52 protein-coding genes, 1 tRNA gene and 1 pseudogene (1 of these 54 cut by a window edge) are annotated in these 56,263 nt (G+C 66.5%); 31 read left to right on the top strand and 23 right to left on the bottom strand.

Annotated elements, in window-relative coordinates; translation table 11 throughout:
* Window positions 1-555 carry the 5' portion of a carbohydrate kinase family protein gene (locus tag E3C22_RS18615; RefSeq protein ID WP_134763385.1) on the bottom strand. The gene continues 405 nt to the left of window position 1, outside the view, so the window shows 555 of its 960 coding nt (coding positions 1-555); the start codon lies at window positions 553-555; its stop codon lies off the left edge, out of view.
* A 153-nt stretch (window positions 556-708) separates the two neighbouring features.
* Between E3C22_RS18615 and recA the strand changes: the two genes are divergently transcribed.
* Together recA and alaS are read left to right on the top strand one after the other, a co-directional pair.
* Complete coding sequence (gene recA / locus E3C22_RS18610) at window positions 709-1,782, top strand: recombinase RecA (RefSeq protein WP_134763384.1); 1,074 nt, start codon at window positions 709-711, stop codon at window positions 1,780-1,782.
* 217 nt (window positions 1,783-1,999) lie between these two features.
* Window positions 2,000-4,663: an alanine--tRNA ligase gene (gene alaS, locus E3C22_RS18605; RefSeq protein ID WP_134763383.1), complete on the top strand. Its 2,664-nt coding sequence runs from the start codon at window positions 2,000-2,002 to the stop codon at window positions 4,661-4,663.
* 1 nt (window position 4,664) lies between these two features.
* Here alaS and E3C22_RS18600 read toward each other — a convergent pair whose 3' ends face one another.
* Entirely contained in the window at window positions 4,665-5,042 is a 378-nt protein-coding gene (locus E3C22_RS18600; protein WP_134763382.1) for a VOC family protein, read from the bottom strand.
* 84 nt (window positions 5,043-5,126) lie between these two features.
* Window positions 5,127-6,341, bottom strand: a complete 1,215-nt coding sequence (locus E3C22_RS18595) for an NADP-dependent isocitrate dehydrogenase (protein WP_134763381.1) — start codon at window positions 6,339-6,341, stop codon at window positions 5,127-5,129.
* Between the two features lie 178 nt (window positions 6,342-6,519).
* Here E3C22_RS18595 and E3C22_RS18590 point away from each other — a divergent pair, with 178 nt between their 5' ends.
* The 3 genes from E3C22_RS18590 (at window position 6,520) to murI (ending at window position 9,824) form a co-directional block, all read left to right on the top strand.
* Window positions 6,520-8,001 carry a carboxylesterase/lipase family protein gene (locus E3C22_RS18590; protein WP_245515066.1) on the top strand — a complete coding sequence of 494 codons (1,482 nt, stop codon included), beginning with the start codon at window positions 6,520-6,522 and terminating at the stop codon, window positions 7,999-8,001.
* A gap of 207 nt (window positions 8,002-8,208) precedes the next feature.
* Entirely contained in the window at window positions 8,209-9,003 is a 795-nt protein-coding gene (locus tag E3C22_RS18585) for an RNA methyltransferase (RefSeq protein ID WP_245515065.1), read from the top strand.
* On the top strand, window positions 9,000-9,824 hold the full coding sequence (murI, locus tag E3C22_RS18580) for a glutamate racemase (RefSeq protein WP_134763379.1): 825 nt from the start codon (window positions 9,000-9,002) through the stop codon (window positions 9,822-9,824). The genes E3C22_RS18585 and murI overlap by 4 nt, the downstream gene beginning before the upstream one ends.
* A 43-nt stretch (window positions 9,825-9,867) precedes the next feature.
* Here the strand turns inward: murI and E3C22_RS18575 are convergent, their stop codons facing one another.
* Both E3C22_RS18575 and E3C22_RS18570 read right to left on the bottom strand, forming a co-directional pair.
* Entirely contained in the window at window positions 9,868-10,773 is a 906-nt protein-coding gene (locus E3C22_RS18575) for an aldose 1-epimerase family protein (RefSeq protein ID WP_134763378.1), read from the bottom strand.
* Window positions 10,774-10,823: 50 nt separating this feature from the next.
* Window positions 10,824-11,339: a hypothetical protein gene (locus tag E3C22_RS18570; RefSeq protein WP_134763377.1), complete on the bottom strand. Its 516-nt coding sequence runs from the start codon at window positions 11,337-11,339 to the stop codon at window positions 10,824-10,826.
* Between the two features lie 171 nt (window positions 11,340-11,510).
* Here E3C22_RS18570 and E3C22_RS18565 point away from each other — a divergent pair, with 171 nt between their 5' ends.
* The 6 genes from E3C22_RS18565 (at window position 11,511) to E3C22_RS18545 (ending at window position 14,918) form a co-directional block, all read left to right on the top strand.
* Window positions 11,511-11,669 (top strand): YqaE/Pmp3 family membrane protein, encoded by a 159-nt coding sequence (locus E3C22_RS18565; RefSeq protein ID WP_134763376.1) that lies wholly within the window; start codon window positions 11,511-11,513, stop codon window positions 11,667-11,669.
* Window positions 11,670-11,894: 225 nt separating this feature from the next.
* Entirely contained in the window at window positions 11,895-12,512 is a 618-nt protein-coding gene (rpsD, locus tag E3C22_RS18560) for a 30S ribosomal protein S4 (protein WP_134763375.1), read from the top strand.
* Between the two features lie 177 nt (window positions 12,513-12,689).
* The gene (locus E3C22_RS18555; RefSeq protein WP_134763374.1) at window positions 12,690-12,920 is read left to right on the top strand and encodes an amino acid transporter; all 231 of its coding nucleotides are present in this window, start codon (window positions 12,690-12,692) and stop codon (window positions 12,918-12,920) included.
* On the top strand, window positions 12,917-13,051 hold the full coding sequence (locus tag E3C22_RS24920) for a hypothetical protein (RefSeq protein ID WP_280987957.1): 135 nt from the start codon (window positions 12,917-12,919) through the stop codon (window positions 13,049-13,051). Before E3C22_RS18555 ends, E3C22_RS24920 begins: the two co-directional genes overlap by 4 nt.
* A gap of 89 nt (window positions 13,052-13,140) precedes the next feature.
* Window positions 13,141-14,091, top strand: a complete 951-nt coding sequence (gene ttcA / locus E3C22_RS18550; protein ID WP_134763373.1) for a tRNA 2-thiocytidine(32) synthetase TtcA — start codon at window positions 13,141-13,143, stop codon at window positions 14,089-14,091.
* Complete coding sequence (locus tag E3C22_RS18545) at window positions 14,088-14,918, top strand: inositol monophosphatase family protein (protein ID WP_134763372.1); 831 nt, start codon at window positions 14,088-14,090, stop codon at window positions 14,916-14,918. Before ttcA ends, E3C22_RS18545 begins: the two co-directional genes overlap by 4 nt.
* Window positions 14,919-14,978: 60 nt before the next feature.
* On the opposite strand, the gene E3C22_RS18540 is transcribed toward E3C22_RS18545, so the two are convergent.
* Window positions 14,979-15,743, bottom strand: a complete 765-nt coding sequence (locus E3C22_RS18540) for a gamma-glutamyl-gamma-aminobutyrate hydrolase family protein (RefSeq protein ID WP_134763371.1) — start codon at window positions 15,741-15,743, stop codon at window positions 14,979-14,981.
* Between the two features lie 218 nt (window positions 15,744-15,961).
* Here E3C22_RS18540 and E3C22_RS18535 point away from each other — a divergent pair, with 218 nt between their 5' ends.
* Window positions 15,962-17,065, top strand: coding sequence for a TRAP transporter substrate-binding protein (locus E3C22_RS18535; protein WP_134763370.1), 1,104 nt, complete (start codon window positions 15,962-15,964; stop codon window positions 17,063-17,065).
* Window positions 17,066-17,395: 330 nt separating this feature from the next.
* Entirely contained in the window at window positions 17,396-18,502 is a 1,107-nt protein-coding gene (locus E3C22_RS18530) for a TRAP transporter substrate-binding protein (RefSeq protein WP_134763369.1), read from the top strand.
* A 401-nt stretch (window positions 18,503-18,903) separates the two neighbouring features.
* Here the strand turns inward: E3C22_RS18530 and E3C22_RS18525 are convergent, their stop codons facing one another.
* The 5 genes from E3C22_RS18525 to E3C22_RS18490 all read right to left on the bottom strand — a co-directional run bounded on the left by E3C22_RS18525 (window position 18,904) and on the right by E3C22_RS18490 (window position 27,039).
* Window positions 18,904-19,881, bottom strand: coding sequence for an ABC transporter ATP-binding protein (locus E3C22_RS18525; RefSeq protein WP_134763368.1), 978 nt, complete (start codon window positions 19,879-19,881; stop codon window positions 18,904-18,906).
* Window positions 19,878-22,088 (bottom strand): dipeptide/oligopeptide/nickel ABC transporter permease/ATP-binding protein, encoded by a 2,211-nt coding sequence (locus E3C22_RS24830; protein WP_245515064.1) that lies wholly within the window; start codon window positions 22,086-22,088, stop codon window positions 19,878-19,880. The genes E3C22_RS18525 and E3C22_RS24830 overlap by 4 nt, the downstream gene beginning before the upstream one ends.
* Window positions 22,085-23,029 (bottom strand): ABC transporter permease, encoded by a 945-nt coding sequence (locus tag E3C22_RS18505; RefSeq protein ID WP_134763366.1) that lies wholly within the window; start codon window positions 23,027-23,029, stop codon window positions 22,085-22,087. Before E3C22_RS18505 ends, E3C22_RS24830 begins: the two co-directional genes overlap by 4 nt.
* A gap of 475 nt (window positions 23,030-23,504) precedes the next feature.
* On the bottom strand, window positions 23,505-25,061 hold the full coding sequence (locus E3C22_RS18495; protein WP_134763365.1) for an ABC transporter substrate-binding protein: 1,557 nt from the start codon (window positions 25,059-25,061) through the stop codon (window positions 23,505-23,507).
* Window positions 25,062-25,218: 157 nt separating this feature from the next.
* A complete protein-coding gene (locus tag E3C22_RS18490; RefSeq protein WP_134763364.1) occupies window positions 25,219-27,039 on the bottom strand; it encodes a M3 family oligoendopeptidase in 1,821 nt (606 codons plus the stop codon).
* 304 nt (window positions 27,040-27,343) lie between these two features.
* Here E3C22_RS18490 and E3C22_RS18485 point away from each other — a divergent pair, with 304 nt between their 5' ends.
* Both E3C22_RS18485 and E3C22_RS18480 read left to right on the top strand, forming a co-directional pair.
* On the top strand, window positions 27,344-28,849 hold the full coding sequence (locus tag E3C22_RS18485; RefSeq protein ID WP_134763363.1) for a sigma-54-dependent transcriptional regulator: 1,506 nt from the start codon (window positions 27,344-27,346) through the stop codon (window positions 28,847-28,849).
* Between the two features lie 254 nt (window positions 28,850-29,103).
* A complete protein-coding gene (locus E3C22_RS18480) occupies window positions 29,104-30,051 on the top strand; it encodes a Gfo/Idh/MocA family protein (protein ID WP_134763362.1) in 948 nt (315 codons plus the stop codon).
* A gap of 406 nt (window positions 30,052-30,457) precedes the next feature.
* Here E3C22_RS18480 and mnmA read toward each other — a convergent pair whose 3' ends face one another.
* Window positions 30,458-31,636, bottom strand: a complete 1,179-nt coding sequence (gene mnmA / locus E3C22_RS18475; protein ID WP_134763361.1) for a tRNA 2-thiouridine(34) synthase MnmA — start codon at window positions 31,634-31,636, stop codon at window positions 30,458-30,460.
* 303 nt (window positions 31,637-31,939) lie between these two features.
* On the opposite strand from mnmA, the gene sciP reads away from it, so the two are divergent.
* Window positions 31,940-32,230: a CtrA inhibitor SciP gene (sciP, locus tag E3C22_RS18470; RefSeq protein WP_134763360.1), complete on the top strand. Its 291-nt coding sequence runs from the start codon at window positions 31,940-31,942 to the stop codon at window positions 32,228-32,230.
* Between the two features lie 143 nt (window positions 32,231-32,373).
* Here the strand turns inward: sciP and E3C22_RS18465 are convergent, their stop codons facing one another.
* The 3 genes from E3C22_RS18465 to E3C22_RS18455 all read right to left on the bottom strand — a co-directional run bounded on the left by E3C22_RS18465 (window position 32,374) and on the right by E3C22_RS18455 (window position 34,214).
* Window positions 32,374-32,781, bottom strand: coding sequence for a response regulator (locus tag E3C22_RS18465; RefSeq protein WP_134763627.1), 408 nt, complete (start codon window positions 32,779-32,781; stop codon window positions 32,374-32,376).
* A gap of 156 nt (window positions 32,782-32,937) precedes the next feature.
* The gene (gene hpt / locus E3C22_RS18460; protein WP_134763359.1) at window positions 32,938-33,480 is read right to left on the bottom strand and encodes a hypoxanthine phosphoribosyltransferase; all 543 of its coding nucleotides are present in this window, start codon (window positions 33,478-33,480) and stop codon (window positions 32,938-32,940) included.
* Window positions 33,477-34,214 (bottom strand): hypothetical protein, encoded by a 738-nt coding sequence (locus E3C22_RS18455; RefSeq protein WP_134763358.1) that lies wholly within the window; start codon window positions 34,212-34,214, stop codon window positions 33,477-33,479. The genes hpt and E3C22_RS18455 overlap by 4 nt, the downstream gene beginning before the upstream one ends.
* 164 nt (window positions 34,215-34,378) lie before the next feature.
* Between E3C22_RS18455 and ftsE the strand changes: the two genes are divergently transcribed.
* From ftsE to E3C22_RS18435, 4 genes are all read left to right on the top strand, one after another.
* Window positions 34,379-35,038 carry a cell division ATP-binding protein FtsE gene (gene ftsE / locus E3C22_RS18450; protein WP_134763357.1) on the top strand — a complete coding sequence of 220 codons (660 nt, stop codon included), beginning with the start codon at window positions 34,379-34,381 and terminating at the stop codon, window positions 35,036-35,038.
* Entirely contained in the window at window positions 35,031-36,020 is a 990-nt protein-coding gene (locus tag E3C22_RS18445; protein ID WP_206026987.1) for a cell division protein FtsX, read from the top strand. Before ftsE ends, E3C22_RS18445 begins: the two co-directional genes overlap by 8 nt.
* Window positions 36,021-36,232: 212 nt before the next feature.
* The gene (locus tag E3C22_RS18440; protein WP_134763356.1) at window positions 36,233-36,955 is read left to right on the top strand and encodes a YdcF family protein; all 723 of its coding nucleotides are present in this window, start codon (window positions 36,233-36,235) and stop codon (window positions 36,953-36,955) included.
* 117 nt (window positions 36,956-37,072) lie between these two features.
* A complete protein-coding gene (locus E3C22_RS18435; protein WP_134763355.1) occupies window positions 37,073-37,879 on the top strand; it encodes a lysophospholipid acyltransferase family protein in 807 nt (268 codons plus the stop codon).
* Here the strand turns inward: E3C22_RS18435 and E3C22_RS18430 are convergent.
* On the bottom strand, window positions 37,855-38,376 hold the full coding sequence (locus E3C22_RS18430) for a gamma-glutamylcyclotransferase (RefSeq protein WP_134763354.1): 522 nt from the start codon (window positions 38,374-38,376) through the stop codon (window positions 37,855-37,857). The two genes, E3C22_RS18435 and E3C22_RS18430, sit on opposite strands and share 25 nt — an antisense overlap.
* 258 nt (window positions 38,377-38,634) lie before the next feature.
* Between E3C22_RS18430 and E3C22_RS18425 the strand changes: the two genes are divergently transcribed.
* A complete protein-coding gene (locus tag E3C22_RS18425) occupies window positions 38,635-39,657 on the top strand; it encodes a DUF2125 domain-containing protein (RefSeq protein WP_134763353.1) in 1,023 nt (340 codons plus the stop codon).
* A gap of 113 nt (window positions 39,658-39,770) precedes the next feature.
* On the opposite strand, the gene rpoH is transcribed toward E3C22_RS18425, so the two are convergent.
* Both rpoH and E3C22_RS18415 read right to left on the bottom strand, forming a co-directional pair.
* Window positions 39,771-40,673, bottom strand: a complete 903-nt coding sequence (gene rpoH, locus E3C22_RS18420) for an RNA polymerase sigma factor RpoH (protein WP_134763352.1) — start codon at window positions 40,671-40,673, stop codon at window positions 39,771-39,773.
* A gap of 183 nt (window positions 40,674-40,856) precedes the next feature.
* Window positions 40,857-41,891, bottom strand: a complete 1,035-nt coding sequence (locus tag E3C22_RS18415) for an RluA family pseudouridine synthase (protein WP_134763351.1) — start codon at window positions 41,889-41,891, stop codon at window positions 40,857-40,859.
* A gap of 83 nt (window positions 41,892-41,974) precedes the next feature.
* On the opposite strand from E3C22_RS18415, the gene E3C22_RS18410 reads away from it, so the two are divergent.
* The 5 genes from E3C22_RS18410 (at window position 41,975) to E3C22_RS18390 (ending at window position 46,767) form a co-directional block, all read left to right on the top strand.
* Entirely contained in the window at window positions 41,975-42,331 is a 357-nt protein-coding gene (locus E3C22_RS18410; RefSeq protein ID WP_134763350.1) for a hypothetical protein, read from the top strand.
* Window positions 42,332-42,606: 275 nt separating this feature from the next.
* Window positions 42,607-42,681: transfer RNA gene (locus E3C22_RS18405), tRNA-Glu, on the top strand.
* 160 nt (window positions 42,682-42,841) lie between these two features.
* Complete coding sequence (locus E3C22_RS18400; protein ID WP_134763349.1) at window positions 42,842-43,636, top strand: hypothetical protein; 795 nt, start codon at window positions 42,842-42,844, stop codon at window positions 43,634-43,636.
* Window positions 43,637-43,939: 303 nt separating this feature from the next.
* A complete protein-coding gene (locus E3C22_RS18395; RefSeq protein WP_134763348.1) occupies window positions 43,940-45,079 on the top strand; it encodes an acyl-CoA dehydrogenase family protein in 1,140 nt (379 codons plus the stop codon).
* A 227-nt stretch (window positions 45,080-45,306) separates the two neighbouring features.
* A complete protein-coding gene (locus E3C22_RS18390; RefSeq protein ID WP_134763347.1) occupies window positions 45,307-46,767 on the top strand; it encodes a ChaN family lipoprotein in 1,461 nt (486 codons plus the stop codon).
* A 149-nt stretch (window positions 46,768-46,916) separates the two neighbouring features.
* On the opposite strand, the gene E3C22_RS18385 is transcribed toward E3C22_RS18390, so the two are convergent.
* Window positions 46,917-47,771, bottom strand: a complete 855-nt coding sequence (locus tag E3C22_RS18385; protein WP_134763625.1) for an LOG family protein — start codon at window positions 47,769-47,771, stop codon at window positions 46,917-46,919.
* Between the two features lie 118 nt (window positions 47,772-47,889).
* On the opposite strand from E3C22_RS18385, the gene dapD reads away from it, so the two are divergent.
* Together dapD and E3C22_RS18375 are read left to right on the top strand one after the other, a co-directional pair.
* Window positions 47,890-48,744, top strand: coding sequence for a 2,3,4,5-tetrahydropyridine-2,6-dicarboxylate N-succinyltransferase (gene dapD / locus E3C22_RS18380; protein WP_134763346.1), 855 nt, complete (start codon window positions 47,890-47,892; stop codon window positions 48,742-48,744).
* A 44-nt stretch (window positions 48,745-48,788) separates the two neighbouring features.
* A complete protein-coding gene (locus E3C22_RS18375; RefSeq protein ID WP_134763345.1) occupies window positions 48,789-49,571 on the top strand; it encodes a phosphodiester glycosidase family protein in 783 nt (260 codons plus the stop codon).
* Window positions 49,572-49,621: 50 nt separating this feature from the next.
* On the opposite strand, the gene E3C22_RS24670 is transcribed toward E3C22_RS18375, so the two are convergent.
* Window positions 49,622-50,602 (bottom strand): lytic transglycosylase domain-containing protein, encoded by a 981-nt coding sequence (locus tag E3C22_RS24670; RefSeq protein WP_134763344.1) that lies wholly within the window; start codon window positions 50,600-50,602, stop codon window positions 49,622-49,624.
* Window positions 50,603-50,876: 274 nt separating this feature from the next.
* Between E3C22_RS24670 and dapE the strand changes: the two genes are divergently transcribed.
* Both dapE and E3C22_RS18360 read left to right on the top strand, forming a co-directional pair.
* The gene (dapE, locus tag E3C22_RS18365; protein WP_134763624.1) at window positions 50,877-52,067 is read left to right on the top strand and encodes a succinyl-diaminopimelate desuccinylase; all 1,191 of its coding nucleotides are present in this window, start codon (window positions 50,877-50,879) and stop codon (window positions 52,065-52,067) included.
* Window positions 52,068-52,071: 4 nt separating this feature from the next.
* Window positions 52,072-52,662, top strand: coding sequence for a hypothetical protein (locus E3C22_RS18360; RefSeq protein WP_134763343.1), 591 nt, complete (start codon window positions 52,072-52,074; stop codon window positions 52,660-52,662).
* A gap of 41 nt (window positions 52,663-52,703) precedes the next feature.
* Here the strand turns inward: E3C22_RS18360 and E3C22_RS18355 are convergent, their stop codons facing one another.
* Window positions 52,704-53,576, bottom strand: a complete 873-nt coding sequence (locus tag E3C22_RS18355) for an aldo/keto reductase family oxidoreductase (protein WP_134763342.1) — start codon at window positions 53,574-53,576, stop codon at window positions 52,704-52,706.
* Between the two features lie 96 nt (window positions 53,577-53,672).
* Here E3C22_RS18355 and E3C22_RS18350 point away from each other — a divergent pair, with 96 nt between their 5' ends.
* Window positions 53,673-54,575, top strand: a complete 903-nt coding sequence (locus E3C22_RS18350; protein ID WP_134763341.1) for a LysR family transcriptional regulator — start codon at window positions 53,673-53,675, stop codon at window positions 54,573-54,575.
* 6 nt (window positions 54,576-54,581) lie between these two features.
* On the opposite strand, the gene truA is transcribed toward E3C22_RS18350, so the two are convergent.
* A complete protein-coding gene (truA, locus tag E3C22_RS18345; RefSeq protein ID WP_134763340.1) occupies window positions 54,582-55,364 on the bottom strand; it encodes a tRNA pseudouridine(38-40) synthase TruA in 783 nt (260 codons plus the stop codon).
* A 796-nt stretch (window positions 55,365-56,160) separates the two neighbouring features.
* Window positions 56,161-56,263: pseudogene (locus E3C22_RS18340) on the bottom strand (IS110 family transposase); the annotation flags it as partial.

The raw sequence follows: 56,263 nt of genomic DNA, 5'->3' as shown, positions 1-56,263 counted from the left end.
GATCACCGGGAGGAGCCGGCGGACCTTGGCCGGCGAGACGCCGATCGCCGCGACCGGACGGTCTTCGGCCCCCTCCAGCGCGGCGACGAGCGTCTCGGTCGGCAGATTGGCGTCGAGGATCAGCGCGTCGGCCTCGCCGAGCGCGTCGCGAATGCTCTTCCGCTTCAGAAATTTCGGGCCGAGGCGATCGTAGATGGCCATGTCGGCGATACCGGCGACGAGCTCGCCATGATCGTCGAGCACGGCCAAATAGGTGGCGGTCCGCCGGTCGAGGAAGGTGGCGCTGAGATCCGCAATGCCGGCCGTTTCGATGGCGCCGGCAATGCGGCGGCCGTCGTCGTCACCGCCGCGGACGCTGACGATGCCCACCGGGCAGCCGAGGCCACGCAGCGCCAGCGCGGCGTTGAAAGCGGCGCCGCCGGGCATGTCGGAGAGGCTGCCGGGGTTCGAGGCGCCCGGGTGGAAGGGCCCGTCCGCCTTGGCCCGGCGATCGACATGGGCGCCGCCGAGAACCAGGAAGCGCGGAAAGCTGCCGGCATTCGTCGGGACGTTCATCACTTCTTCATCAATCGACGGCCGGGCAAGCGATTCGGCCACGAGAACAAAACACGATCACGGCCTTGCCAAAAGAGAACAAAGAAGGTACATGGATTGCAGGACATCGCATGTTGCACCCCTTACTGGCGCGTGAAATAAGGTCTCGTCACCATGGCACAAAATGCTCTCCGTCTCGTCGAGGATAATTCGTTGGACAAGAACAAGGCACTCGATGCGGCTCTGTCGCAGATCGAACGCGCCTTCGGCAAGGGCTCGATCATGCGGCTCGGCCAGAACGAGAAGCTGGTCGAGGTCGAGACGGTTTCGACCGGCTCGCTCGGGCTCGATATCGCGCTCGGTGTCGGCGGCCTGCCGAAGGGCCGGATCGTCGAGATCTACGGGCCGGAAAGCTCCGGCAAGACGACGATGGCGCTGCACACCGTGGCCGAGGCCCAGAAGAAGGGCGGCATCTGCGCTTTCGTCGATGCCGAGCACGCGCTCGATCCGGTCTATGCCCGCAAGCTTGGCGTCGATCTCGAGAATCTGCTGATCTCCCAGCCCGATACCGGCGAACAGGCGCTGGAGATCGTCGATACGCTGGTGCGCTCCGGCGCCATCGACGTGCTGGTCGTCGATTCGGTGGCGGCGCTGACGCCGCGGGCCGAGATCGAAGGCGAGATGGGCGATTCGCTGCCCGGCATGCAGGCCCGTCTGATGAGCCAGGCGCTGCGCAAGCTCACCGGCTCGATCTCCCGCTCCAAATGCATGGTCATCTTCATCAACCAGATCCGCATGAAGATCGGCGTGATGTTCGGCTCGCCCGAGACGACCACCGGCGGCAACGCGCTGAAGTTCTATTCCTCGGTCCGGCTCGACATCCGCCGTATCGGCTCAATCAAGGATCGCGACGAGGTCACCGGCAACCAGACCAAGGTCAAGGTGGTCAAGAACAAGCTGGCGCCGCCCTTCAAGCTGGTCGAATTCGACATCATGTATGGCGAGGGCGTTTCGAAGACCGGCGAGCTGATCGACCTCGGCGTCAAGTCGGGGATCGTCGAGAAGTCCGGCGCCTGGTTCTCCTACAATTCGCAGCGGCTGGGGCAGGGGCGCGAGAACGCCAAGAGCTTCCTGCGTGACAATCCGGCCGTCGCCGCCGAGATCGAGGCGTCGATCCGCCAGAATGCCGGGCTGATCGCCGATCAGCTGCTGGGCGACGACCGCGACGAGGACGTCTCGGAGGACTGATCGGAAAAGGCGCGCCCGGTTCGAGGGTGCGCTTTCCCGCGATCGTTGCGGATCCGGCCTGGCAGAACGCTGCTGGTCGGCGTGGCGGGCTGTCGCGAGGCCGGCCCGATGGACACGGCAGACCGGCCTTTGTAAAAGGCCACGGCTTGGCCGGTGGCTCGAACTGGAAGAGGATGCCGGCGGCTTCTTTCCGCAATGTCTCGCGAAGGTCTCGCTCATGAGTGGCGTCAATGAAATCCGGTCGGCTTTTCTCGAATATTTCGAGAAGAACGGGCACGAGCGGGTTGCGTCGTCGCCGCTGGTGCCGCGCAACGACCCGACCCTGATGTTCACCAATGCCGGCATGGTGCAGTTCAAGAACGTCTTCACCGGCGTCGAGAAGCGGCCCTACAGCCGTGCCACCACCGCGCAGAAGGTCGTACGTGCCGGCGGCAAGCACAACGATCTCGACAATGTCGGCTATACCGCGCGCCACCATACCTTCTTCGAGATGCTGGGGAATTTTTCCTTCGGCGACTATTTCAAGGAGCGGGCGATCGAGCTCGCCTGGAATCTTTCGACCAAGGAATTCGGTCTGCCGAAGCACCGCCTGCTAGTCACGGTCTTTTCCGAGGACGACGATGCGGCGGCGCTGTGGAAGAAGATCGCCGGCCTCTCCGACGACCGCATCATCCGCATCCCGACCTCGGACAATTTCTGGACGATGGGCGAGACCGGTCCCTGCGGCCCTTGCTCGGAGATCTTCTTCGACCAAGGCGAGAGCGTCTTCGGCGGACCTCCGGGCAGCGCCGACGAGGATGGCGACCGGTTCCTGGAATTCTGGAACCTCGTCTTCATGCAGTTCGACCAGGTCGACGCCGAGACGCGGCTCGACCTGCCGCGCCCGTCGATCGACACCGGCATGGGCCTCGAACGGATGGCCGCGATCCTGCAAGGGGTGCATTCCAACTACGAGACCGATCTCTTCCGCACCCTGATCGGCGCCGTCGAACATGCGATCGGCTCCGAGGCGGTGGGCGACAAGGTCGCCAGCCACCGGGTGATCGCCGATCACCTGCGGGCGACGGCGTTCCTGATCGCCGACGGCGTCCTGCCGTCGAACGAGGGCCGCGGCTACGTGCTGCGGCGGATCATGCGCCGCGCCATGCGCCATGCCCGGATGCTGGGCGCGCAGGAACCGGTGCTCTACCGTCTGGTGCCGACCCTCGTCGCCGAGATGGGACGGGCCTATCCGGAACTCGGGCGGGCCGAGGCGCTGATTTCCGAGACGCTGAAGCTCGAGGAAAAGCGCTTTCTGCTGACCCTCGATCGCGGCCTTACGCTCCTCTCCGAGGCGACGGAGGGAATGTCGTCCGGCGAGCGCCTGTCCGGCGAGACGGCCTTCAAGCTCTACGACACCTATGGCTTCCCGCTCGATCTCACCCAGGATGCGCTGCGCCAGCGCGGCATCGAGGTCGATCTCGATACTTTCAACACCGCGATGGCCCGCCAGAAGGCCGAGGCGCGGGCAAGCTGGGCGGGCTCCGGCGAGGCGGCCTCCGAGAATGTCTGGTATCCGATCCGCGAACGGGTCGGGCCGACGGAGTTCCTCGGCTACGACACCGAGCGGGCGGAGGGGGCCGTCGTCGCGCTGGTCAAGGACGGCGCCGAGGTGAAGGAAGCGGGCGAGGGCGAGGAGATCTCGGTCATCGTCAACCAGACGCCCTTCTATGGCGAATCCGGCGGCCAGCTCGGCGACACCGGGACGATGCGCGGCGAGGGCGTCGAGATCGCGGTGACCGATACCCGGAAATTCGCCGAGGGGCTGTTCGTCCACCGGGCGAAGGTGACGCGCGGCAAGGTCGCGGTCGGCATGCCGCTCGACCTCGAGGTCGACCATCGCCGCCGCACCCATATCCGCGCCAACCATTCGGCGACCCATCTCCTCCACGAGGCGCTGCGCGAGGTGCTCGGCAGCCACGTGGCGCAGAAGGGCTCGATGGTGGCGCCGGACCGGCTGCGCTTCGACTTTTCGCATCCGAAGCCCATCGAGGCCGGCGAGATCGCCGAGGTCGAGCGGCTCGCCAATGCCGTCGTCCTGCAGAACGCCCCGGTGGAGACGCGGCTGATGGCCGTCGACGATGCGATCGCGTCGGGCGCGATGGCGCTGTTCGGCGAGAAATACGGCGATGAGGTGCGGGTCGTCTCGATGGGGACGGCCGAGGAAGGCGAGAAGGCCGGCAAGCCCTATTCGATCGAGCTCTGCGGCGGCACCCATGTGCGCGCCACCGGCGACATCGGCCTCGTCCATGTCGTCGCCGAGGGCGGCGTTGCGGCGGGCGTCAGGCGGGTCGAGGCGCTCACCGGCGATGCGGCAAGGGCCCACCTTCTCGAGCAGGATCAGCGGGTGCGCCGCATGGCGGCGGCGCTGAAGGTCAGCCAGAGCGACGTGGCCGACCGGCTCGACGCGATCGTCGAGGAGCGGCGGCGGCTGGAGCGTGAACTCACCGAGGCGAAGAAGAAGCTTGCGCTCGCCGGCGATGGCGGCGGCGCGTCGTCCGGTTCGGCCCCGAAGGAGGTGGCCGGTGTCTCATTCGTCGGACGGGTTCTCGATGGCGTCTCGCCGAAGGATCTGAAGGGTCTCGTCGACGAGACCAAGGCGCAGATCGGCTCCGGCGTCGTGGCCTTCGTCGCGGCCGCCGACGGCAAGGCCTCGGTAGTGGTCGGCGTCACCGAGGATCTGACGGCGCGTTTCGACGCGGTGACGCTGGTCCGCGCGGCCAGCGCCGCGATCGGCGGCAAGGGTGGTGGTGGCCGGCCGGACATGGCGCAGGCCGGTGGGCCCGAGGCCGGCAAGGCCGGCGAGGCGATCGCGGCGGTCGAGGCGGCGATGCAGGGCTGAATCAGCTCTCGAACCGCGTCGCCTTGTCGTCGAAATCCTGGCGCTGCGGGCCGACGAGGCAGAAGCGATGGCCGGTCGGCGCTTCCATGACGATCCAAGACTTCACCGGCCCGATGCGCTTCGCCCCGAGGGCTTCGAGCCGGCGGGCCTCGGCCTCCTGATCGTCGGTCTCGATGTCTAGATGGACGCGAGGGGCGTGATCGACCGCCTGGATCAGGACCTTCGGCTCGCCGCTCGGCATTGTGAGGACGGCATATTTGCCGTCTTCGTCGACCTTGCCGGAACAGCCGAACAAGCCGGACCAGAAGGCGAGGGCACCGTGAAGCTCCTCACTCTGGCAGTCGACGACAATACAGCCGAGACGGCTCCTGTGTGTCATGGCGTTCGCATCCCTTCAAAGTGAAAAGCCCGGCACGATTCGGATCGCGCCGGGCTCCACTCTAACAGGAACGCTGCAGGCTGCTTACGAAGCCATCGCCTTCTTGAGGTTCTCGTCGACCTTGTCGAGGAAGCCGTTGGTGGTGAGCCAGGGCTGGTCCGGGCCGATCAGCAAGGCGAGGTCCTTGGTCATGAAGCCGCTTTCGACCGTCGCGATGCAGACCTTCTCGAGCTTCTGGGCAAATTCCGCCAGGTCGTCGTTGTCGTCGAGCTTGGCGCGATGGGCGAGGCCGCGGGTCCAGGCGAAGATCGAGGCGATCGAATTGGTCGAAGTCTGCTCGCCCTTCTGATGCTGGCGATAGTGCCGCGTGACGGTGCCGTGGGCGGCCTCGGCCTCGACGGTCTGGCCGTCCGGCGTCATCAGCACCGACGTCATCAGGCCGAGCGAGCCGAAGCCCTGCGCGACGATGTCGGACTGGACGTCGCCGTCGTAGTTCTTGCAGGCCCAGACATATCCGCCCGACCACTTCAGCGAGGCGGCGACCATGTCGTCGATCAGCCGGTGCTCATATGTGATCTTCTTGGCGTCGAAGTCGCTCTTGAACTCGGCGTCGAAGATCTCCTGGAAGAGGTCCTTGAAACGGCCGTCATAGGCTTTGAGGATGGTATTCTTGGTCGAGAGATAGCAGGGCACGCCGCGCTGCAGGGCATAGTTGAACGACGCCCGGGCGAAGTCCTTGATCGACTCGTCGAGATTGTACATCGCCATGGCGACGCCGGAGGCCGGCGCGTCGAAGACGTCGTGCTCGATGGTCTCACCGTCCTCGCCGACGAACTTGATCGTCAGCTTGCCCTTGCCCGGAAAGCGGAAGTCGGTGGCGCGGTACTGGTCGCCATAGGCGTGGCGGCCGACGATGATCGGCTTGGTCCAGCCGGGGACGAGGCGCGGCACGTTCTTCATGATGATCGGCTCGCGGAAGATGACGCCGCCGAGGATGTTGCGGATCGTGCCGTTCGGCGAGCGCCACATCTTCTTCAGGCCGAATTCCTCGACGCGAGCCTCGTCCGGGGTGATCGTCGCGCATTTGACGCCGACGCCGTGGCGCTTGATGGCATTGGCGGCATCGACCGTCACCTGGTCGTCGGTGGCGTCGCGGTGCTCGACGCCGAGGTCGTAATATTCAAGGTCGATGTCGAGATAGGGATGGATCAGCTTCTGCTTGATGAAGTCCCAGATGATCCGGGTCATCTCGTCGCCATCGAGTTCAACGACCGGGTTTGCGACCTTGATCTTTGCCATTGGTGCCTTCCTTGGGATAAAAGTCCGGCGGGGACGGAGGCCCTGCCACGAACGGATGCGCGGGATCCATTGCCCGGCCCTATAACACCCGTCATGGCGGACGCAAAGCGACGGGCCGCCGAGTTTGATGCAGCGCGGCATCGAAGGGCGGGCGGACACCGGATTTCGGGACGGCCAGATGGTGGAAAAGGTTGAGATCGAGGCGGCCTGCGGCCGTCTCGTCGGCCAGCGGCGGGACGGCGTCGTGCGGTTTCTGGGCATTCCCTATGGCGAGGCGCCGGTCGGCGAGCGCCGCTATGCCGCGCCTTTCCCACGGGCACCCTTCGCCGAACCCTTCGAAGCCTTCGAATATGGCGCGGCGGCGCCGCAGCGCTCGCTCTTGCCGGCGCCGCTGGCAAGGCTGATCGGCTCCCATCGCCACTATAGCGAGGACTGCCTGTCGCTGAATGTCTGGACGCCGGAGGTGACCGGCAATCGGCCGGTCCTCGTCTTCATCCATGGCGGCGGCTTCATCCTCGGCGCGGGCGAACAATATCCCGGCGACGATCTCGCCCGACGGGGCGACGTCGTCGTGGTGACGATGAACTACCGGCTCGGGTTGATCGGCTTCAATCCGTTCGCCGAGCTCTTTCCGGGCGACGAGCGATTCGTGGCGAATGCCGGGCTGCTCGACCAGCGGCTGGCGCTCCGCTGGGTCCGCGACAATGTCGCGGCCTTCGGCGGCGATCCGGACCGGGTGACGATCGCCGGCGAATCCGCCGGCTCGGTCTCGGTCGCCTGGCACCTCGTGACCGAGGGCTCCAAGCCCTATTATCACCGAGCGATCATGCAGTCCGGGGCACTCAACCTCTTCTATGGGCGCGAGCGTGCGCGTGAGGTCGCTTCGCTGCTCGCCGGCGGGATGGGGCTCGGCGATGATCGTGAGCGTCTCTTCACGCTGACGCCGAGAGCGCTTCACGAGGCGGCGGCCGAAGCGGTGACCGACCACACCGGCGTCATCTCGCGGCCCTATGTCGACGGAACCGAACTCGTGGCTGAGGCGCCGGGCGATCTGGCGGTGACGGCGAAGCCGGTGCCGCTGCTCATCGGCACGAATCGCGACGAATTCTCCTTCTTCATCGGGCTGCCGCTGTTGCCGATCGAAGCGGATAAGGCGGCGCTTTCCGGCATGGTGGAGCATTTTTCCGGCCGGGCAGCCGCAGAGCGGATCGCCCATCTCTACGAGGACGACCGCAAGGGCCGCATCGCCTTCGGCACCGACCTGATCTTCCGCATGCCGTCGATCGCCTTTGCCGATGCCGAGGCTGCGCGGGGCTCGCCGGTCTATTTCTACCGGCTCGACTGGGAGGCCAAGGGCCTCCTGTCGCGGCTCGGAGCCACCCATTCCGTCGACCTGCCGCTGATCTTCGAGGATTTCCTGAAGCCCTTCCGGTCCGCCTATCTCGGCGTGCTGCCGGATGGCCGGCGCCAGCTTCTCGCCGAGCGCATGCGTCGGCACTGGCTGAGCTTCGTGCGCGACGGCAGGCCGGACGAGGGCTGGCCCGCCTATCGCACCGACCAGCGCCTGACGATGATCTTCAACGAGACCGACGCCGTCGTGCCGGATCCCGAAGCGCTGCAGCGGATGAACTGGCAGGGCGTCGATGGATTTGCCATCTAGCGGTTCGATTCCGACATTTGATGCAAAGCTCACTTCGGCCGGGACCCAAATGTCGAATTCGCTCCACTGGCCGGGCCTCGGCCGGAGCGATCATCGCCTGCGGCTTGGCCGGGCGATGGCGACGCGCTATCCAGCCGGTTCGAAACGCGCCGGGGCGATGAAGCGGCGCCAGCCGCCGATGCGCGCCGTCGGCATAGGAGTCTAGCCTTGAACGACGCCACGCGTGAGGACAGCGGCCCGGCCATCGTGCTCGTCGAGCCGCAGCTCGGCGAGAATATCGGCATGGTCGCAAGGGCCATGGCGAATTTTTCGCTCACCGATCTTCGCCTCGTCAATCCGCGCGACGGCTGGCCGAGCGACAAGGCCCGGGCGGCCGCCTCACGCGCCGACCATGTGATCGACGCGGTGCGGCTGTTCGACACCGTCGAAGCAGCGACGGCCGACCTCAACTTCGTCCTCGCGACGACGGCGAGGCCGCGCGACAGTTTCAAGCCGGTGCGCGGGCCGGAGGAGGCGGCACAGGATCTCAAGCGCCGGATTGGGCTGGGCGAAGCGACCGGCATCCTCTTCGGCCGCGAGCGCTGGGGCCTCAACAATCACGAGGTCGGCCTCGCCGACGAGATCGTCACCTTCCCGGTCGATCCGAATTTCGCCTCGCTCAACATCGCCCAGGCCGTGCTTCTGATGAGCTATGCCTTTCAGGTGGCCGGCAAGGAGGGCGACCTGTCGCCGCGCTTCGAGGCCAAGGTGCCGCCGCCGGCGCTGAAGGCCGATCTCTTCCGCCTGTTCGAGCATCTCGAGGCTTCGCTCGATCGGGCCGGCTATTTCTTCCCCGAGGCGAAGCGCGAGGTGCTGACGCAGAACCTCAGGACGATGCTCACCAAGGCCGCCTTTTCCGAGCCGGAAGTCCGCACCCTGCGCGGCGTCGTCAAGGCCTTCGACCATGAGTCGGGACGGCTGGCTGATGGCGGCGGGGCGAAGACCGGGGAGGGCGGCGAGTGAGCGATGCGGCCTATGACGACCGTCCCCTGCTCGTGCTCGACAGCGGCATCGGAGGACTGACGGTGCTGCGCGAGGCCCGGGTACTGATGCCGGAGCGGCGCTTCGTCTACGTCGTCGACGACGCCGCCTTTCCCTATGGCAACTGGGAGGAACCGGCGCTGCGCGAGCGCCTCGTCGACCTCTTCGGCGAGCTCATCGCGATCCATGATCCGATCGCCTGCCTGATCGCCTGCAACACCGCTTCGACGCTCGCCCTCGAAGCCTTGCGCGCCGCCTATCCGCAGATGACCTTCGTCGGCACCGTGCCGGCGATCAAGCCGGCGGCGGAACGCACGCGCTCCGGCCTCGTCTCGGTGCTGGCGACACCCGGCACGGTGAAGCGGCAATATACCCGCGACCTGATCGAGCAATGGGCGACGAAATGCGAGGTGACGCTGGTCGGCAGCGTCAGCCTGGCGGCGCTCGCCGAGACCTATATGCGCCACGGCTCCGTGGAAGAATCTGCGGTCAGCGCCGAGATCGCTCCATGCTTCGTCGAGAAGGACGGCAGGCGCACCGACATCGTGGTGCTCGCCTGCACCCACTATCCCTTCGTCGTCAATCGCATGCGCAAGATGGCGCCCTGGCCGGTGGACTGGCTCGACCCGGCCGAGGCGATCGCCCGCCGGGCGCTGTCGATCCTGCCGCGGATCGCGTCAGACGCGCCGGTCGGACGGCACGACGACGTTGCGGTGTTCACCTCGGGGAGGGCAGACGCGGTGACGCGCCGGCTGATGCAGGGCTTCGGACTGGCAACCGAAGGCGGCATCCTGCCGGCGTGAGGCCCGGTGACGCAGCCGCCGTGATGAAGCTCGCGATGGTCGGTCAGGAATTGCCAGGCTCTGCGCCGAAGACGGGACGCACGCTCCAGCTCATCTCCCGCACCTCGCCCGGCGCAAGCTGCAATATGCCGGGCTTCTCAGCAAATTCGCCGTCCCAGTCGGCCGGGCTCGCCATGCCGTACCATGGTTCGATGCAGAGGAACGGCGCGCCGCCCGGCTTCGACCAGATGCCGAGGTCCTTGTATCCCTGCCAGCTGAAATCGAGGCTGGCGACGCGTCCGCCGCCTGCGTCGTTTGCGACGTAGCTGAGGCTTCGGCTGGCGACGCCCGGCATCACCAGGGCATCGCTGGCAAACAGCGCCTCGTCGAGTGGCAGGGATCTGCCGTCGAAGGGCAGCGGCTTTTCCGCGCCCAGCAGGCCGCCGACGACGGACCGTGCGGATCCCGTCTCCGTCATCTCGAATTCGATCGCGTGGGCGGATTTCTCAACGCCGTCGACGAGCGGCCAGCGAAAGCCCGGATGGGCGCCGACGCCGCAGGGAAGCATCGTCCTGCCCGGATTGCCGACCCGCGTCGTCACCGTCAGCCGGCCATCGGCGGCGGCATAGATCATGTCGAGGACGAAGGCGAAGGGGAAGCGATCGAGGCTTTCCTCGTCCTCGGTGAGCCGAAGGGATGCCCGGTCGCTGCCGCGCTCGATCCATTCGAAACGGCGGTCGCGGGCAAAGCCATGCTGACCCATCGGATATTGCCGCCCGTCGTGGCGCAGGACGTCACCCTTGAGCCTGCCGACCGTCGGAAATAGAACCGGCGCATGCCGGGGCCATTCGGGACCTGCCTGCCAGAGAAGCTCGCCGGCAGCATCGGCCCTCAGACTGACGAGTTCGGCGCCGTCGGCGCTGATCGTGGCCGCGATCCCCGGCGCGAATATGCCATGCGTGTCGGTCATCCTGGCTCCGGCTTCTCCGAAAAATGCGACGTCAAGCGTTGCGACGGGCCTCAGCCGCCGCGGAACGTCAGGTCCGAGACGACGACGTTCTTGCCGTTGATCTTCTCGATCGTCTGCATGGTGAAGGCGCCGCGACCGTCGTTGCGGATCACCATGCGGGCGACGTCGTCGTCATAGATCTTCTTCGCCCATTTGACCCTGAGGTCCAGCGTGCTGCCCTTCAGCCGTCCGGCGAGCGTCGCCGGGCCGCTGGTCGAGCCGGTATAGGTGCCGCGATAGAGCCTGGCGCCGGGATCGTAGGTGAGCCGCGCGGCGATCTCGCGGCTGAGCAGGACCATGGCGCGGCAGCGTCCGGCAATGGTGAAGGAGCGCTGCGAATTGCGAGTGCCGGAGACGTTGCAGGAGACGTCGGTCGGCGAGGGCAACTGCTTGACCTTCACCCGGCCGCCGCCGCTCCACGTGCCGTCGAAGCGGGAGAAATAGTCCGGCGCGGCGATGCCCGGACCGGCTGCCACGAGGCCGGCCGCGAGAAACAGCGCTCCGAGACCAAAGATTTGTCGTGTCATCACGTGTTCCTCGAATTGCCGATAGGCATTAACGGCGCTCCGCCGGCGAGCCGTTCTCCATCCTCCCATGCACGGGCGAAATGGCGAAAGCGCGGCCTTCCACCCTGTCTCGGAACGGCCGCCGGCCTTTCCCGTTTAGGTCGGAACCCTTTTCACGGAGCCCCATCGCCTATGGATCTCGTCCGCATCATCATCGCCATCATCCTGCCGCCGGTCGGCGTCTTCCTGCAGGTCGGCTTCGGCAAGCATTTCTGGATCAACATCATCCTGACGCTGTTCGGCTACATCCCCGGCATCGTCCATGCCGTCTGGGTCATCGCCAAGTACTGAGCCTTCATACGGATCGCTCGCGAGTTGACAGGCCGATCCAGCCATACTAACAAGCCCGCCAGCCGGCCGGAGCCTCTCGCTCTGGCCGGTTTTCAACGTGTCCCGTGAGTGGCGTCGGTCTGTGCCCACGCTACTCTGTCAGTCCGCAAGGGCAGAGGAGGGCGCGTTTCCTGGACCGGCCTGCGGGCGACCGCGGGCCTTGTCGTTTTGTCAAAAGGAAATGCGATGACCAAGCGCACATCCGCGAAATACAAGATCGACCGCCGCATGGGCGAAAACATCTGGGGACGTCCGAAGTCCCCGGTGAATCGCCGCCAGTACGGCCCCGGCCAGCACGGCCAGCGCCGCAAGGGCAAGGTCAGCGACTTCGGCATTCAGCTGCGCGCCAAGCAGAAGCTGAAGGGCTATTACGGCGACATTCGCGAGAAGCAGTTCCGCAAGATCTATGACGAGGCCGCCCGCCGCAAGGGCGATACCTCGGAGAACCTGATCGGCCTCCTGGAGAGCCGGCTCGACGCCATCGTCTACCGCGCGAAATTCGTGCCGACGGTGTTCGCCGCCCGCCAGTTCGTCAATCACGGCCATGTCAACGTCAACGGCGTGCGGACCAACATCCAGTCCTATGTCTGCAAGCCGGGCGACGTGATCGAGGTTCGCGAGAAGTCCAAGCAGAACGTCGCGGTGATCGAGGCCACGCAGCTCGCCGAGCGCGACGTGCCTGACTACATCGACGCCGACCACCACAAGATGGTCGCGACCTTCACCCGGGTTCCGGGCCTCCACGACGTTCCCTACGCCGTGCAGATGGAGCCGAACCTGGTGGTCGAGTTCTACTCGCGCTGATCATCCGATCCGCGTTTCGAGACCATGCGAAGGCCGTCCCTCGGGGCGGCCTTTTTCGTTGTGGGGCCGGCTATGCCGACTGCAGCATTTTGATAAGCTCCGCTGAATTTCGTACTCTGCGGGGAGCGAGTAGGTCACATGTGCGAAGAGGCCGAACTTCACGGAGAACGGCCGCCTATGACCGAAGCCGTGCGGGAGCGGGTGAAGCTGCGGGCCAACTGGTTGAACGGCATATCCGTCGCCACCTTTGCCGTCGGAACACTGGCGCCGACGACGCGCGTCGTCAGCGATGCCGTCCTCTCCACGGAGACCGCTTTCGGTCTTCTTCTGGTCGCAGCGGTTTGCCTGGCACTCGCTGTAGCATTACATTTCTTTGCGCAACGCGAGTTAAAGGTGCTCGACCGATGACACTTGCTCAGCTGATCGTCTATTCGATCCTGCCGCTCAGCGCTCTTGCCGTGCTGGCATTCGCCTATCTCGACAGGAAGTATCGTCCTGAACGCGCTTCGACTTCGGCATATAAAGGTCCGAAGGGCTGAAATCATTCGGTCGGCGCCCCCGGCCTCGACGCCCTTCCGTTTTCCTGCCCGACCTTCTAAACCGGCCTCGGATTGTGGCGAGGTGAGGCATGCTCGAGGCAGAAGAGACCAAGACCGTGATCGCGGACGCCGGACCGGGCGGCAGCCCCGATGACGGCGATCCGGGCGAGGGTGGCCATCCGCTGTTTCGCGACGTTCCCTCGACGATCGGTTTCAAGAAGCTGCGCAAGCGACTCGTCCGCGAGATGCGCGAGACGATCGAGCGTTTCGCCATGGTCCGGCCCGGCTCGCGCTGGCTGGTGGCGATCTCCGGCGGCAAGGATTCCTACGCGCTCCTGGCGCTGCTCCAAGATCTGAAGTGGCGCGGCCTCCTGCCGGTCGACCTTCTCGCCTGCAATCTCGACCAGGGCCAGCCGAACTTTCCGAAACACGTCCTGCCGGAATGGCTGAAGGCGAACGGTATCCCCCACCGGATCGAATATCGCGATACCTATTCGGTCGTCACCGAAAAGCTGCCGGAGAACGCCACCTATTGCGCGCTCTGTTCGCGCCTGCGGCGAGGCCATCTCTATCGCATTGCCCGCGAGGAGGGCTGCGAGGCGCTGGTCCTCGGCCATCACCGGGACGACTGCCTCGAGACCTTCTTCATGAATCTCCTGCATGGCGGCCGGCTGTCGGCAATGCCGGCAAAGCTCGTCAATGATGAGGGCGACCTCTTCGTGCTGCGCCCGCTGATCCAGTCGGCCGAGAGCGATCTCGAACGCTTCGCCGCGGCGATGCGCTTTCCGATCATCCCCTGCGACCTTTGCGGTAGCCAGGACGGGCTGCAGCGCAATCTCACCAAGCAGATGTTGAACGAGATCGAGAGCCGCTATCCGGGCCGCAAGAGCGTGATGATGCGAGCGCTGGGAAATGTTCGGCCTGGCCATCTCGTCGATCCCGGCCTGTTCGATTTCGCCGGGTTGTCATTGAAGCATGATGAAGAGGGGCTGCACCCGCATCACGCCGAATCCGATCAAGCGCAAGGACCAGACCATTGACGACAGCCATCGACGTCTCCCGCCTTGCCGACCTCCTGCGCGAGGCGGCGAAGGCGGAGATCATGCCGCGGTTCCGTAACCTTGCCGACGGCGACATCCGGCAGAAGACCTCGGCGACGGATCTCGTCACCGAGGCCGACGAGGCGGCCGAGCGCTTCATCGCCCGGGAATGCCGGAGCCTTCTGCCGGGTGCGCTGTTCGTCGGCGAGGAATCGGTCGCGGCCGATCCGGCACTCCTCGATCGGCTGCAGGAGGCCGATCTCGCCGTCATCGTCGATCCGGTGGACGGCACGGCGAATTTCGCCACCGGCGTGCCGCTGTTTGCGGTGATGGCGGCCGTCGTCTCGAAGGGCGAGACGGTGGCGGGGCTGATCTATGATCCGCTCGGCGACGACTGCATGCTGGCCGAACAGGGCGCCGGCGCGCGCCGGCGGCTCGGCTCTGGTGAGGAGGTTGCTCTGAAGACCGCCGGGCATCAGCCGATGGCGGAGGCTGTCGGCTTCATCAGCTACACCTATTTCCCCGAGGCGCAGAAGACGGCGCTGCTGCCGCGGCTTGCCGGGGTGAAGATCGCCGCGAACTTCCGCTGCGCCGGCCAGGAGTATCGGCTGCTCGCTTCGGGCGGTTCGCAGTTCTCCGTCTATTCCAAGCTGATGCCCTGGGATCATCTGCCCGGATGCCTGATCACCGCAGAGGCCGGCGGCCACATCGCCAAGGCCGACGGCTCGCCCTACACCCCGAATGACCGGGACGGGACGCTGATCGCCGCCTGCAGCGAAGAGACCTGGCAGGCCGCGCGGACAGCGCTGTTTCCCGAATTCGCGTGAGTTGCGGGGTCTGACACCGCCAGCGATTGATGCTTTCGCTGCGTCCGGTGGCGGGCGCGGTCAGCTTCGCCCGCGGGCGTCGCGATGGGCCCGGCAGGCGGCGCCGAAGGCCTCGAAGATCGCCGCCGAAGGTGCGTCGCTCGTCGCCCAGAACTCCGGATGCCACTGGACCCCGAGTGCGAAGGCTTTGGCGCCTTCGACCGAAACCGCCTCGATGGTGCCGTCCGGCGCGCTGGCCTCGACGCGAAGGCCGTCGCCGAGCCGGTCGATGGCCTGGCGATGCAGCGAATTCACCTTGATCGGACCGGCGCCGACGATCGTTGCGAGCAGCCCGCCATCCGCCACCGCCACGTCGTGGCGGGTCGCATAGCGCTCGCGCTGGTCCTCATGGGTGATGGCGCGGTGGTCCATGCGACCGTCGATCTCCTGGATCTCGGTCGCCAGCGTCCCGCCGAAGGCGACGTTCAGCTCCTGATGGCCCCGGCAGATGGCGAGCAGCGGCAGGCCGCGCCCGACGCTCTCCTCGATCAGCCTCGCGGTCAGGTCGTCGCGGTCCGGATCGTAGGGCTCGAAGGAGGGGCTCGGGGCGACGCCGTAGCGCCCGGGATGAACGTTCGAGGCCGAGCCCGTCGTCATCACCCCGTCGACGCGCTCGAGTATGGCGGCAAGGTCGATCTCGCCCGCCATGGCCGGCACGATGACCGGCGTCGTGCCGGCGACCCCGACCAGCGCCTTCAGATAGGTGTCCGGGCTCGCGTGCCAGCGATAGTTGGCAAAGTCGCGAATGTCGGCCGGCACAGCGACGAGAGGGGAAGAGGCAGGCATCTTGGCGCTCTTGTTGCGTTCGATCGGCGGGAAATAGCCCGGACGCGCGGCCGCCGAAAGTCCGCTGCGTTAAATACCCGCGGCGATTGATCCCGCAGCTTCTTTCCAACAGCGGCTCACAAAGCTAAACACGAAGGCTGCGGCGGGACGGATGGAGCCGCAAGACACCCTTCGCGCCGGGGAGGCCGGGGGCACCGACACTTGGGAGGAGTATCACTTTGGATCGTCGTTCATTCATCACCAAGGCGGGTATCGGCGCCGGCGCAGCCGCCGCCTCGACGCTCGCCGCGCCGGCCATCGCGCAGGAAAACCAGAAGATCACCTGGCGCCTGACCTCGTCGTTCCCGAAATCGCTCGACACCATCTATGGCGGCGGCGAGACCATCGCGAAATACGTGCGCGAGGCGACCGACGGGAATTTCGACATTCAGGTCTTTGCCGCCGGTGAGATCGTTCCGGGCCTGCAGGCGGCCGATGCTGTGTCGTCCGGCACCGTCGAGATGTGCCATACCGTCCCGTATTACTACGTCGGCAAGGACGTCACCTATGCCATGGGCGCGGCCATTCCCTTCGGCCTCAACGCCCGCCAGACCAATGCCTGGCACTATTATGGTGGCGGCATCGACCTGATGAACAAGTTCTACGCCACCCAGGGCTTCGTCGGTTTCCCGGCCGGCAACACCGGCGTCCAGATGGGTGGCTGGTTCCGCAAGGAAATCAACACCCTCGAGGACCTGAAGGGTCTGAAGTTCCGGATCGCCGGCCTTGCCGGGCGGATCATGTCGAAGCTCGGCGTCGTGCCGCAGCAGATCGCCGGCGGCGACATCTATCCGTCGCTGGAAAAGGGCGTCATCGACGGCGCCGAATGGGTCGGCCCCTATGACGACGAGAAGCTCGGCTTCGTGAAGGTCGCGCCCTACTACTACTATCCCGGCTGGTGGGAGGGCGGCCCGACCGTCGCCGTCTTCATCAACAAGGAGAAGTATGACGGCCTGCCGGAGAAGTACCAGTCGCTGCTGAGGACCGCCGCCCAGGCGACGAATGGCGACATGCTGGCCTCCTACGACAACAAGAACCCGCCGGCAATCCGGCGGCTCGTCGACCAGGGCGCGCAGCTGAGGGCGTTCAGCCAGGAAATCATGCAGGCCTCCTACGATTCGGCGAAGGAGGTCTATGGTGAAATTTCCGCCGAGAACGCCACCTTCAAGGAAATCTACGACAACCAGCTGGCCTTCAAGCGCGACGCGTATCTCTGGGCGCAGCTGTCGGAATACACCTTCGACACCTTCATGATGATCCAGCAGCGCAACGGCACGCTCTGATCTTTCAAGCGGCGCGGCCTCGAGGGGCCGCGCCGGCTCCCGCGCGGGTCGCTGCGAATTCTCCGACCGCTGCCCCGAACCCGTCGCCGCGTTGCCGGAAACGCACCTTCCACACCTCTGCGAAGGCTTGCGTTTTACCGCACCACGCCTATGGTCGCGCGCGACGATCGGCAGCCGATCGCCATGCCCTTCTTGATGGGCGTGCGACGGCCTTTTCCCAGCCTTTCAAGGACGTCTCGTCGCGAGCAGTTCCCGCTGTTTGCGTCTGGCCTCCGATGGTATCGCCGCCCACCCGGGCGGCTTCGTGCGTTGCGATAGAAAGTGAAACTCATGGACAGACGCAAATTCATCCGCGGTGTCGCCAGCGGCGCCGCCGGCCTCGGTGCGGCCTCCAGCCTTGCAGCTCCCGCGCTCGCGCAGGACAAGCCGAAGATCCAGTGGCGCTGCGTCTCGTCCTTCCCGCGTTCGCTGCCGGCGCTGTTCGGCGCCTCCGAGTACATCGCCCGCTATGTCGGCGAGATGACCGATGGCGCCTTCGAGATCCAGCCCTTCGCTGCCGGGGAGATCGTGCCGGGCGGCCAGGTGCTCGATGCGGTGCAGAGCGACACGGTCGAGATGGGCCACACCGCCGCCTACTATTATGTCGGCAAGGACCCGACCTTCGCCTTCGGAACCACGGTTCCCTTCATGCTCAATGCCCGCCAGCAGAATGCCTGGTTCTATCGGGGCGGCGGCAACGAGCTGCTGGACAAGTTCTTCGAAAAGCAGGGCATCTTCGCCCGCCCGGCCGGCAATACCGGCGCCCAGATGGGCGGATGGTATCGTAAGGAAATCAATTCGCTTGCCGACATGAAGGGTCTGAAGATGCGGATTGCCGGTCTTGCCGGCGAGGTGATGGCGAAGCTCGGTGTCGTCCCGCAGCAGATCCCGGCCGGCGACATCTATGCGGCGCTGGAAAAAGGCACGCTCGACGCGGTCGAATTCGTCGGGCCCTATGACGACGAGAAGCTCGGCTTCGTGAAGGTCGCGCCGTATTACTACTATCCCGCCTGGTGGGAGGGCGGTGCCGCGACCCATGCGATGATCTCGCTCGACAAGTGGAACGACCTGCCGAAGCCCTATCAGGCGGTGCTGAAGGCGGCCTGCGAGGCGGCCAACGGCAACATGCTGGCGACCTATGACTGGGAGAATCCGAAAGCGATCCGCAGCCTTGTCGGAAGCGGCGCGCAGCTTCGCCCCTTCGGCCAGGAGATCATGCAGGCGAGCTTCAAGGCGGCCGGCGAGGTGATGACCGACATTTCCGCCAGGAATGCCGACTTCAAGACGCTCTACGACAGCCAGACGGGCTTCCGCCGCGAGAGCTATCTCTGGGATCAGCTGGCGGAGTACAACTTCGACACCTTCATGATGATCCAGCAGCGCCAGGGCGCGATCTGACGTCTCGCTGTTTCGCTTGGTTGCAGGAGGCTCGTCGCTCGCTCGGCGGGCCTTTTTCACGGACGGGTGCGGGTGCGTCTGGTGCCGCCTGCCGCAATCGGGCTTTTCGGCATCCAGCTGTCTCGGCGGATTTGGCCGTTTGGCTTCGGCCTTGAAGGATGGTTGCAGCCATCAACGCTTCGTCATCCCGGGCTTGACCCGGGATCCATTCCAAAGCGTTGAAATTGCAGGGTTGTCTTCTCGTCAGCTCATCATTTTACTGAGATGAAGAGCAGTGTCGACGGAGGAGGAGTGGATCCCGGGTCAAGCCCGGGATGACGAAGCGTTGGTGGCCACACCGTTTTCCGGCACGCCTACACCTCTTAGGCGACCGATACTCGCGAGACCGAGTGCGAAGGCACTCATCGCCTTGAAAGCGGATGAAAGCACGCCGCGCGATGGTCTTTGCCCCGATCCTTCGCCTCCAGCGCCGGCATCGCCGCGCGGCAGTTGTCTTCCGCCCGTGGGCAGCGCGGCGCGAAGGGGCAGCCGGGCGGCGGATCGTAGGGGTCGGGGAGTTCGCCCGAGTCACCCGAGGCCTTCTGCCGCTTGCGGTTCGGCACCGGGGCGGAGCGGATCAGGAGGTTCGTATAGGGATGGAGCGGCGCGCGGAAGAGTTCGCGCGCCGGCGCCGTCTCGACGATTTCGCCGAAATACATCACCGCCACACGCGTCGCGACGCTCTCGACCACCGCAAGGTCGTGGCTGATGAAGACGTAGGTGAGGCCGCGCTCGCGCTTCAGCCGGTCGAGGAGGTTGAGGACCTGCGCCTGCACCGAAACGTCGAGGGCCGAGACCGGCTCGTCGAGGACGACGACGTCCGGCTCGGCGGCGAGCGCTCTTGCGATGCCGATGCGCTGGGCCTGGCCACCGGAAAACTCGTGTGGATAGCGATCAAGGAATTCCGGCCTGAGGTTCACGTCCTCGATCAGCTTCTCCAGCCGCTCTTTGCGCTCCTTGCTGCCGAGGCCGAGGAGATGGCGCATCGGCGCCTCGAGGATGTCGCGGATGGTCTGGCGCGGATTGAGCGACGACACCGGGTCCTGGAAGACATATTGCACGCGTCTCGCCAGCGCTCTGGTGCCGGATGACGAAAGATCCTTGCCGTCGAGGCGGATGGCGCCTGACGTCGGCCTGTCGAGGCCGACCAGCATGCGGGCAAGGGTGGACTTGCCGCAGCCGGATTCGCCGACGATGCCAAGGGTCTCGCCCTTTCTCAGATCGAGCGAGACGCCGCGCACGGCGGTGAGCTGCGGCTTCTTCGTGCCGAGGATCGTGCGGCCGCCGCCGAAGGTCCGGGCAAGGTCGCGGATCTCGATGACGTTCGACGGCGGGGTCATGGCCGCGCCTCCAGAGGATCGGCCCCGCCGGCCAGCGCCTCGCCGGGGCCAAGCGGATGCAGGCAGCGGGCCTCAAGACTGCCGCGTTTCGTCTCGAGCGGGATCTCGCCCTCGCGGCAGTCCGGCTGGACCCGCGGGCAGCGATCGGCGAAGGCGCAGCCGGGCGGCAGACGGTTCACCGCCGGCGGCCGGCCGGGCACGGCGTCGAGGCGGCGCTCCGGCTCGCCCATCACCGGCACGCAGTCGATCAGCATGCGGGTGTAGGGATGCGCCGGCCGGGTGAGGATCTCGGCCGTCTCGCCGGTCTCGACGATCCGGCCGGCATACATCACCGCCACCCGGTCGGCGATTTCGGAGACGACGCCGAAATCGTGGGTGATGAACAGGACGGCGGTGTCGCGCTCGCGGCGGAGCGTATCGAGCAGCCGCAGCACCTCCGCCTGCACCGTCACGTCGAGGGCCGTCGTCGGCTCGTCGGCGATGATCAGCTCGGGATCGTTGGCGAGCGCCATGGCGATGGAGACGCGCTGGCGCAGGCCTCCTGAGAGCTCGTGGGGCAGGGCCTTCATCCGCTGGGCGGCATTCGGGATGCGCACGAGATCAAGGAGGTCGCGCGCCTTCGCCTCCGCAGCCCGTTTGCCGAGAGGCTGATGGGCGCGGATCGCCTCGACGATCTGGTCGCCGACGGCAAACAGCGGGTGGAGTGTCGCCAGCGGGTCCTGGAAGACATGGGACACGGCGCCGCCGCGAAGCTCGCGGATGCGCCGGTCCGGGGCGTCGGCAAGGTCCTCGCCCTTGAAGCCGATGCGCCCGCCGGCAATGACGCCCGGCGGCGAGGGCACGAGACCCATGACGCTCATCGCCGTTACCGACTTGCCCGAGCCGGATTCGCCGACGAGGCAGAGGCACTCGCCGCGGCGGATCGTCAGGTCGACGCCGTTGGAGGCGTGGTAGACGGAGCGGCCGATGTGGAAGTCGGTTTCGAGGCCGCGGACGGCGAGGACGGGATTGTCGTTGCGATCGGAGGCCACATCGTCGCCGTCGCGTCCTTGGAACCCCCCTCTGCCTGCCGGCATCTCCCCCTCAAGGGGGGAGATCGATCGTTCTGAAAGGCCGACGCTTGGTGATCTCCCCCCTTGAGGGGGAGATGCCCGGCAGGGCAGAGGGGGGTAGCGGTTGCCGCCTTCGCCGGCAGGCAGAGGGTCGAGTCCAACGCCGCCCGCGTCGGCAGGCAATGGCTCCTGCTCCCCGTCAGTGTCTGCCTTCCTCCGTCCCTTCGCCACCTTCGTCCGAAAGGCCGGCCGCGCCAGCGCGCCGGACCGCAGCCGTGGATCGAGCGCATCCCGGATCCCGTCGCCGATCAGGTTGATGCTCATGACGATCAGGAAGATCATCAGGCCGGGCACCAGCGAGATCGTCGGCGCGGTGAACATCACCTTGCGTCCGTCGCCGAGCATCGAGCCGAGATCGGCCTGGGGCGGCTGGGCGCCGAGGCCGAGGAAGGAGAGGCCCGCCGTCTCTAGGATCATCCAGCCGACTGTGGTCGACAGCGTGATGACGATGGTCGGCAGGACGTTGGGCAGGATGTCCGACCAGAGGATCGTCAGCGGACCCTTGCCGGAGAGCCGGGCGGCGTCGACGAACTCGCGCCGCGCGAGGCCGACGGTGATGCCGCGGATATTGCGGGCGAAGAAGGGCACGTTGACGATGGCGATGGCGTAGAGCGCGTTGATCAGCCCCGGGCCGAGGATGGCGACGATGGCGAGGGCGAGCAGGATGTAGGGAAAGGCCATCGTCAGATCGATCAGCCGCATCAGCATCTGGTCGGTGCGACCGCCCGCATAGCCGGCGACGAGGCCGATGGCCGAGCCGAAGATCGCGGCGATCAGGGAAGCCGAGACGCCGACGACGAGCGAGACGCGCGTTCCCCAGACGAGGCGGGAGAGCATGTCGCGGCCGAGGGCGTCGGTGCCGAGGAGGTGGCCGGGCGAAAGAAGCGGCGCAAGGCGGCTCGCGGGATCGGTGGCGTTCGGATCGGCGAGCGGCAGGATCGGCGCTGCCAGAGCGGCGATCACGATGAGGCAGAGCACCACGAGGCCCGCCGCGGCGAGCCGGTTGTTGAGGATCAGCGCGAAGGTCGACGGACGCTCGCGGCGCTCACGGCCCGAACTCCGATCGTCACGGGATGATGCGGCCGCGGCAGTCATTTCAGCCTCGGATCGAGCAGCGTCTGGCAGATGTCGGCAAGGAGGTTGAAGAGGACATAGGAGGCGGCGACGACCAGCACGCCGCCCTGGACGAGCAGGATGTCGCGCTGCGAGATGGCGTTGACCAGCATCGCGCCGATGCCCGGCCACTGGAACACCGTCTCGACATAGACCGCGCCGCCGAGGACGAAGCCGGCCTGAATGCCGATCACCGGGATCACCGAGACCAGCGCCGCCATGAAGGCGTGCCGATAGATCACCCGCCGCTCGCTGAGCCCCTTGGCGCGGGCAGTGCGGATATAGTCCTGGCGCAGCACTTCGAGCATCGCCGTGCGGGTGAGGCGGGCAATGACGCCGGTGGCGACGAGGGCGAGGGTGATCGCCGGCAGGACAAGGTGATGCAGGATGTCGAGCGGGCCGCCGCCGCCATAGATCGCCACCATGCCGCTCGCCGGGAAGAGCTTGATCTTCACCGCGAAGAACAGGATGAGCAGGAGCCCCAGCCAGAAGGACGGCACCGAGATGCCGATCAGGACGGCCAGCGTGATCGCCTTGTCGGCGAAGCCGAACTGCCGCACCGCCGAGACGATGCCGGCGAGGAGGCCGAAGACCGTGGCGAGGACGAGCGAGGCGCCGGCGAGAAGCAGCGTTGCCGAAAACCGCTCGGTAACGATGTCGATCACCGGTCGGTTCAGCGCGTAGGAGCGGCCGAAATCGCCTGAAAGAACGCCCGAGATCCAGGCGAGATATTGCTGCGGCAGGCTTTTGTCCAAACCGAGCGAGGCGTTGAGCCGCGCGACGTTTTCCGGCGTCGCATAGGAGCCGAGAATGGCGGTGGCGGGATCGCCGGGAATGAGGGCGATCATCAGGAAGACGATGACCGAGAGGCCGAACAGGACGGGAATGGCGGCAAGGAGGCGCCTGGCGATGGTGGCGGTCATGGATGGGGCCGCCGGTTGGCTTTCGTCGTGACGGCGACTCCGGCGCAGGCGTCACCCCCAGCCGCGGCGTCATCCTCGGGCTTGTCCCGAGGATCTGCCGGGCTTGCCGCGCCAGAAGCGTCAGCGGATGAGCGCTTGCCGGGACCGCTTCTGTCGCCGCCATGGCAGTCGATCCTCGGGACAAGCCCGAGGATGACGCCGCGAGAGACGGAGAGACGGGTGGGTGCGACGGATCGGCGGGTCAGCGCCGGCTGCGGGCCCCCCTCTGTCCTGCCGGACATCTCCCCCTCAAGGGGGGAGATCGGTCCTGCGCAGACGTCCTGCCTGCCTGTCGAGGACGCAACTCGCTCAAGCGGACCCGCTGCAAATTCGGGGCCGGTAGCTGCCGATCTCCCCCCTTGAGGGGGAGATGCCCGGCAGGGCAGAGGGGGGTGCGCGACCGCGCGAGCGTCAGAGAGGAAAGGCATCGCCATCCTCACCCCTTAGTCACGTCCTTCAGCACCAGCAAAAACGATGGCTCCAACTCGAAGCCCTGCACCGCCGAGGTGGAAACGGCGTTCTGCTTCCAGTTGGCGACGAAGGCCCAAGGCGCGTCGTCATGGACGATCTGCTGCACCTTTTCGTACAAGGCGCCGCGCTTTGCCTGGTCGGTGGTCTTGCGCGCCTCGTCGAGCAGCTTGTCGACCTCCGGATTGGAATAATAGCCGGAATTGAAGCCGCCCGTCTCGGGCATCGCGTCGGACCTGAGCGCCAGGAAGGGCAACGTGTCCGGGTCGTTGGTCATCCAGGCCATCTCGGCCATGTCGGCCTTGCCCTTCAGCCCCGGATTGACGTTGGCGAGATAGGTGTTCCACTCATAGGTCTGGATGTTCACCTGCAGGCCGACCTTTTTCAGATCCGCCTGGATGGCCGTCGCCATGGCCACCGGATCGAGCATGCCCGAGCCGCCTTCGGGAACGTAGAAGGTCAGCGTCTTGCCCTCGGCGCCGGCCTGACGGATCAGCTCCTTGGCCTTGTCGGGATCGTAGGGATAAGGCTTGACCGAACCGTCATTCGCCCATTCGAAAGCACCAGGGATCGGGCCGGCAGCGACCGTCGCCGTGCCCTGCAGGACATTCTCGGTGATCGCCTTCTTGTCGATGGCGTAGTTCACCGCCTGGCGCACCCGCTTGTCCGAGAACGGACCCTCCCTGGTGTTGAGGATCAGGAACCATAGATGCGGTCCGGCCTGTTCGTAGACCGTGTAGTTGGAATCGTCTTTGAACTGCGAAAGCCCGTCCGGCGGAACCTCGACCATCAGGTCGATGCCGCCCGACAGCATCTCCGCGACACGGGTGTTGGCGTCGGCGATCGGCCGGAAGACGACGGCCTCGAGCTGCGGTGCGCCACCCCAGTAGTCGTCGTTGCGCGACACGACGACCTTCGAATTCGGGTCCCATCCCTCGAACTTGAAGGCGCCGGTGCCGACCGGATGGCGGCCGAAATCCTTGCCGTATTCCTTCACGGCCGCCGGCGAGACGATCAGCCCGGTCGGATAGGCAAGGTTCGACAGGAAGGGGGCGAAGGGCTCCTTCAGGGTGAAGACGACGGTCTTGTCGTCCTTGGCCGTCACTTCGGCGACCTGGGAGAAGAAGAAGGCCAGCGGAAACGGCCCGGTGTCGTGGAAGGGATGGTCGTCCTTCAGCATGCGGTCGAAGGTGAACTTCACCGCCTCGGCGTTGAAGGGTGTGCCGTCCTGGAAGCTGACGCCTTCGCGCAGGTGGAAGGTGTAGGTCTTTCCGTCGTCGGAAATGTCCCAGCTCTTTGCCAGTGCCGGCTCGACCTCGAGCGTGCCCTTCTCGAAGCGCACCAGCCCGTCATAGACGTTCATCAGGATGCGGAAATCGTTGGTCGCGGTGACCGCCTGAGGATCCAGCGACTTCGGCTCGGCGATCTGCCCGACGATGAGGACGTTCGGCGGCGTCTGCGCGATGGCAGGCGGCGTCAGTGCCATGGCGCAGAGGGCGAGCGCGGCGGCAACGAGTTTTCGCATCGGGGCTCCTTTCCGTGGCGTGGCTTCTGAAACTAGGGGATGGCGACGGATGGCAAGGAATGGTTTCGCTTCGAGGGGAGGCCCGTTCGCAACGAAAAAGGCCGCCCGGCGGGGGCGGCCTCGAGGTGAGACAGGCGGCAGAGCCGGCTGAAGAGAGTCAGCCCATCTGTTCCAGTTCGTCGATGAAGCCGGAGATCATACCGAGGCCCTTCGACCAGAAGGCCGGGTCCGAGGCGTCGAGGCCGAAGGGGGCGAGCAGCTCCGAGTGGTGCTTGGTGCCGCCGGCCTTCAGCATCTCGAAATACTTCTCCTGAAAGCCTGCGTCGGAATTCCGGTAGACCGCATAGAGCGAGTTCACCAGGCAGTCGCCGAAGGCGTAGGCATAGACGTAGAACGGCGTGTGGATGAAGTGCGGGACATAGGTCCAATAGGTCTCGTAGCCGTCGCCGAGGCGGATTGCCGGCCCGAGGCTCTTGCCCTGCACCTCGAGCCAGATCTCGCCGATCCGCTCGGCGGTCAGCTCGCCGCCTCGCCGCTCGGTGTGGAGCTTGCGCTCGAACTGGTAGAAGGCGATCTGCCGGACAACCGTGTTGATCATGTCCTCGACCTTGGAGGCGAGCAGCGTCTTCCTCTCGGCGTCGGTCCTGGCCTGATCGAGCAGCGAGCGGAAGGTCAGCATCTCGCCGAACACCGAGGCCGTCTCGGCGAGCGTCAGCGGCGTCGGCGCCATCAGCGCGCCCTGCCGGCCGGCCAGCACCTGATGGACGCCATGGCCGAGTTCGTGCGCCAGCGTCATCACGTCGCGCGGCTTGCCCATGTAGTTGAGCAGCACATAGGGGTGGACGCTCGGCACCGTCGGATGGGCGAAGGCGCCCGGCGCCTTGCCGGGGCGGATCGCCGCGTCGATCCACGAATTGTCGAAGAAGCGCTCGGCGATCTCGGCCATGTCCGGCGAAAAGCCGGAATAGGCGGAGAGCACGGTCGAGCGCGCCTCGTTCCACGGGATGTCGCGGCGCTTCGCGTCGGGCAGCGGCGCGTTGCGGTCCCAATATTCCAGCTGGTCGACGCCGAGCCACTTCGCCTTCATGGCGTAGTAGCGGTGGGAGATCCGCGGATAGGCCTCGTCGACGGCGGCGGTCAGCGCATCGACGACGTCCCGCTCCACCCGGTTGGCGAGGTGGCGGCTGTCGGCGACATCGGTGAAGCCGCGCCAGCGGTCGGAGATTTCCTTGTCCTTGGCCAGCGTGTTGGTGATCAGCGTAAAGACCCGGAGATTTTCCGAAAACACGTTGGCGAGCGCGTTGGCGGCCTTGCGGCGCTTTTCCGGCTCGGGATCCTGCAGCATGTTGAGCGCCGCCTCGATCGCCATGTCCTCGCCGTCGACGGTGAAGCGCAGCGAGGTCAGCGTCTCGTCGAAGAGCCGGTTCCAGGCGCCGGCGCCGGTCACCGCCTTGTCGTGGAATAGCTCCTCGACCCGGTCCTCGAGCTGGAACGGCTTGTCCTTCCGAAGGTCGACGATCCACGGACGGTAGTGGCCGAGGGCCGGGTTACGGTCCATCGCCGCATCCATGACGGCGTCGTCGATGCGGTTGAGCTCCAGCGCGAAGAACAGGAGCTTCGAGGCGATGTCGGTGACGTTCGACTGGGTGTCGCCGTAGAATTTCGCTCGTGCGGGGTCGGAGGTGTCGCCGGAATAGACGAGGCCGGCATAGGAAATGATCCGGCCGAGCAGCTCTTCGAGGCCTTCATAGTCGCGGATCGCCTCGACGAGCTTGCCGTCCGGCGAGGCGGCCTCATCGGCGAGCTTGCCGCGCCAGCGCTCCTGGAAGGCCCTGGCGGTCTGGCGGGCCTTGTCGAGATCGCTTGCAAGCTGCGGGCTGTCCATCGCCGGGTAAAGGTCGGCAAGGTTCCATTCGGGCAGGGCGCCGGTCTCGGCAGCGGCCGCTTCCACCGCGGAGCGGGTGATCGTCGTCTTCATCGTCGTCAAATCTCTCTCGTCCGATTGTGCGGGCGTCCGTTCCCGCGCGCGGCCGTCTTGGCGAAGCCCCGTCGCGGGATGTCGCCGCCAGCGTCCGCAAGGCCGTCGCCTCGCAAATAGCGGTTCCGGCCGCCATGGCCAAGCCTTGGCGGGCGCGCCGATCCGCACGGCCCGCGAGACGCCGCGATTTCATAAAATTCGACTGAAATTTCAGCCAATTGGTTGTCCATGCTCGTTCAGTCGGATTTTAGACGCCCGTGCCAAAGTGGGTCATTCTCGCACCAAGACGAGACCGGAGGCGTCAATGACCGACATCGTCCTGATCGTCGACGACGATCCCATACAGCGTCGTCTGCTCGACGCGCATGTGGCGCGCATGGGGCTGCGGCCGCTGCATTGCGACGGCGGCCGCGCCGCGCTCGACGCCCTCGGCGGGCGCCAGGGCGGGCAGATCGCCGCGGTGGTGCTCGATCTGATGATGCCCGACAAGAGCGGCATGGAGGTGATGGCCGAAATGCGCCGCAACCGCCTCGACGTGCCGATCGTCGTGCAGACGGCGAAGGGCTCGATCGACACGGTGGTCGAGGCGATGCGGGCAGGCGCCTTCGACTTCGTGGTCAAGCCGGTGGCGCCGGAGCGGCTGCGCGACACCCTCGCCAACGCCGTGCGCATGCATGCGGCAGCTAGACCGAAGCGCGGGACGAGCCGGCTGTCGCTGGAGGGCGCCTCGCCGGTGATGGGGCCGGTCCTGCAGATCGCTGCCAAGGCCGCGCCGTCGAACATCCCGATCCTCATCGAAGGCGAAACCGGCGTCGGCAAGGAGTGGCTGGCAAGGGCGATCCGCTCGGCCGGCGAGCGGGCGAACAAGCCTTTCGTCGCGGTCAATTGCGGTGCGCTTCCCGGCGATCTCGTCGAAAGCATCCTGTTCGGCCACGCCAGGGGCGCCTTCACCGACGCGACCGACGAGCATCGCGGCAAATTCGCCGAGGCCGATGGCGGCACGCTGTTCCTCGACGAGGTCGGCGAACTCGCCCCGCCCGCGCAGGTGAAGCTGCTGCGCGTCCTGCAGGAGGGCGAAATCGATCCTGTCGGCGCCAGGGCGCCCATCCGCATCGACGTCCGGGTGATCTCGGCGACCAATCGCAGCCTGCACGAGGCGGTCGATGCCGGGCGTTTCCGCGAAGACCTCTATTACCGGCTGAACGCCGTCGAGATTTCGATGCCGCCTTTGCGCGAGCGGCGCGCGGAGATCCGCGGTCTCGTCAAGCAGTTCCTGGCCCGGCTGACCGGGCTGGAAACCCGCTCGCCGGTGACCGGCATCGACGCCGAGGCGCTGGCGCTTCTCGAAGCCTATGACTGGCCGGGCAACATCCGCCAGCTGGAGAACACGCTGCACCGGGCGGTCGTCCTGTCCGACAGCGAGACCCTCGGCATCGACGACTTCGCCCAGATCGAGGCGCTGATGGCGGTCGATGCCGGACGCCACGACCATGTCGGCGAAGCCGGGCAGGCGTCCAACCGCGGCTTCGAGCGGACGCCGGTCACCCGCATTCTCGATACCAGCATGGCCGCCGGGCGCCGCGACGAGCCGCGACATGCCGCACGGCGCGAGCGGCTGCTCTCGGCGGAATTTCCGCTGCGCGACAGCGAGGGCGAGATCCGCCGGATGGTCGATGTCGAGGCCGATCTGATCCGCATGGCCGTGCAGCAATATGACGGGCGGATGAGCGAGATCGCCCGCCGGCTCGGCATCGGACGATCGACGCTTTACCGCAAGATGCGCGAATACAAGATCGAGGAAGGGCGCTGAGCGCCTGAGAAAGCCGGTGGCGGCGCCGGGCGTCGTCTCCTTGCCCTTCGATGCCGCCGGGTGTAGGGGGCTGCCCCGATGGCATCGGCCCCGATCGTCCGGTCGGCGCGATGTCTCGACGAGGGGAGTTGGAGCATCCCTTTTGCGTCCAAGTGGACGCAGGACGCTTCAGATGGGAGGCGGCACGATGCGATGCCTCCCGGCATCGCGTCTTCGGCCGGGTAAGTGGAAAACGTTTGAAAGGCTGAAAGCAGATGCATCCAAGGATCGCCGTTGTCGGCTGCGGGCAGTGGGGACAGAACCACGTGCGCACCCTTGCCGAGATCGGGGCGCTCGCCGCCGTCGCCGACCGCAATCTGGAGCGCGCCGAAGCCTTTGCCGAGCGCCATGGCGTTCCTGCGATGGAGCCGGACGAGGCGATCGCCTCGCCCGATCTCGATGCGCTGGTTCTGGCGCTGCCGGCAAGCACCCATGGCCCGGTCGCCCGGGCGGCATTCGCGGCGGGCAAGGACGTGCTGATCGAAAAGCCGATCGCGCTCGACGTCGCCGATGCGGAGCTGACCGCCGCCGTCGCCAGCAAGGCCGAGCGCATCCTGATGGTCGGACACGTCCTGCGCTTCCACCCGGTGTTCCAGAAGCTCTGCGCCACGGTCGCCGAGGGGCGAATCGGCACGGTGCGCCACATCATCGCCAACCGCATGGGGCTCGGGCGTTTCCTCGGCATGGACGTCGTCTGGGATCTCGCTCCGCACGATCTGTCGCTGATCCTGAAGATGGCCGAGGGCATGCCGCTCAGCGTCTCGGCGACGCGCCGGACGGTCCTCTCCGATGCCACCGACATTGCGGACATCGTCCTCGAATTTGCCGGCGGGCTGAAGGCCGAGGTCCATGCCTCGCGGGTCTCGCCCTATCGCGACCGGCGGTTCTCGGTGATCGGCACCAAGGGGATGATCGTCTTCGACGATCTGGCGCCCGAGGGCGAAAAGTTGGCGCTCTACGGCCACCAAGTCTGGCGTGACGGCGAGGTGTTCGGCTTCGAGAACGCCCCGGTCACCCATCTGCCGGTGTCGCCCGGCCTGCCGCTCGACCGCGAGCTTCGCCATTTCATCGACTGCATCGTTCACCGCCGCCAGCCGGAGACCGGCGCCGACGAGGCGGTCGAGACCGTGCGGATTTTGAACGAGGCCTCGCCGCTGGGGTGAGGGCGGCGGCAAGCTGCTGCTTTCGAGTGGCGTACCAATCCTGATGGTTTGAACGGCGCATCCGGGCAGGCGCCGTGCTGATTCACCCCCCTCTGCCTGCCGGCATCTCCCCCTCAAGGGGGGAGATCAGCAGCTTCGGCGCTTCCACCTCTTCTCGCACATCGATGCAAGGCCCGGGTGCTTTTCGTCCACTTGCCTCGCCTGCGCCATGCTTGCCGCAGGCACCCCGTTCGATGCCCATCATGCCACCAAACCCGCTTGCTAAACGGTGGGGAGTCACCCCCCTTGAGGGGGAGATGCAGGACAGAGGGGGTATGCAGACAACTCAGTGCGCGGCGAAGATCAGCCGCGACGACAAATTCTGCACGCGCCGACCTGCCTCGAAGGCGGATGAAACGCCGAATCCTCAGGCGCTTGCGGCGACGGGCTCGCGCGCGGCGAGGCGGCCGGCCGGCAGCCCCTCGGCGATGACGCCGCCGCCGAGCACCTCGGCGCCGGCCTCGATGCCGTCGTAAAAGACGCAGGCCTGGCCGGGGGCGACGCCGTCCTCGCCGAGGACGAGTTCGACCTCCACTGCTCCGCCAGTTGCAGCGACGATGCGCGCCGGCGCTGGAGGCCGCGTCGAGCGGACCTTGACGAAGAGATCGCCCTCGGCGCCGAGATAGCCCTCGGGCGCCCTGGCGCCGAGCCAGTTGAGGTCGCGCAGCCGGATCCGCCGCGTCGTCAGCGCCTCACGCGGACCGACGGTGACCGTCGCGCTCGCCGCATCGAGAGCGACGACATAGAGCGGCTCGCCCGCTGCGACGCCGAGACCGCGGCGCTGGCCGATGGTGAAGTTGACGATGCCGTCGTGCCGGCCGAGCCGGCGCCCGTCGAGATGGACGATGTCGCCCGGATCGCCGGCGTCCGGCCTGAGCTTGCGGATGACGTCGAAATAGCGGCCCTTGGAGACGAAGCAGATGTCCTGGCTGTCGGGCTTGGCGGCGACGGACAGGCCGAAGCGCTCGGCGATCTTCCGCGTCTCGTCCTTGGTCATCGTGCCGAGCGGAAAGCGCAGGAAGTCGAGCTGCGCCGTTGTCGTCCCATAGAGGAAATAGCTCTGGTCGCGGTCGAGGTCGCGCGGGCGGAACATCGCCCGGTGCGCGCCGCGCTGCCTCGTCTCGATATAGTGGCCCGTCGCCAGCGCGTCGGCGCCGAGCTGCTCGGCGGTCTCGAGGAGATCGCGGAACTTGACCGTCTGGTTGCAGGCAACGCAGGGGATCGGTGTCTCGCCGGCGAGGTAGCTGTCGGCGAAGGGATCGATCACCGCCTTCCGGAACCGCTCCTCGTAATCGAGCACATAGTGGTCGATGCCGAGGGTCTCGGCGACGCGGCGGGCGTCGTGGATGTCCTGGCCGGCGCAGCAGGCGCCGGCGCGGCGCGGTCCGGCGCCGCCGTCGTAAAGCTGCAGCGTGATGCCGACGACGTCGTAGCCAGCCTCGGCGAGAAGCGCCGCCGTCACCGACGAATCGACGCCCCCCGACATGGCGACGACGACGCGCGTCTGCTCCGGCGGCTTGGCGATATCGAGGCTGTTCAGTGACATGGTCGGGCCTTCGCGGCGTGCGATCCGGCGCTCGGAATCAGAAGGGCCGGGATCATCCTTTGCGTGGCATATCGGCGATTTGCGCCGTGCTTTCAACGCGCCGGATTGGCACAAATTTGGCGCTCCGCGTCAAGTTTTTGCGGCAGAGCCCGAAAATTTCTCGCGATTTTCCTCAACGTGGGGCGTTCGCCGAGAATTTTCAGCAACTTCTTATCGAAAGCTTACGCGTGGCTTGACTCTTTTTTTAGAAGCCGGCGCTACCGTCGACATGATTAGGTCTTTGGGTAGTGTGTCGAGAGTGCAATGACCGATCAGGTTAGACCACGGGTGAAATATGTCATCGGGCCGGATGGAAGCCCGCTGACGCTGGCGGACCTGCCGCCTTCCAACACCAGGCGATGGGTCATCCGTCGCAAGGCGGAAGTCGTCGCAGCCGTGCGGGGAGGGCTCCTCAGCCTCGATGAGGCCTGCTCGCGCTATACGCTGACGGTCGAGGAGTTCGTCTCCTGGCAGATGTCCATCGACCAGCACGGCCTTGCCGGACTGCGGACCACGCAGATCCAGGAATACCGCCGCAAGGTGGATCTTCACTGACGTCGCGGGCGGCTATTCGCCCGCGATTCTGAAACGATGGGAAAACGGCGTGGCCGATCGGCTTGCGCAGCGGCTTCAGCCGGCTGCAGCGACCTTGATCCGCTGGCGCCGATAAACGTCGTGGCGTTCGGTTCGAGCTCGCCTCAGGCGCAGTAGCGCGCGGCGGTTTCCTTGCTCCTCGGCGCCGGCATCGCGAGGATCCGGCCGATATGGCGGCGGATCTCGGCGAGGCTGAACGGCTTGTCGATCACCCCGATGATGATCGAGGCGAGGTCCTCGGCGGCTTCCTTCTGCTCCGCATAGCCGGTCATCAGCTGGATGCGCAGGTCCGGCCAGCGCTCCGCGGCGGCGTGGGCGAGCTCGATCCCGGTCATTGCCGGCATGCGGATGTCGGACAACAACAGATCGAAGGCGCCGTCATGCTCCTCGAGCATTTCCAGCGCCAGTTCGCCGTCCTCGACGGAGATCACATCGTGTCCCTCGAGGCGCAAGGCGCGCTCGACCAGAAGGCGCACGCCCGTGTCGTCTTCGGCGATGAGCAGCTTGGCCACGGAAACACCATCCCTCCTGATGAGTCGACTGGACTGATAAACTCGTCGAACAGGCTTGTGTGAGGCTTGCCGGGTGCGGCCTGCAATCGCTGCCATCTAAGGATGGGCGCTCCGGCGAAAAACCGGTCATGAGGCGCCGTGCGGCGGGAGGCAAGCTCAGGCCTGGTCGATGACGTGGCCGATGAAGGGCAGTTCGCGCAAGGCGTGGCCGACATCCATGCCGTAGCCGACGACGAAATAGTCCGGGCAGTCGAAGCCGACGAAGGCCGCCTCGATGTCGGCCTTGCGGTGGCCCTTCTTGTCGAGGAGCACGGCGAGATCGACCTTCGTCGCGCCGCGCGACAGGAGGAGTTCGCGGGCAAAGGCCAGGGTGCGCCCCGATTCGAGGATATCGTCGACGAGGAGCACCGGCCGACCGGCGACATCGGCATCGATGTCCCTGAGGATCTTCACCTCGCCGCCGACCGTGCCGGCGCCGTAGCTCGACAGCGAGATGAATTCCACCTGCGGCGCGACGCCCACATGATGCATGGCGCGGATGAGATCGGCAGCGAAGACGAAGGCGCCCTTCAGCACGGATACGACCACGAGATCCTCGCCGGCGACGGCGGCGATCTCGCGCGCCAGCCGGCCGACCTCGTCGCTTATCGCCTCAGCGCTGAACAGCACGTCGACCTGCTTGCCGCGAACGGTGATCACTGGCGGCTTTCGCCGCTTGCGCCGAAGAATCCCACTTTCACCTCTCCCCTGGTGTCCGCCGGCACAGCGACCATCGAGACGAACTCGATCGAGCGGCCGGCATCGAGACGGGTGACACTGGTCTGAAGCGTGCGCGAGCGCAAGCCCGTCCGTTGGTCGGTGAAGTCGATCCTCAGCGGCGGGACGTTGGCGGCCCGACCGCCGGGATTGGCAATGCGGCCCTCGACCTTGAGGATCTTGCCGGCGCCGCGGTCGGCAAGGCTGGCGCTGACCGCGCTGAGATGGACCGGGAAGCCGCCGGCATTTGCGGCAGTCGCGGCGACCGGCGTCTCGGGGAAGGAGACGAGAAAGACCGGCAGGAGCAGCGCGCCGAACGCGAAGGCGCAGGCAACGAGGCCGATCCGCCCCGGCGTCATCCTGGGTTTGGGGATCCGCTCCGCATGGCGGGTGAGGGGGACCTTCTGCGTGTCCGGCGGGACGGCCAGCGTTTCGGCGATCTCCGCCTCGCCGCGCTCGAATGTCGGGGATGTCGGCGGAGCCGCTTCGCTCCGGCGCCGGCCGAAGCTCGGTGCCGCCTCGACAGATGCCGCGCCGTTGCGTCCCAGTGCGTGCCTGCCGGGCGATCGTCTGGTGACCTCGGCGACCCCCTCGATGCAGGGACCGTCGACCGCCGGCCGCCCCGTCCGGGGAATTGCCGAGACTTGCGAAATGTTGCTGCCGTCGCCGTCGGGCATCCGCCCCTCCACTCGCCGATCCAGCAAGCCGTAAGGTTTTATGGTTAACGGACGGTGAACGCAGCCGGCGGGCCAGTTGAAGACCGGCCGGCGATCCTCAAATGGCCACTTTGGTGGCGTCTGAGCGTCGCGCTATCGACAACGCCTGCAGCATGGGATTCGGCTTGATACGGTTCGAGAACGTCGGCCTCAGATACGACATGGGACCGGAGGTGCTGCGCGATCTGACCTTCGAGATCCGCCGGCAGTCATTCCAGTTTCTCACCGGCCCGTCCGGCGCCGGCAAGACCAGCCTGTTGCGGATGCTGTTCCTGGCGCTGCGGCCGACCCGCGGCCTGATCACCGTTCTCGGCCGCGACGTCGCCACCCTGTCGCGCAAGGACCTGCCGTCGATCCGCCGGCGTATCGGCGTCGTCTTCCAGGACTTCCGCCTGCTCGACCACATGACGACCTACGAAAACGTCGCCCTGCCGCTGCGGGTGCGCGGCAAGGAGGAGCGCGAATACCGCCAGGACGTCGTCGATCTGATCAAGTGGGTCGGCCTCGGCGAGCGGCTGAACGCCTTGCCGATCGTCCTGTCCGGCGGTGAGAAGCAGCGCGCCGCGATCGCCAGGGCGCTGATCGACCAGCCGGATGTGCTGCTCGCCGACGAGCCGACGGGCAATGTCGACGCGCCGCTGGCTCGCCGTCTCCTGCGGCTTTTCCTCGAGCTCAACCGGTCCGGCACGGCGGTGGTCATCGCCACGCACGATCTCGGCCTGATGGAGCAGGTGGATGCGCGCCGGCTGGTGCTGGCGGACGGACGGCTGGAAATCTATGACTGAGGCCGTGCTTTCTTTCGCCGATGTCCGCTCGCGGGCCATGCAGATCGTCGGCCGCATCCGCGGCGAGCGGCAGACGCCGATCGTGCCCGCCGGCAACGTCGCCGGCCGGGCGCTGACGACGGTGATCGCCATCATGACCTTCCTCGCCGCGCTGACTGTGGGCGCCGTCAGCCTCGTCTCCGACACCGCCGGGCGCTGGCAGAACGACATTTCCGACGAGATCACCATCCAGGTGAAGCCCGCCGAGGGTCTCGACATGCCGACGGCGCTCGAGACCGTGCGCCAGATCGCCCTGCAGACGCCCGGCGTCACGGCAGCCTCCGTCCTCGACAAGGCGGCGACCAGCCGGCTGCTGGAGCCCTGGCTCGGCGAAAGTGTCGATTTCGATGAACTGCCGGTGCCGCGACTGGTGATCGTCTCCATCGACACCGGCAAGCCGCCGAACTTCGCCTTCATGCGCGAGGAGCTCAAGGAGGCGGTGCCCGAGGCCGAGCTCGACGATCACCGCGCCTGGGTGTCGCGGCTCGTCACCATGGCCCGCACCGTGGTGCTGATCGGCGTCTTCGTGCTCTCGCTGGTCATCGTCGCGACGACGCTGACGGTGGTCTTCGCGACACGCGGCGCGATGTCCGGCAACCGGCACATCGTCGAAGTCCTGCATTTCGTCGGGGCGAGGTCGAGCTTCATCGCCCGCGAGTTCGAGCGGCACTTCCTGCGGCTGGGACTGATTGGCGCAGCGGCCGGCGGCCTCGTCGCCATCATCCTCTTTGCCGTGATAGGTTATTTGACCGAAGCCAACCGCCAGACCGCCGAGGCGGATCAGATCAGTGCCCTGTTCGGCTCGTTCACGATCGGCTGGACGGGCTATGCCGGCGTGTTCATCCTGGTTGCAACCGTGGCGACCCTGACGGCGTTGACGTCGCGCTGGACGGTGACCCGGCACCTTGCTGAAATCGACATGATCTCGCCCGTCGAAAGTTAACAAAGGCTTCATCTGATTGGTCGAATTTTGCAAGTTCGACGCCAGTGATCCGGAGTACCAAAATCGGATGACCGGTCGCTCGAGATGATAAGTCTCACGATGGGATGGCCAATCGCATTGACCGGTGTCATCCTGCGTTGCTGGTCGAAGCGTTTGGAATTTGGCGCCGGGCAGGGACTGCTCGCGTCGCCGCTGCCCGATGCGGAGAATGAATGACCATTGCCGCCGACCCACTTTTCGGTCCCTCGCGCTTCGGCCGCAAGCCGGAACACGGGCGCGCGCCGCAGCCGGGGATCAGGCTGCGCAAGCGGCTGGCTCTGCTGCTGATCATGGCGGGCGTCGGCGGCTATCTGGCAGGCGGGTTCTGGCGCTTCACCGAGGAGGTCGACCGGCTGTCGCGGGTCGTCCCGGCAAGCGAAGCCGATGCGATCGTGGTCCTGACCGGCGGCGCGATGCGGATCGACTACGGCCTCGATCTGTTGCGCAGCGGGCGGGGAAGGCGCCTCCTGATCAGCGGTGTCCACCCGGGCACCAGTGCCTCGACGCTTGCCAGGCTGACCAACACCAACAAGGCCTGGTTCGACTGCTGCGTCGACATCGACTACGTCGCCGCCGACACTATCGGCAATGCCGAGATCGCCGGGCGCTGGGCAGAAAAGCGCGGTTATCGCGACCTCATCCTCGTCACCAGCGACTATCACATGCCGCGCTCGCTCCTGGAGTTCGACCGGCTCTCAGGCATTCGCTCGATCACCCCGGTGGCGGTGCGGCGCGCCGACCTCTGGAACCGCGACAAGCTGCCGACCGGCTCGGGCTTGAAGCTGCTCCTCACCGAATACGGCAAGCTGATCGCGACGCGGATGCGCGGCGCGTTGGGCATGGCGCCTCAGGAGAACGAAGCGGTGTCGACCGTCGCCAGCCTCGACCGCGACTGACGGGCCGCATCCGGCGCTTTCTCGCGCCGACGGCTTTGCGTCGGGCCACCGGCGTCTTTATGAACGCGGGGGAAAAGCGCGGCAAAACGGCCGCGCCCGACGGGGATCCGGCCTCACATGACGCTGCTGCGTTCGATCGCGTTCAACATCCTGTTCTACGGCAACCTGACGCTTCAGCTGCTGTTCTGGTCGCCGGTGTTCTTCTTCGCGTCAGAGGCCACCTGCTGGTGGATCGTGCGCAACTGGGCGCGCTCGAGCCTGTGGCTGCTCGAAAAGGTGGCGGGGGCGCGATCGCTGGTCAGCGGCGCCGAGAACCTACCCGAGGGCGGGGCGATCGTCGCCTCGAAGCACCAGTCGGAATGGGAGATCATGGCGCTGCTCGTCGCCGTCGACCGGCCGACCTTCATCCTCAAGAAGGAGCTGATGCACATCCCGCTGTTCGGCAGTTTCGCCCGCCGCATGCGGATGATCCCGGTCGACCGTTCGCGGCGCGGCGCCGCGATCGCCGAGATGACGCAGGCTGCCCGCGACGCCGTCGCGGAGGGGCGGCGGATCATCATCTTTCCGGAAGGCACCCGCACCGCTCCCGGCGCCGAGGTCGACTACCGCCAGGGCGTTTTCCGGCTCTACGACGCGCTCGGCCTGCCGGCCGTCCCGGTGGCACTGAATTCCGGGCTGTTCTGGCCGCGCCGGGGATTTCGCAAACATCCCGGCGAAATTCGTGCCGAGTTTTTGCCGCCGATCGCGCCGGGGCTCGACCGGCCGCATTTCATCGAAAGCCTGCGGTCGGCGATCGAGAGCCGCTCCCGCGAACTCCTCAAGGAAGCCGGATGGCAGGGCGGCGACGGCTCTGCCCCCGTCGCCTCGACCGCGACGCCAGCCGGATCCGGCGAATCGGCTCAGAGCCGCGAGACCACCTCCTGAAGCCAGCGGTCCTTCAGCCCCAGAGCCTCGATATGCTCGTAGGCGCTCTTCACATAGTCGACATTGGGCCCGGACTGGCCGTGGCCGCTGCGGACGATCCGCGCGGCATGGGCGGCGTCGATCCGGCCGGCATACTGGCTGTGTCCGCGATCGACGACATAGGTGATCGCCTCGACCCGCCGGCCGCCCTCGATCCGCACGGGAAGCACGATTTCGCGATAGACATTGGTGACGAGTTCGCGGGCTCTCAGATAGTCGACGGTCTCGTCCCGCCTTGCACCGGCGACCCGGAAGGCCATGCCGACGCAGGAGCCGCCGCGGTCGAGGCCGAAGACGAGGCCGGGGCGCTCCGGGGTGCCGCGATGAACGTGAGAGTGAATGCAGAGCGAACGATGGTAGCCGGCAAGTCTTGCTTTTGCCCGTTCCTCATAGTCAAACCCGGGGCGCCAGATCAGCGATCCGTAACCGAACACCCAGAAATCTTCCGTTGCTCCCAAGTCGTTCCGCTCCCTTTTCTCCGGCCGTCCGGATCTTGCCGAAAGCGCCGGACGTTCGCCTCGCTCGCCTGCGGCATCGGCCCGAAAATCCCGATCGCATTTCGCAGAGCGCGATGCATAGACCCGGAAAGATCGCCCCTGTCTTGCGCGGCCCTTCGAACGCGCGCCGCGTCACCCGCCCTCGATTTTTGTGCCGTCGCATGGTGTTGTCCGAACCGTTCGAAGCGTTTCGGAATCATGCTCTAAGAGGATAACGGGATGGCCCCGTCAAGCGACAGTCCCTCCAAGGCCCGCCGCGTCCTCTTCGTGGTGGCGCTGCTCGTCGTGCTGCTCGCGGCGGCGCTGAGCGGCGCGTGGTTCTATCTCGCCAGCCGACTCGACGGCGAGCTGACGCGGGCGATCGAGATGGCCCGGGCCCGCGGCACCGAGGTGGAATGTCCCAATCGCGAGGTCTTCGGCTTCCCCTTCCGCATCGGCTTTCGCTGCGACGCTTTGTCGGTCGTCAGGTCGGACGTGCGGCCGTTCAAGGCGTCGGCGGGGGCGGTCAGGACCGCGGCGCAGATCTACCAGCCGAATCGCATCGTCGGCGAACTCGACAGCCCGCTGCGCATCGATGGCCAGGGCTATCCGCCGCTCGACATCCGCTGGGCGCTGGCGCAGGCCTCGGCGACCTTCTGGACGGAAGGGCTCGATCACTTCTCGGTGGTGACGGACGAGCCCAAGGTGGCGCTGGCGCAGCCGGCCTCTGGCGGCGAAAGCCTCGTCGATGCCGACCACAGCGAGATCCATGCGCGGCGCAACGACGGCAATCTTGACATCTTCACCCTGATGAAGGGCGGCAGGCTGACCTTTTCCGACGCGCCGGACCTGCCGGCCCTCGATGCCAGCACGGATCTCACCATCGACGGCGCCGGCAACTGGCTCTCCGGCGCCGCCCGCGGGCTGACCGGGCGAGAGCTCTTTGCCGACCGCCATGTCTCGCTGCGCTCGTTCCTCCTGAAGATGGACAAGGCGAATGCCGAGCTTTCCGGCGACTTCACCTTCGACGACGAAGGCCAGGTGAACGGCAAGTTCCAGCTGGCGATCGCCGAACCGAAGGAAATCGCCCGCCTCGTCACCTCTGTGGCGCCGAAGCTGAAGGACATCGCCGTCGGCATCGCCTCCGCCCTGCCGATGGCCGGCCGCCAGCAGGACGGCCGCACCGTCATCGAGCTGCGGGTGAAGAATGGCGTTGTCGCCGCCGGCATCTTCCCGATCGGCAAGCTGCCGTCGCTGCGCTGAGCCGGGCAGGGCGCCGCCCGAAGGCGAGAGCGGCATTTCTCCCTATGCAAAAGCCGGGGCGCTTTGGCCCCGGCTTTCGTCGTTCCAGACTTCGTTCGGCGAGGCGCCGAAGGTCAGGCGCTGACCGGCGTCAGCGCCTCGTTGGCGGCGGCGGCCTTGTCGCGCACCGCCTTCTGCACCTTTTCGAAGGCTCTCACCTCGATCTGGCGGACGCGCTCGCGCGAGATGTCGAACTCGCCCGACAGCGCCTCGAGGGTCAGCGGATCCTCGGCGAGGCGGCGTGCCTCGAAGATCCGCCGCTCGCGGTCGTTGAGCACGCCCATCGCCGAACGCAGCATGCCGCGCCTCTGGTCGTACTCGTCCTGACGAACCAGCGTCTCTTCCTGGGATTCGCTGTCGTCGACCAGCCAGTCCTGCCATTCGCCGGATTCGCCCTCGGTCGCGCGGATCGGCGCGTTGAGGGACGAATCGCCGGACAGTCGACGGTTCATCGAGATCACCTCGTCCTCGGAGACGCCGAGCTTGGTGGCGATCTGGTTCACCTGATCGGGGTTGAGGTCGCCCTCGTCCAGCGCCTGGATGCGGCTCTTCATCTTGCGAAGGTTGAAGAACAGCCGCTTCTGGTTGGCGGTCGTGCCCATCTTCACCAGGCTCCAGGAGCGCAGGATGTATTCTTGGATCGAGGCCTTGATCCACCACATCGCATAGGTGGCGAGGCGGAAGCCGCGCTCCGGATCGAAGCGCTTCACCGCCTGCATGAGCCCGACATTGCCCTCGGAGATCACCTCGCCGATCGGCAGGCCGTAGCCGCGGTAACCCATTGCGATCTTGGCAACCAGTCTTAAATGACTGGTGACGAGCTGATGCGCCGCGCCGCGGTCGTCATGTTCCGCATAGCGCTTTGCCAGCATGTATTCCTGCTGCGGTTCCAGCATCGGAAACCTCCGGATCTCCTCGAGGTAGCGGGTCAGACCGCCGTCGCCCGAGGAGATGGTCGGTAGATTCATCTGGGCCATATTGCGCCCTCCATCGCTCGAATTCGGCCGCTTCGCCAGGAAGCCGGCCGGCGCGGGGCTGCTGTCGCCAGCCCGCAGACGCCCGATATGACATATGGTGACGGTCGGAAGCGATTACACGATCCCGGCTGCGAAAATGAACAAGGTTTCATTCAGCGCAGATCACGGTTTCGAGCGTTCGGCTCAGGCCGGCTCGCCGTCCAGCCGCACGATCGCTTCGTCCGCGACGTCAACCGAAAGCACCTCGCAGAGGTTCCGCATGTCCGCAGGCAGTGGCGAGCGGAACAGCATGGTGCGATCGTCTGCCGGGTGACGGAAGCCGAGCTCCGCAGCGTGCAGTGCCTGACGGCCGAAGTCGTCGACAACGGCCCGGCTCTCGCAGTCGAGCCGCACGGCCTTGGTGCGCATCGCCGCACCATAGAGCGGGTCGGCGACGAGCGGGTGGCCGATATGGGCCATGTGGACGCGGATCTGATGGGTGCGGCCGGTCTCCAGCCGGCAACGCAACAGCGACGCCTCCGCGGCGGCATGGCCGACGGCGAGGGTCTCGTAATGGGTCATGGCATGGCGGGCGTCGGAGCGCCCGGCGGGGACGACCGCCCGCTTGATCCGGTTCGTCGCCGAACGGCCGAGCGCCGCATCGACGACGCCGGCCGCAGGCCGGGGCTCGCCCCAGACGACGGCGAGATAGGTGCGCGACAGCCGGCCGTCGCGGCCATGGGCGGCGAACTGCTCCGACAGGCTGCGATGGGCCGTCTCGGTCTTGGCGACGACCAGCAATCCGCTGGTGTCCTTGTCGAGCCGGTGGACGATGCCCGGCCGGCGGACGCCGCCGATGCCGGTCAGGCTCGGGCCGCAATGGGCGACGAGGGCATTCACCAGCGTCCCGTCGGGATTACCGGCGCCGGGATGGACGACCAGTCCTGCCGGTTTGTCGATGACGAGCAGAAAGGCGTCCTCATAACGGATGTCGAGGGGGATCTGCTGGGGCTTCGGCTCGGCGTCCTCCGGGGCGGGCAGAGCGAGTTCGACGCTCTCGCCGGCGGCAAGCTTCCGCTTTGCGCTTTCTGCCGGGCGATCATCGATCCTCGTATTGCCGTCCTCGATCAGCGCCTTGATGCGGCTGCGCGAAAGTTCGCCATCGAGAAGACGGGCGAGGAAAACGTCGAGGCGTTCCCCGGCATCGGGCTCGGCGACGACGAAGCGTCTTGTCTCCATGGTTTCAAGCCCTGTAGGAGCGGCGGCAAGGATCGTCGCCGCCGATGAGGGCGCGATCGACAGCGCATGCGAGAGGGAGCATCATGGGGCCAGGCAATCTGGACGGGACCGAAGACGAAAAGCCGCTCGACCCGGCAGCCGAGCGCCTGCGCCGCAAGATGGTGAGGCTTCTGGTCGTTTCGGTCGGCATCATGATCGTCGGGGTTATGGCGGTGCTCGGCGTCGTTGTCTACAAGACGCTGCCGAAGGCGAAGGGGCTCGGCGAAGGCGTCGCGAGCCTGACGGTCCCCGCCGGCGAGACGATCGTCTCGATCGCCATGGATGGCGACCGGGCGCTTCTTCACACCAGAGCAGAGGGCGGCGAGCACCTGCTCGTGGTCGCGCTCGCCGACGGCCGGATCCTCAAGCGCATCGACATCGCGACCGCTGCCGGCAAGTGACGCGGCCCGGTGAGGCGAGGGCGCCGATGCGTGAACGCCTGGCCCCGCTGAGGCCGGAGCCCGCTGAGGGAAGCGGTCGCGGTGGGGCGTTGAGGCGAGGTCGCCTCGACAACGGGGTCGGCCGGCGCTGCGCCGGTCGAAATCTCCATCGCCCGGCAGGGTCGGTCGGCGTGTCCCGCATGAGAATGTTGCCGCCGGCAAATTTCTCTTCGGCTGCAAGGCCTGGACGGGTTGCCAAGCCGAACAGCGCCGGTTATATCCCGCCGCATTGGCACGCGCCCATCGTCTAGCGGTTAGGACGGCGCCCTCTCACGGCGCAAACAGGGGTTCGATTCCCCTTGGGCGTACCAATTTTCCTCAAAGTTTCGGCATCTTGAATCGGGCGCGTCGACGACTCGCACGGTAAAGAAGATTTCCGTTGAGGAAGATCCGCGCCCGTGCGAGCATCTGCCGCCGTCGGGACCGGCTGATCCTGCGGCTTTCGCGGCTTGGTGCCGGGCAGGGCAGTCCATGGATCGTTCGGAGAACGCCAAGGGCGACGCGCAAAGACCGTCGGCGCGTGGCTGGAACTCGAAGCTGCTCACCCTTGTCGCCGTGGGCGCTGCCTCCTTCGTCGTCGAACTTTTATTCCTGGCGATCTTCTTCGGCATCTCGACGGCGCCGGGCAGCGTTGGTGGAGGCGCCCTCGGTTCGATCCGGTCGGCGCTCGAAATGCTGTATTTCGCTGCGGGGATCGGCGCTCTTTGCCTCGCTGTCGGGGCATTCATGACGGCCCGCAAGCAGCTCGATCACATCATCGACCAGAACGAGCAGGCCCGGCATTCGCGCCTGGCCTTCGCCTATATCGAGATCACCAACCGCTTCTACTCACCGGAAATGCAGCTGTCGCGCCGATCCCTGCGGGGGCTGATGCGCCAGTTCGACCGTCTCGATCCCGCCGTTCGGGAATCGACGACGCTGTCGGCCTTTGCGCATTCCCGTCTCCTCGAACTCCTGGAGGAGCATCTGCACTCGGTGGAGGTCTACCCGCATGTCCAGACGCGATATGTGAAGACCGTGCGCTTTCTCGATTTCGTCGAGGATATCGCCGTTCTGGTGCGCAAGAATTATCTGAAGGCGGACGATGTCTTCGAACTGATGGGGACGATCCTCAGCGACATGGGGACGCTGATGGACGAGCATATCCGCTGGAACAGGATAGAGGGGAAAAGCCGCTCGCTCTACGCCAATGCGGCGTGGTTATGCGGCGAAGCGGTGGCGTATCAGGCCGAGCGCAATGCAGGCGAAGAAGCGACGCCCCGATAGCGTGCCGTGGCGGCCACAGGGGTGACGACCGCTCGGCGGGGCTTCAGCCCCAGAGCGGCTTGTCGATGATGATGAGGCACTGAGCCGCTGCGACCGGAACCATGGCCCGAAACTCCAACTGTCGAAGCACGTCTCGCATCCGCGACGCTGCGTCGACATCCAAGCTGCATTCCGCTCTAAGATAAGCGAAAACGCCGATATCGACAAGCTTGCGGTCGTCTTCAGGCGGCAAGGGCTTGGCAGCGCAGCCAGGCTCGCCGATCCACGTTGGCGGGCAGGTCCATCGCGGCCGGGAGGAGACCAATGGATTTTTCGCTCACCGACGAGCAGCAGCAGATCTTCGACATGGCGCGGGATTTCGCAGTGGAGAAGATGGCGCCTTTCGCCGCCGACTGGGAGGCGGAAAAGCGGCTGCCGCGGGACGTGCTGGAGGAACTCGCCGGCCTCGGCATGGCGGCGATCACCGTCCGCGAGGCATACGGCTCGGGCCTCTCGCGGCTCGATGCCGCGCTGATCTTCGAGGCGCTCTCCTATGGCGACCCGTCCGTCTCGGCGTTCCTGTCGATCCACAACATGGTGGCCTGGATGGTCGACGGGTTCGGCACCGCCGCGCAGCGCGAGCGCTGGCTGCCGCGGCTTTCCGCCATGCAGGCGATCGGCAGCTACTGCCTCACGGAGCCTGGTTCCGGCTCGGATGCGGCGGCGCTGAAGACCTCCGCCCGGCGGGATGGCGACAGCTATGTCCTCAACGGCACCAAGAGCTTCATCTCCGGCGCGAGCTTTTCCGATCTCTATCTCGTCATGGCCCGGACCGGCGGGGAGGGACCAAAGGGCATCTCGGCCTTTCTCGTCGAGAACGGCACGCAAGGGCTGAGCTTCGGGACGCAGGAGCGCAAGATGGGCTGGATCGCCCAGCCGACGGCGGAAGTGCGTTTCGAGGACTGCCGGATCCCGGCCGCCAATCTCCTCGGCGAGGAGGGACGCGGCTTTGCCTATGCCATGGCCGGGCTCGATGGCGGCCGGCTGAACATTTCAGCCTGCTCCCTCGGCGCTGCCCAGGCCGCGCTCGACAAGACACTCGCCTATATGCGCGAGCGCCAGGCCTTCGGCCGTTCGCTCAGCGAGTTTCAGGCGCTGCAGTTCCGCCTCGCCGACATGGAGACCGAGCTGTCGGCGGCGCGAATCTTCCTGCGCCAGGCGGCATGGAAGCTCGATTCGAAGGCACCGGACGCGACGAAATTCTGCGCCATGGCCAAGCGTTTCGTCACCGATGCGGGTTTTTCCGTCGCCGATATGGCGCTGCAGCTGCACGGCGGTTACGGCTACCTCGCCGACTATGGGATCGAGAAGATCGTCCGCGATCTCAGGGTCCACCAGATCCTCGAAGGAACCAATGAAATCATGCGCTTGATCGTGGCGCGGGCGCTTCTCTCCGAGGCCTGACCGCAGCAGGCGGAAGCGTCGGATGTCTTCCAATGGATGGCCGAGAGGCACGAAGAGCCGGCGCGACATGGCCTCGACCCGGCAGGGTGCGGCAATAAATTTGCCGGCAGGGGCAGAATTGCAATAGTTTTGCCACAACATGGCGTAATTCGTAATGCTTGCGCACGCCGTGGTCCCAAGGGGAATGGGGCCGCGAGCGACAGCCGGGGGATTGGGGGTCTTTCGACTTGAAGAGCCAATATTGGATCGTTCCGTCGATTGCGGCCGCTCTCTGTGGGGTCGGCTACGGCGTCGTCGGCACCATGGACGGGAAACCGGCCGCGGTGTCCGCCGTCCCGTCAGGGCCGAAGCCGGCCGACGCCGTGCCGACTGCGGTCGCGGATGACACGACCACCACGAAGGACGATCACAAGAAGCTCTCGCTCGCCTATCGTGACAAGACGCCTGCAGACCGTGTCACCCTCTCCTATCGCCGCAAGGGCGACGACGATTTCGCCGAAGTGAAGGTCGCCACCGTCGAGCCGTTCCGCGGCTCCGTCGCGGTGGACGAGCGCATCGCCGCCGCCGTCGCCGAGGACGGTGTTGCCAAGGCGACGCCGGCCGGCGAAACCGCGCTGGCACCGGCCAGTCTCGCCGGTCCCGGAGGCAACGGCGCATCGGCCTTTCTGAAGCAGGTCGCGGCGGCCGGCGATGCCGCGGCGCGGGCATCTGCACCCGCCTTCGAAAGCACGCCGCTCTCCCGGCGCCTGCTCGACAACGACCAGCCGCAGTGGCAGTCGCGGTTCTTCGCCGACAATCCGCTCGTCGGCGGCATCTTCCAGGGCGACGGCAACCGCTCGGACGCCTCGCAGCTGATGGGGGCGGCCAAGGCGGCGCGCTACGTGCTGCTCGGCGAAAGCCACGACAATCCGGATCATCATCGCCTGCAGAGCGACATCGTCGGCGATCTCGCCGACGGCCAGAGCGATCTTTCGATGGTCTTCGAAATGATCCCGCATCGCCTCGGCAGCGTCGTTTCGGCCTTCGGGACGACGAAGGGCCGGTCGATCGATCTCGACGATCTGCCCGAGCGGCTGGAATGGTCCGAGCGCGGCTGGCCGGAATTTTCCATGTACCGCCCGCTTTTCGAGGCCGCGAAGCGCGAGGGCATCGCTGTCTCGCCGGGCGATCTCGACCGCGAACTGGTCAGCTCCATCGCTTCGGAGGGGATTGCCGGCCTTTCTGCCGAGACCCGGGCGCGTCTGTCCCTCGAAGGCGAGGCCGATCCTGCGCTGGCCGCCGATCTGATGGACGAGATCCGCCTTGCCCATTGCGGCCTGATGCCGGATGGTGCCATCGCGCCGATGGCGACGGTGCAGCGGGCGCGGGACGGATCGCTCGCCGCGTCGATGACGGACGCTGCGAAGGATGGCGACCAGGCGGTGCTGATCGCCGGTGCCGGCCATGTGCGCAACGATCGCGGCGTTCCCGCGCTGTTGAACCGCAGGGATCCCGAAGGCGGCACGGTCTCGGTGCGGATGATGGAAGTCGACGGCGAGGACGACGCGCCTGCCGATTACGGACTTCGAACCGAGGAACCGGCGCCCTACGACTTCACCATCTTCACCCCCCGCGCCAGCATCGAGGACCCCTGCGAGGGGCTTCGGGCGCGGATGAAGGATAAGAGCGGCGCCACCGCGGGCGAATAGAGCGCCGAGCGTCCGAATGGACGCTCTCAGTCTTTGTATCACCGCATCACGCTTGCCGAAAATCGATTCCGATTGTCGGGCCGATGCTGTAGGCGCCGCAGCCACGCGCGACGGTCGCCCCGTCGCCGCCAACTGCCCTGCCTGAAACCTCAGAACGCATAGAATTGCCGGATCGCCTGCCAGCCATCTTCGGCCGTCTCGGCAAAGGTGAGGAGCTCCAGGTCGTCCGGCGCGATCGTTCCGGCTTCCACCAGCGCCTCGAAGCTGATCACCCGCTTCCAGAAGCTCTCGCCGAAGAGGATCACCGGGATCTTCTGCATCCGCTTCGTCTGGATCAGCGTCAGCGCCTCGAACAGCTCGTCCATCGTGCCGAAGCCGCCGGGGAAGATCGCCATCGCCTTTGCCCTGAGCAGGAAGTGCATTTTGCGGATGGCGAAGTAGTGGAAGTTGAAGCAGAGCTCCGGCGTCGCGAAACGGTTCGGCTCCTGTTCGCGGGGGAGGGTGATGTTGAGCGAGATCGACGGCGCCCCGACATCCGCGGCGCCGCGATTGCCGGCTTCCATCACGCCTGGGCCGCCGCCGGTGACAATGACGAACTCCTTGCCGCCGGACGAGGTCGCAGAATGCCGCGAGCAGATCTGCGCGAAGCGCCGGGCCTCCTCGTAATATTTCGAGCTGGCCTCAAGGTTTGCCTTCTGCGTGTCGTTGCGCGCAGCCCAGGCGGCGACGCCCGGCGGCGGAATGCGGGCGCCGCCGAAGAGGACGACTGTCGACAGGATCCCGGCATCGAGAAAGGCGAGTTCCGGCTTCATCAGTTCGAGCTGCAGCCGGACGCCGCGGGTCTCCTCGCGGGTCAGGAAGTCGGCATCGTCGAAGGCGAGGCGGTAGGTCGGCGAACGGGTCTGGGGCGTGCCGCCGGACATCGCGGCGGCATCCTGCCTGTCGCGCTCCGAGCTTGGAAACGGATCCCATCCGTCACGATTGCGGTGCGGCTTGTCGGACATGATCTCGGAACGGCTCGATCGCTTCAATTGACCTTCTGAAGGCTGGCAACTAGGGTCCGCGGCGAATTGAACAGGGCCGCCGCTGCGGCCTTTTTCCACCCCCGATGGAGCCTTGCCGATGACCGCGCCGGACCGCGCCGCCCTGGAACTGACGATCGAGCGTGCCTTCGAGGAGCGCGACGGTATCTCGCCATCGACCAAGGGCGAGGTGCGCGACGCGGTCGACGCGTCGCTCGAGCTGCTCGACAGCGGCGAAGCGCGGGTCGCGACGCGGGGCGAGGACGGCGCCTGGACCGTCCATCAGTGGCTGAAGAAGGCGGTGCTTCTCTCCTTCCGTCTCAACGACATGGCGGTGATCGACGGCGGGCCCGGCGGCGCCACCTGGTGGGACAAGGTGCCCTCGAAGTTTCAGGGCTGGGGCGAGAACCGCTTCCGCGAGGCGGGGCTGCGCGCCGTGCCGAACGCCGTGGTCCGCCGCTCCGCCTTTATCGGCAAGGGCGTCGTCCTGATGCCGTCCTTCGTTAATCTCGGCGCCTATGTCGACGAGGGCACGATGGTCGACACCTGGGCGACGGTCGGCTCCTGCGCCCAGATCGGCAAGAACGTGCATCTTTCCGGCGGCGTCGGCATCGGCGGCGTGCTCGAGCCGATGCAGGCCGGCCCGACGATCATCGAGGACAACTGCTTCATCGGCGCCCGCTCCGAAGTGGTCGAGGGGTGCATCGTCCGCGAGGGTTCGGTGCTCGGCATGGGCGTCTTCATCGGCAAGTCGACCAAGATCGTCGATCGGACGACTGGCGAAGTCTCCTATGGCGAGGTGCCGCCCTATTCGGTGGTGGTCGCCGGCGCCATGCCCGGCAAGCCGATGGGCAATGGCGAGCCCGGCCCGAGCCTCTATTGCGCGGTCATCGTCAAGCGGGTCGACGAGCGGACCCGGTCGAAGACCTCGATCAACGAACTCTTGCGGAATTAAGTGCGGGCGGTTTTCGCCAGCGAAGTCCGCAGGACGGCTGACGGATGGTGAAACGGTTCTCGCATCGGCTTCACAGCGGCTGGCCTGCGACGCTGGCAGCCGCTGCTGGCCTGTTCGGTCTGTTCCAGTCCGTGCCGGGACTCCCCGAAGGCCATTCCGGCCTCTGCCGCACCGAGACGGCGATGGGCGTCGGATACATCGTCTGCGAGGTGCCGCTCGATCGTTATCGGCTGTCGTTGCGGGCGGTCGATGCGGCCGGCAAGCCCTACGAGACGTTCGAAGCGGTCACGGCGTCTTTGCCGGGCCGCGAGGTCGAGCTGATCGTGAATGCCGGCATGTATCACGAGGATCGCCGGCCGGTGGGGCTCGCCGTTGAGGACGGCCGCGAGGTCCATGGCGCGGTGCTTGGAACCGGCTCCGGCAACTATTCGCTGCGGCCAAACGGCGTCTTCTTCGTCGAGGACGGCCGGGCGCAGGTGATGGAATCGACCCGCTATCTCGCCGGCCGGCACCATCCGGATCTCGCCACCCAGTCAGGACCGATGCTGGTCGTCGACGGCAAGCTGCACCCGCGCTTCATCGAGAACTCCGACAGCCGCCACATCCGCAATGGCGTCTGCGCCAGCACCGATGGCGGGACGGTCCATCTCGTCCTGTCGCGCTCGCCGGTGAATTTCTGGGATTTTGGAACGTTCTTCAAGGAGAGGCTCGGCTGCCGCGACGCGCTGTTCTTCGACGGCACGGTGTCGAGCCTCTACTATCCGGCCGGAAAGATCGACTACCGCCGCGACAGGCTCGGGCCGATGCTGGTCGTCACCGACCGCTGAGGGTTCGATCAGAGCACGGTGCCGGCGGCCGGTGCGGCGCGATCGCCGGCTCAGTCCGCGAGGGAAGGCCGAAGGGCCGGAACGGGCACGCCCGCCTCGTCGTCGCCGAAGCGGGCGGCAAGGTTCTCCTCGCGGGCCTTCGCCTCGGCGTCCTCGGTCGGCTCCTGCTTCGTCGCTGAAGCGACCCGGCCGCCGCGCGGCGTATCCGGCTCCGGCCGGACATGGTCGACCGTCACGCTGATCGAGCGCGGCACCGCCTCGACCGGCGCGGAGCGCTCGGTCGTGGTTGCGGTAGGCGACGGGGCCGCAGCCGGGGCGAAGGCCGCGGCCTTGACGAGGTCGTCGCGGCGCTCGGACCTGGCTTCCCGAGTGGCGACTCTGGTCTCGATCACCGCCGGCACGGCGCGTCCCGGCGCGCTGCGCGACAGGTCGAGCTCGGCCATCTGGGCCTTCACCTTCGAGCAATAGCTGCGGGCTGCTGCGGTCATCCGGGTCGTTCGGTGGCCGCCCTTGTATTTCATCGCCGTGCCGCAGACGTCGTGGCCGCTCTTTTCCCAGGCACCCTTCAGATACCGCATGCCGTAGGTGAGGTTGGTGTCGGCGTCGAGAAGGTCGCTCGCCGAGCCGGAAAAGCCGAGGCTGCGGGCCGTCGCCGGCTTGATCTGCGACAGGCCGTAGACGCCGCGGCCGCGGGCCCGCGGATTGTAGCGGCTTTCGACGCGCACCACGGCAAAGGCGAGAGCGGGCGGAATGCCGTTCTCGTTGGCGTGCTGGACGATCATCCTGTCGATGGCGGCGCTGCCGGAGATCGTGCCGCTTTCGGCCGATTGCGCGGCTTCCCGGGCGGCGATCACCCGGTCGGATTTCTTCACCTCTTCGGTCGAGACCTCGACGGAGGTGACATCTTTCGTTGCCGCCGCATCGGCGGCATCCGCGCCGTCTTCCTTGCCGGCGAAGGCGACGCCGAGCGGCGAGCCGCCGGGGCCGTCGGCGATGCAGCCGGACACCGCCAAAAGGCCCGCCAGCGCCACGAGCGACGCTGCGCGCCGTGGCAGTCTTCGGTCGATCCGATGATCCGTCCGGTGAGTGAGCACGCCGGCCCCCGCTCGCAATTGTCCCCACCTGCCGATCTCCGGGCCGATCGCGGCGCAATCGTGGCGAAGAGGTGGCGCAGGGCGTCAAACCTTAACCAATCGTCACCGTCGCGCCGGCGCTGTGGCGGCTCGGCATCATCTGGGCTATGCCCGAACCATGATCCAAGCACAGCATCCTGATCCCGGGCCTGCGGAAGAGGCGGCCGCGGCCATCGATCCGACCGACCCGGTGGCGATTCTCGCCGGCCTGATCCGCTGCCCCTCGGTGACTCCGCGGGAAGGCGGAGCGCTGGCATTTCTGGGCGCGCTTCTGTCACGCGAGGGTTTCGAGGTCGCGCGGCCGGTCTTCGAGGAGGCCGGCTCGGAGCCGGTGGAAAATCTCTTTGCCCGAAGCGGCGGGGAAGGCCCGCATCTGGTCTTTGCCGGGCACACCGACGTCGTCCCGCCCGGCGATCTCGGCGACTGGAGCCGCGACCCCTTTGCAGCGGAGATCGTCGACGGCGAGATGATCGGCCGCGGCGCCGTCGACATGAAGGGCGGGATTGCCGCCTTCGTCGCCGCCCACGGCCGCTATGTCCGGAAGAACGGTGCGCAAAAGGGCCGGGTGTCGTTCCTGATCACCGGCGACGAGGAAGGCCCGGCGGTCAACGGCACGGTGAAGCTGCTCGACTGGGCGAAGACCCGCGGCGAGCGCTTCGATGCCTGCCTTGTCGGCGAGCCGACCAATCCCGATGCCCTCGGTGACATGATCAAGATCGGCCGGCGGGGCTCGCTGTCGGCCGAGGTGCGGATCACCGGCCGGCAGGGCCACGTCGCCTATCCGCATCTGGCCGACAATCCCGTCCGCGCCGCCGTCGCGATTGCCGACGCTCTGCTTGCCTCGCCGCTCGATGAAGGCACCGAGACGTTCCAGCCCTCCAATCTCGAGATCACCGCGATCGAGACCGGCAACGCGTCGGTCAACGTGATTCCAGCGCGTTGCTCGATTTTCTTCAACGTCCGCTTCAACGACACATGGAGCGTCGAGACCCTGAAGGCCGAGCTCGCCGCCCGGGTGGAACGCGGCGCTGCGGCAGACCGGCTTCGTCCCGGCCGCGCCCCGGCCAGTTGCGAACTCCTCTGGCGCGAGCGGCCGTCTGCGGCATTTTCGACCAGACCCGGCGCCTTGACCGAGGCGCTGGTCGCGGCAGTTGAGGAGACCACCGGCCGGCGGCCGCAGCTTTCAACCTCGGGCGGCACGTCCGATGCGCGCTTCATCAAGGATCATTGCCCGGTCATCGAATTCGGGCTTGTCGGCAGGACCATGCACATGTCCAATGAGCGGGTCGCCTTGTCGGAACTCCAGGGACTGACGGATATCTATGAAGCCTTCATCGCCCGCTGGTTCGCCGCCCACGCCTGAATTCATGCCGAGCTTCGCCGATGTCGTCCGGTACTTCTCCGGCGCGCTGCTTCTGATGACCGGAAAGACCGAGGGGCTGAAACGCCTCGACCTGTCGGCCGACGGCTTCTGGCAGTCCTTCGCCGCGATCGTCATCGCGCTGCCGCCGCTGGCGCTCTCCTGGCTCGCCTATGAGGCCGGCGGGGGCCATGCCCCGGCGGGCGATGCGAATGGCGTGATCGTCTATGGCGCCCACGCATTCGCCGACGCTCTCGCCTGGCTGCTGCCGGTTCTGATCCTGATGATCGTGGCACGGCCGATCGGCTATTCGAAGAAGATCGTGCCGCTGGTCGTCGCCACCAACTGGGGCGGCGCGCTGCTCGCCTGGGCGGTGATCCCCTACTGGCTGATAATCATCCTGTTCGGAACGGGCGAGGGGACGGCCTTCATCGGCCTGCTCGTCACCATCGTCACGGTGACCGCCACGATGCGGCTGATCTATTTCACCCTCGGCAAGGATTTCGCCGCCGCAGTGGCAATCACCGTGATGATGATCGTCGCCTCGCTGATGAGCTACGGTGCGGTGATGGACGTCACCGGCGTGCCCCTGGTGTGACGGCAGAGGCGAGGCGCCCCTGCCGTCGTATCATTGTCCCCTCAGCCAGCCGCGCCGATCCGGTCAAGTTCGGCAACCGCGTCCTCCGGCAGCTGGATCTCGGCTGCAGCGAGATTTTCCCGAAGGTGCCCGAGCGAGGACGTGCCGGGGATGAGCAGGATGTTTTCCGAGCGCTGCAAGAGCCAGGCGAGTGCAACCTGCATCGGCGTCTTATCGAGCCGCGCAGCGACGGACGACAGCGTTTCGGCCTGGAGCGGCGAGAAACCGCCCAGCGGGAAGAACGGCACATAGGCGATGCCGGCGCGCGCCAGATCGTCGATCAGCGCATCGTCGCCGCGATGGGCGAGATTGTACTGGTTCTGGACGCAGGCGATCTCGGTGATCTTCCGCCCGTCCTCGATCTGCGTCGCCGTGGCGTTGGATAGGCCGATGTGGCGCACCAGCCCCTCGCGCTTCAATTCTGCCAGTGCTGCCAGCGGCGCCTCGATCGGCCCTTCGGCCGGGCCATGGACGTCGAACATCAGGCGCAGATTGACGACGTCGATCGCCTCGAGGCCGAGATGGGCGAGATTGTCCTCGACGGCGCGCCGGAGCTCACCGTTCGAGAAGGCCGGATTCCAGGAGCCGTCCGAGCCGCGGGTGGCGCCGATCTTGGTGACGATCGTCAGGTCGTCCGGATAGGGATGGAGGGCCTCGCGGATAATCTCGTTGGTGACATAGGGCCCGTAGAAGTCGCTGGTGTCGATGTGGTCGACGCCCGCCTCGATGGCTGCACGCAGCACGGCGAGCGCGCCGTCGCGATCCTTCGGCGGGCCGAACACGCCGGGGCCGGCGAGCTGCATCGCGCCATAGCCCATGCGTGTCACGTCTTTGTCGCCGAGCTTGAAGGTCCCGGCTTTGGACAAGTCGGTCATGGTCGAACTCCTTTGCTGTTCGGCCCTGTAGCTAAGCCCGGATCAGCTGTGCGATAATACGGGCATTACTGCACGGGTCGTACGAAAGGGCGCACGATAGCCGACCTTGCCGATCTGCCGGAGTTTCTCGCCGTCGTCCGCTCCGGTGGTTTCCGGGACGCCGCCCGCGTCACCGGCAAGAGCGCATCCGGCCTGTCGGAGGCGGTGCGGCGGCTGGAGGCGCGGCTGGGCGTGCGCCTCCTCAACCGCACCACCCGGAGCATCGCGCCGACCGAGGCCGGTCGGCGGCTGATCGACCGCCTCGGGCCGGCACTTGCCGAGGTCGAGGACGCGCTCGACGTCGTCAACGGTTTTCGCGAGCGGCCGGCGGGGACGCTGAAGCTGAACGTCCCGGTTTCGGCAGCACGGCTCGTCCTGCCGAGGATCGTGCCGAAGTTTCTTGCCGCCTATCCGGACATCCGTCTCGAAATCCTCGCCGAGGACAGCTTCGTCGATGTCCTTGCAGAGGGCTGCGATGCCGGCATCCGCTATGACGAGCGGCTGGAGCAGGACATGATCGCCGTGCCGATCGGTCCGCGCGAGCAGAGGATGGCGGCGGCGGCCTCGCCGGATTATCTCGACCGCGCCGGACGGACGGAGCATCCGCGCGACCTTCTCGCCCATCGCTGCCTGCTCGGCCGCTTTCGCGGCGGCGCACTGACCAACCCCTGGGAATTCGAGAAGGATGGCGAGATCGTCAAGATCGAGGTGTCGGGCCCGCTGATCGTCTCGACGAGCGGCGGGATCGATTGTGCCATCGAGGCGGCGATCGGCGGCGCCGGTGTGATCGCGATCTTCGAGGAGTGGCTGCGCCCGCATCTCGAGGCGGGAAAGCTCGAGCCGGTGCTACAGGACTGGTGGCAGAGCTTTTCCGGACCATTTCTCTACTATCCGGGGCGAAAGCATCTGCCGGGGCCGTTACGGGCGTTTGTCGATTTCGCGAGGGCGGCGAGGTGGTAACGTCGCTCAGGTGGCGGGATAGGCCGGCAGCGTCCGCTTCGGCGCGTTGCCATATTCGATCTTGGTCAGATAAAGGCCGTCAGGCGGCGCAACCGGGCCGCAGCGCGTGCGGTCGCGGGCTTCGAGAACTGCGATGACGTCCGCCGTCGTCCAGCGGTGTTCGCCCACGAGCTTCAGCGTGCCGGCGAAGGAGCGGATCTGGTTGTGCAGGAAGGACTGCGCCATGGCGACGAGATGCACCTCGTCGCCAGGCCCCTTGAAGACCGACAGTTCTTCCAGCGTGCGGATCGGGTTCTTCGCCTGGCAGTGGGTCGAGCGGAAGGTGGTGAAGTCGTGGGTCCCGGCGAGCGCCTGCGCCGCCGCGTGCATGGCCTCCACGTCGAGCGGCTTCGACACCCACCAGACCCGGCCGCGATCCACTGCCGGCGGTGCCCGGCGGTTGAAGATCCGGTAGAGATACCAGCGCTTGCGGGCCGAGAAGCGGGCGTCGAAATCGTCCGGCGCGCGCTCTGCGGCAAGGATCGACACCGGTTCGTCGCGGATATGGGCGTTCAGCGCGTCGCGCACCGTGTCCGCGTCCCATTCGCGTGCAAGGTCGACATGGGCGACCTGGCCGGTAGCGTGGACGCCGGCGTCGGTGCGCCCGGCGCCGAACAGGGTCGCGGCTTCGCCGGTGAAGCCGAGAATGCCGGTCTCGACGACCTCCTGCACCGACAGTCCGTTCGCCTGGCGCTGCCAGCCGCAATAGGGCGCGCCGTCATATTCGATGGTGAGCTTGTAGCGCGGCATCAGGCGGGCGTGCGGCGCATCGCCCCCGCGCCCTCATCCTGAGGTGCAACCCCGAGTGAAACGACGGGGAGCCTCGAAGGGCGAGGGCGCAGGTTTGCGCGAACGGGAAGGTGTCGCGAACGGCAGGATAGAAGACGTCGCGAGCAGGAAGACAGGGGCGGCAAAAGTCCCTCGCCCTTCGAGGCTCGCTGTGCTCGCACCTCAGGATGAGGGGACTTCTGCGGGGCGAGCCCGTCGGCGCCGCTTTTGCATTTCGTTGCTCGCGGTCCGATGGCGCTGTGACACGACAGTGATGGAACGTGGAGCGTTGGCGCTTCGCCCTCATCCTGAGGTGCGACCCCGAGTAAAGCGAGGGGGAGCCTCGAAGGGCGAGGGCGCGGGTTGGCGCGAACGGGAAGGTTGCGCGAGCGGCAGGATATATGATGCCATGAGCTGACGGACAGGGTCGGCAGAAGTCCCTCGCCCTTCGAGGCTCGCTGCGCTCGCACCTCAGGGTGAGGGGACTTCTGCAGGGCGAGCCCGTCGATGTCGGTTTTGAAATTGTCTGCCCGCGGTCCAATGGCGCTGAGACACGACAGTGACGGAACGTGGAGCGTTGGCGCTTCGCCCTCATCCTGAGGTGCGACCCCGAGTGAAACGAGGGGGAGCCTCGAAGGGCCAAGGCGCGGGTTGGCGCGAACCGGAAACCGGCGCGAGCGGCAGGATAGAAGACGTCGCGAGCCGTGAAGTCGGAGTGGCAGAAGTCCCTCGCCCTTCGAGGCTCGCTGCGCTCGCACCTCAGCGACTGTGTTGGAAGTCAAGCGGGTTGCCATGGTTTCTGGTGCCGAATGATGGCGTTGAGGATGGTGAGCAGCTTTCGCGCCGCTGCGATGATGGCGACCATTTTGGGTTTGCCGGCG

Source organism: Jiella endophytica (assembly GCF_004519335.1).
In the GTDB taxonomy this organism is placed as follows: Bacteria; Pseudomonadota; Alphaproteobacteria; order Rhizobiales; family Rhizobiaceae; genus Jiella; species Jiella endophytica.
Note: the sequence above shows the minus strand (reverse complement) of the source record. Positions and strands in the feature narration are given on the sequence as shown.

Bases quoted from the DNA above. Each gene is read 5' to 3' on its own strand.
- recA (WP_134763384.1), top strand. From the start codon at position 709: ATGGCACAAAATGCTCTCCGTCTCGTCGAGGATAATTCGTTGGACAAG.
- alaS (WP_134763383.1), top strand. From the start codon at position 2,000: ATGAGTGGCGTCAATGAAATCCGGTCGGCTTTTCTCGAATATTTCGAG.
- E3C22_RS18600 (WP_134763382.1), bottom strand. From the start codon at position 5,042: ATGACACACAGGAGCCGTCTCGGCTGTATTGTCGTCGACTGCCAGAGT.
- E3C22_RS18595 (WP_134763381.1), bottom strand. From the start codon at position 6,341: ATGGCAAAGATCAAGGTCGCAAACCCGGTCGTTGAACTCGATGGCGAC.
- E3C22_RS18590 (WP_245515066.1), top strand. From the start codon at position 6,520: ATGGTGGAAAAGGTTGAGATCGAGGCGGCCTGCGGCCGTCTCGTCGGC.
- E3C22_RS18575 (WP_134763378.1), bottom strand. From the start codon at position 10,773: ATGACCGACACGCATGGCATATTCGCGCCGGGGATCGCGGCCACGATC.
- E3C22_RS18570 (WP_134763377.1), bottom strand. From the start codon at position 11,339: ATGACACGACAAATCTTTGGTCTCGGAGCGCTGTTTCTCGCGGCCGGC.
- E3C22_RS18565 (WP_134763376.1), top strand. From the start codon at position 11,511: ATGGATCTCGTCCGCATCATCATCGCCATCATCCTGCCGCCGGTCGGC.
- rpsD (WP_134763375.1), top strand. From the start codon at position 11,895: ATGACCAAGCGCACATCCGCGAAATACAAGATCGACCGCCGCATGGGC.
- E3C22_RS18555 (WP_134763374.1), top strand. From the start codon at position 12,690: ATGACCGAAGCCGTGCGGGAGCGGGTGAAGCTGCGGGCCAACTGGTTG.
- E3C22_RS24920 (WP_280987957.1), top strand. From the start codon at position 12,917: ATGACACTTGCTCAGCTGATCGTCTATTCGATCCTGCCGCTCAGCGCT.
- ttcA (WP_134763373.1), top strand. From the start codon at position 13,141: ATGCTCGAGGCAGAAGAGACCAAGACCGTGATCGCGGACGCCGGACCG.
- E3C22_RS18540 (WP_134763371.1), bottom strand. From the start codon at position 15,743: ATGCCTGCCTCTTCCCCTCTCGTCGCTGTGCCGGCCGACATTCGCGAC.
- E3C22_RS18530 (WP_134763369.1), top strand. From the start codon at position 17,396: ATGGACAGACGCAAATTCATCCGCGGTGTCGCCAGCGGCGCCGCCGGC.
- E3C22_RS18525 (WP_134763368.1), bottom strand. From the start codon at position 19,881: ATGACCCCGCCGTCGAACGTCATCGAGATCCGCGACCTTGCCCGGACC.
- E3C22_RS24830 (WP_245515064.1), bottom strand. From the start codon at position 22,088: ATGACTGCCGCGGCCGCATCATCCCGTGACGATCGGAGTTCGGGCCGT.
- E3C22_RS18505 (WP_134763366.1), bottom strand. From the start codon at position 23,029: ATGACCGCCACCATCGCCAGGCGCCTCCTTGCCGCCATTCCCGTCCTG.
- E3C22_RS18495 (WP_134763365.1), bottom strand. From the start codon at position 25,061: ATGCGAAAACTCGTTGCCGCCGCGCTCGCCCTCTGCGCCATGGCACTG.
- E3C22_RS18490 (WP_134763364.1), bottom strand. From the start codon at position 27,039: ATGAAGACGACGATCACCCGCTCCGCGGTGGAAGCGGCCGCTGCCGAG.
- E3C22_RS18485 (WP_134763363.1), top strand. From the start codon at position 27,344: ATGACCGACATCGTCCTGATCGTCGACGACGATCCCATACAGCGTCGT.
- E3C22_RS18480 (WP_134763362.1), top strand. From the start codon at position 29,104: ATGCATCCAAGGATCGCCGTTGTCGGCTGCGGGCAGTGGGGACAGAAC.
- mnmA (WP_134763361.1), bottom strand. From the start codon at position 31,636: ATGTCACTGAACAGCCTCGATATCGCCAAGCCGCCGGAGCAGACGCGC.
- sciP (WP_134763360.1), top strand. From the start codon at position 31,940: ATGACCGATCAGGTTAGACCACGGGTGAAATATGTCATCGGGCCGGAT.
- E3C22_RS18455 (WP_134763358.1), bottom strand. From the start codon at position 34,214: ATGCCCGACGGCGACGGCAGCAACATTTCGCAAGTCTCGGCAATTCCC.
- E3C22_RS18445 (WP_206026987.1), top strand. From the start codon at position 35,031: ATGACTGAGGCCGTGCTTTCTTTCGCCGATGTCCGCTCGCGGGCCATG.
- E3C22_RS18440 (WP_134763356.1), top strand. From the start codon at position 36,233: ATGACCATTGCCGCCGACCCACTTTTCGGTCCCTCGCGCTTCGGCCGC.
- E3C22_RS18435 (WP_134763355.1), top strand. From the start codon at position 37,073: ATGACGCTGCTGCGTTCGATCGCGTTCAACATCCTGTTCTACGGCAAC.
- E3C22_RS18425 (WP_134763353.1), top strand. From the start codon at position 38,635: ATGGCCCCGTCAAGCGACAGTCCCTCCAAGGCCCGCCGCGTCCTCTTC.
- rpoH (WP_134763352.1), bottom strand. From the start codon at position 40,673: ATGGCCCAGATGAATCTACCGACCATCTCCTCGGGCGACGGCGGTCTG.
- E3C22_RS18415 (WP_134763351.1), bottom strand. From the start codon at position 41,891: ATGGAGACAAGACGCTTCGTCGTCGCCGAGCCCGATGCCGGGGAACGC.
- E3C22_RS18410 (WP_134763350.1), top strand. From the start codon at position 41,975: ATGGGGCCAGGCAATCTGGACGGGACCGAAGACGAAAAGCCGCTCGAC.
- E3C22_RS18400 (WP_134763349.1), top strand. From the start codon at position 42,842: ATGGATCGTTCGGAGAACGCCAAGGGCGACGCGCAAAGACCGTCGGCG.
- E3C22_RS18395 (WP_134763348.1), top strand. From the start codon at position 43,940: ATGGATTTTTCGCTCACCGACGAGCAGCAGCAGATCTTCGACATGGCG.
- E3C22_RS18385 (WP_134763625.1), bottom strand. From the start codon at position 47,771: ATGTCCGACAAGCCGCACCGCAATCGTGACGGATGGGATCCGTTTCCA.
- dapD (WP_134763346.1), top strand. From the start codon at position 47,890: ATGACCGCGCCGGACCGCGCCGCCCTGGAACTGACGATCGAGCGTGCC.
- E3C22_RS18375 (WP_134763345.1), top strand. From the start codon at position 48,789: ATGGTGAAACGGTTCTCGCATCGGCTTCACAGCGGCTGGCCTGCGACG.
- E3C22_RS18360 (WP_134763343.1), top strand. From the start codon at position 52,072: ATGCCGAGCTTCGCCGATGTCGTCCGGTACTTCTCCGGCGCGCTGCTT.
- E3C22_RS18355 (WP_134763342.1), bottom strand. From the start codon at position 53,576: ATGACCGACTTGTCCAAAGCCGGGACCTTCAAGCTCGGCGACAAAGAC.
- truA (WP_134763340.1), bottom strand. From the start codon at position 55,364: ATGCCGCGCTACAAGCTCACCATCGAATATGACGGCGCGCCCTATTGC.